The organism is Pseudomonas sp. SDO5271_S396 (assembly GCF_054071795.1).
Map to the genome: position 1 here is coordinate 55,241 of NZ_JBSVWB010000018.1, position 56,430 is coordinate 111,670.

A 56,430-nucleotide genomic window follows, 5' to 3' on the forward strand; every position below is an offset into this window, starting at 1 on the left:
GAATGCCACGCTAAAAACAAAAGGACAATCCTCGTATGTTCATACCCTTTCGGGCCTTCACGCCGTTTCTGCCCATCCTGCAACCCTTCATCCGACCGTTTATCAGCCATCCGGTCTTCCGGCCCTTTATTCAGCCGTTTATCAGTCCCCCCTTTGTTCGCCCGCTCGTTCAACCTACAGCCGAGCGATTTAAAAGGGACATCAGTGCCGATCAACCGGCAGAGCGCAACTGGGACGGCCGAGACATCACCCTGCGCCCCGACGACCCGCACATCACCAAAGCCAACCGCAGGTCCTTCGATGAAGAGGGCGCAATCAGGCAGCTCTCGCCGTCACGCACCAAATGGCAGGACCACAATGGTGACGGCAAAACGAGCATTGCTTACTCGTTCCGCAACGGCGGTTTCAACCCTGAACAGCAACGGCAGGCACGCCTGACGATGCAGTCATGGGCGGACGTGGCCAACCTTGAATTCAGTGAAGGGAATGGGCGCGGTGAAGGCCGTCTGTCATTCGGTATTTCCAGAGGGGTGCGTTCTGCCCACGGATATGGGCCGACCGGCTCCAATCCAGGCGCTACCGTCTACAACCCCGACCGCGTCACCCGCCACGACATGGCCCATGAAATCGGCCATTCCCTGGGCCTGGCTCACCCGGGACACTACGACGGTTGGGCTAACGATAACGCCCGCGTCTACGCCCAGGACTCCGTCGCCCATACCGTCATGAGTTATTTCGACGCTGAAGCCAGCGGAAAACAATGCGGACGGGGCTGGTCAAAACCGGCGGCGCCCATGATGGACGACATCGCCGCCATCCAGCGGCTGTACGGCATCAACAAGCAAACCCGCAACGGCGACACCACTTACGGCTTCAATTCCAATACCGAGCGCGACTTTCTCTCGCTCAAAAGCCACCAGGACCGGGCATTCTTTTGCGTGTGGGACGGCGGCGGCAACGACACCCTGGACTTCTCCGGCTACCACGCCAACCAGACCATCAACCTGAGGGCCGGCTCGTTCTCCGACGTGGGCGGGCTTGAAGGGAATGTATCCATCGCCAGGGGCGTGACGCTGGAAAACGCAATCGGCGGCAAAGGCAACGACGCGCTGATCGGCAATGAAGCGAATAACCGGCTAACGGGCGGTGGCGGCGCCGATCGATTACGCGGCGGCGGCGGCGCCGACACCTTCATCTATGAACAGGCCAGCGACTCGACGCCCGACAAGCCCGACACCCTCATGGACTTCACCAGCGGCACCGACAAGATCGATGTGTCGGGCGCGATGCAGCGCGCCAATACGTCCACCCTCACCTTCACTCAAGCACTGAGCGGCAAGGCCGGTGAAAGTGTGCTGGCCTTTGACGCAAGTACCGGGCGCGGCAGCCTGTCCATCGACCTCACCGGAAACGGCCAGGCCGACCTGCTGATCCACACCCACGGGGAGGTGAAGGCCGAGGATATCATCCAGGCCAAACCCGCCTACATGCGGCCTCAAAGCAGCTATCGATTGAAACGCCACTGGTGGGCCTGAAAGGCTGACCCGCTTTTCGACGGTCAGGGCTGGGGGCGCAAGCCCGCCTTAGCTGGCATCCTTGTTGCGATCCGGGCCTGGGACCAGGGTCAAACCGGGTTTCTCCACGTCGCGGGACACATGGGATTTCACCTCCGCCACGCCGCCCTCCTCGTCGTTGTGGATGACCAGCACACCCGGGCGGCGCAGTTGTTCAAGGTCGCCCTCACCCAGGCTGAAGCTTTCACTCAGGTGCTTGTCGCTGAGCGCCTTGGCCTCGGCACGCCGCTGGGCGAACTTGCGTCCCCGGCGTTGCTGGTAGCGTGCCCAGCTCACCAGGATCACGGCGTTGAGCAGCGCGATCCACAGGTACACCTGCAGGGTATTGAGCGCGGCGAAGATCGGCGCTTCGATGCGCGGGCCACCATGGGTTTCCAGCATCGAACCGATCCCGCGTACCAGCAGCCAGATGAGCCCGGCCCAGGCCATCAGGGTCAACAGCACGTCGATGAGCCACATCACCTTACGTTGGCGAGTTCTGACCAGTTTCATGATCACGCGTCCTCTTCAGCAGGTTTGATGCCACGGTCGGGGCTGACCCAGCGCGCGCGTTTCTGATGCTGGTTGAACAGCACCTTGGGAAAACTGACCAGGGTGGTAAACAGGCTGACCAGCCAGAACACCATCGGATACCACACGGTCCAGAACAGGGTTTTCCACAGGTCCTTTTCGTAACGCCGGTCAATCAGGATGCTCACCGCGAACTGCACCAGGCACACCATCGCCAACACCAAACCGGTGAACGCCGGCGGCACCAGCGAGTCCACGGCAATCGCCTGGGGCAGCGGGATGAATTTGCCCACGCCCCAGAAAATCACCGACAGCAGGAACGTGAAGGCCCACCCGGTGGACAGGCAGTATTCGAACAGCAGCGGCCACAGGTAACGGTGACGCCACTGCCAGATACCGCGAATGTTCTTGAACAGCACTTCGGCGCCGCCCTGGGCCCAGCGCAGGCGCTGTTTCCACAGGCCGCCGACGGTTTCCGGCATCAGGATCCAGCACAGGGCGCGCGGCTCATAGAAGATCGCCCAGTGATCGAGCTGCAGCTTCCAACTGACATCGATGTCCTCGGTGATCATGTCGGTGCTCCAGTAGTCGATGCGGTCCAGCGCCTTTTTACGGAACGCCACCACCACACCGGACACCGTGAAGATCCGCCCGAACACCCGCTGGGTACGCTTGATCAAGCCGATGATCGACGAGAATTCACCCACCTGCACCCGGCCGATCAGGGTCGAGCGCGTGCGGATGCGCGGGTTGCCGGTCACGGCGCCGAGGCGCGGGTTATCGAGCATCGGCGCGACCATATAAGCCGCCGCGTTTTTATCCAGCAACGCATCGCCATCGATGCACACCAGGTACTCGCTGCGCGCCGCCACCGCGCCCATGCGCAGGGCTACCGCCTTGCCCTGGTTCTGCGCCAGGTGCAACACGCGCAGGCGCGGATTCTCCAGCGCCAGGGCATCGAGTACCGCGGCGGTGTTGTCCTTGGAGCCGTCGTTCACCGCGATCACTTCGACGTTCGGGTACAGCTGGCCCAGCGCTGCATGGATGGTGTCGGCGGCGTTATCGCCCTCGTTGTAGCAAGGGATGATGATCGAGATCAGCGGGTTGCCGGCCAGGGTCGGCGCCGGGGTGTCTTCTTTCCAGGGCCAGTGGCGCTCCCAGTGCAGCCAGAAGTACAGGCCACCGGCAATCCACAGCGCCGACATGAACAACGGGTAGAAAAACACGAAGTCCATCAGGAACTGCCCGGTCACCAGGAAGATCAGGCCCAGCGGCACACCCAACACCAGGGCCAACACGAATAAAGCCAGGATTCTGTCGAACATGGTCATGGGTTCCATTGGTTGGAAAGGGCCGGACGCACTGTCTTCAGGTCCGGGGAATTTTCCAGGAAGTTATCCGGGTAGTAGCCGAAACTCCTGACCCCCTGGCGTTTGAGCACACCCATCCATTCAGCCATTTGCCTGGCATCGATATCCGGCGCCGCTTGGGTCCGCCAGTCTTTGGCTTGCAGTTCGAAGACCGTACGTTCCATCGCGCCCGGACGCTGTTTGACCGTCGCCACCAGGCGCTCCAGCCAGGCATTGGAGTTGCTGTACTCCTGACCTTCCATCAGCGGCATGGCCATGGGCGCGGTCCAGTCGTAGGTCTGGAGGAAATCATCCAGGTTCTGCGCGAACCAGGTTTCGCTGCCGGGGTTGAGCATCGGCTCGGCGAAGATATTGCGCGCCGTCTGCACCTGCGGCCCACCGATGGCGCGGACCTTGGCGGTCAGCTCATTGGTGAAGTCGATCAGGTAGCGACTCTTGAAGCGGGTCCAGCGTTGCATCACGGCCGGGTCAGCGCGCAGGGCCTCGATGGTGCTCGGCAGGCCGTTGGCGGCATAGGCCTTGAGCGCCGCCGGGCTGGCATCTTCAAAGTCATTGAACACCGCATCGTCGTGGTACAGCACTCCGTCGATGGCGTTGTTGCGGGCCAGGTCCTCGTAGATCTCGCCGATGATCTTGCGCACCTGCGGATCAAACGGTGACAGGCGTTTGTACTGGTCCGGGTCGAGGCCGACCTGGCCGGTCTGCGGGTCCCAGCGCGTCACGCGTGGCAGCTTGGGGTCGAGGGCGAAACTGAGCACCGGCATCCAGGCATACACCGCAGCATGGGCGCGGGTGTGCAATTGCCAGGAGACGCGGTTGAACAGGTCGGCGCGTACCGGCAGATGGCGGTTGGGGAAGTACAGTTCATGCACCAGGCCATCCCCCTTGGGGTCGGCGAAGGCTTGCAGGAACACGGTGCCCGCGCCCATGTCCACCACGCGCTGCACCAGTACGTCCAGGTTGCGCGCCTGTTGGGCCGGGTCCGGATCGTAGACGTTGTCCAGGTCCACATGCAGCACGCGCAACGGGGCCTTGGCCTGTACCGCCACCATGCTGTTGGCGAAATGCTCGCCATCCGGGTCGGAGGCCACCAGGAAGCGTGGGCTGTTCATCAGGTCACTGGAACTGTCGAGGCCGTCTTCCAGGGTCAGGGCCATCTGGTAGCCCTGCTCGCCCACGATCGCCAGCGACGTGCCCTTGGCGGCGCCGTAAGGCCATACCCACACGCGGGGTTTCTTGCCAGTGACGTTCTGGATTTTTTGAGTGATCGCTGCCACGTCGGCACGCATCCGCGCATCGAACTGGGCCTGGCTTTCATAGCGTCCCGTGGCCGGGTCAAACCGCAGCGACGTCGCCGCCGGTTCCAGGTTGCCCTGGGGGTTGGCCAGGATGCCGGTGTGACTGGCATCGGTGTGCGCGGCGATTTCCACCAGGCCCGACTGAGACACCTCGCGGATCTGCTGCCAGGTCAGGAACTCGCCACGGGGCCGAGGCTGGCCGGCGAAGTCCACGGGTTTGTTCAGGGGCGTGTCGATCCAGTATCCCACCGGCGCCAGCAAGGCCGGCCAGTGGTAGGCGCGCAGGATCGGCATCACCCGGGTGTAGAAGCTCGAATAGCCGTCGTCGAAGCTGAGCATGATGGCTTTGGGCGGCAGCGCCGGACCACCGTTGCGGGCCGCCAGGATCTGGTCGACGCTGACCGCCTGGTAGCCGTTTTCGCGCAACCAGGCCAGTTGCTCGATCAGACGCTCGGTGCGCACCGCCACCACCGCCTGATCGGGGTCGCGATCCTCGACGTCGTGGTAGGCAATGCCCAGGAAATGGTTTTTCGGCCACGCCAGTTCGTTGGCCGGTGTGGGCCGCTCGGCGGGAGGCGTGAAAGGCGCGGGCTGCTGGGCACAGGCACTGGCCAGCAATACGCCCAGAATCAACAAGCAACGGCTGAGGACGGTCATGGTCAGGCTCTTCTAGAAACGGTAAGTGAGGTCGACGAGCAGGCGCAGATCGCGTTCGCGATCACCGTCGTAGGGTCGGCTGATCAGGCTCAGGTTGGCGCCGGCTTCCAGTACATCGTTCCACCGCAAGCGCTGGCCGTAGCCCACCAGGCCAATGCCGCCCGTGGAGTAATCCTGCTGGCTATACGTCCCCGCGCCGATCTGGAACTGCTGACTCCACTGGGTCTCGTAGCGGTGATAAAGCACATGGTTGACGTTGATCACGGGCAGCACGGTGAAGTCCGACTTCGGATTGAAGTACACCGTGTCTTCCTTGCTGTTGCGGCTAGCCCCCACTTCCAGGCCCAGGTCCACCTGGACTTTCGGCGAGCTGTAGAGGCCCTCGCGGCCACTGAGCAGGGCTTCGAAGCGGTCGTTGCCGTCACTGAAATGGGAGGGGCTGAGGGTCAGTTTCCACTCGCGGCTTTCGTTGGCGCGCCAGCGGATGAAACCGCTGCCGCCGTTGGCCGTGACACCGTCATTCAACGCCCGCAGCGGTGTTGTGGACAGCAGGTAGCCAAGGCTGCCGCCGTATTGCCAGTTGTCGTTGATGTCGCGGGCAATCGACACCGCAGCGCCTTGTTTGGAGCCATCGCCATAGGAGTGGTTGGACACCTCGGCTTCAATGGTCATGTCGCGGGTGCGCCGCTCCACGCCCACCGTCTGCCAACGGTGCTGGCCGGTGCCTTCTTCGAAATCGGCACGGGCATAACCGGCGCCGGCGAACAGGCGCCAGTCTTCGTCGATGGGCGGCGTGTAGATCCGGCTTTCGATGCCCCAGTCGCGGCTGCCCGAGACAGCGCCCGCATCGCCATTGTTGCCACCGCCGAAGCTTTTGCCGGTGTAGGCCTCGACACGCAGCTCAGCCATGTCGTGCACGTCGCGCAGACGGCTGAGGCGCTGCACCTGGCGGTTGTCCGGGTTGCGGGCGAGCACGTCATCGGTGAGCAGGTCGAGTTGGCGCCACTCCTGCAGGTCCATGGCGGTGTAGGCCTGGTTCACTTCCAGGCCGATATCGCGCGGGGCCTGGGCTTCGGTTTCCTTGAGCACACCTTCGGCGCGCCGTGGCCAATCGCGGGCGCGGTACATGTCGGCCTGGGCCAGGCGCAGGCCAACGTTACCCGGGGCCTTTTGCACCAGCGCCTCCAGCCCCGCTTCGCTGGCGGGCAGGTCGGCGCCATAGGTGCCGGCCTGGGCGGCCAGTTGTTGGGCGTCCATCCAGTTGTCATTCGGGTTGCCGATGGGCAGGCCCTTGAGTTCGACGCGGGGTTGCTGCTCCTTGGCCAAATTGTTGGCCACTTCACGGGCCTGCTCCACCTTGTCGCTCTCCAGCAAGGCGTAGAACAACGCCGTGCTGTCATCGACCCGGTAACTGGCGTCGGCATCCGGCGCGGTCAGCACCTGGCGGTACAGCGGCTCGGCTTTTTCCGGTTGGCGCTGGTCCAGATAGGACGCCGCCACCCAGCGCAAGGCGTACGTGGGCAATTGCACGCCTTCGCCGTTGAGGGTCTGGTACTCGCGAATCACCTCGGCGGTGCGCGCCCGCGCCTTGAGGGCGCCCAGGCGGTCGATGCGCCAGCGCACCACGTCGTCATGGGCGCTGGGGTCCGGGGTCCAGCGGGCGAGCAGCTTGTCGTAGTCTTGCAGGGCGCGGTCGGCGATCACATAGCGCTCCTGCTCGGTGCGCGTGGCGAACTCGGCCATGCGCACACGCTCGGCCGCCAGGTCGCCTTCCAGGCGGCGCTGGGTGACCGCATCCAGCAGGCCCGGGCGCTTGGCCGACAGGCGCAGCGCCGGTTCCGGCAGGCGGGCCTTTTGCAGCGCGACGATGTATTCACGGGCCACTTCGGGTTTATCACCGGCCCGGATGAAGGCCTGGTCGAATTCGAACAGCGCGTCATAGTTCAGGCCCGCGCGGGTCAGGGCGTAGCCCAGGGCCATGCGCCGGTTGGGGTCGTTCGGGTTGGCCGCCACCAGCGCACGGGTGCGTTGCACGGCTTCATTGGCCTGGCCGCCGTCGGCCTGCGTGAGGGCCAGGCCCAGTTGCAGGTCGACATTGTTCGGTTCACGCAACAGCGCCTGACGATAGACCGCCGAGGCCTGGGCCCACTGCTTCTGGTTGCGATAGGTACGCGCGACCGTGGCAAGCGCCTGGGTGCTCAAATTGCGATGTTTACCCTGGGCCTCGTACACCTTCAGCACTTCGGCGTCCTGGCCCGCCCAGCCGGCAATCACCAGATGATCGCTGATCTGGCCGGGCGTCTGGCGGTCCGGGGAGAGCTGGCGCAGTTGGGTCAGCGCGGGGGTGTAGTTGCCGTTGCGCGCCTGAATGATCAGGGCGTCATAGGCGGGATCGGCCGAAGCGAAGGCGGGCATCAGCAGCTGGCTGCACAAGGCTGCCCCGATGAGCAGTCGTAACCGGCCTGTCGCACTGAGTGGTAGGTTTCGCAGCATCGTGAGCTTCCTTACACACGGAAAGCTGTAACGATAGGTGGTCCTGAGCGATTTGCATCAGGGCGTCGGCGTCTCGTGACCCGACCCAGCTTTCCTGTAGGAACTATCCCCGATGAGCGTGCGAAAAAGGTCAATTCAGAACAATTGTTCAGAATTGACCAGCCGGACGAAAAAACCAATGCGGGAGCGCAGTTGCCGGCGATAACGGGGCTGCAACCGACGGCCTCGTCGGTTACTTGACCCTTATCGCAGGCAGCTGCGCTCCCGCATTATCTATTTCCGGAAGATGGCGAAATCCTTACTGCGCGCCGCCCACCGCACCCGCCTTGGCCATGACAAACCCGATGAATTGCTCCACGGTCATCTTCTGGCCGTTGAACGTCACCTCATTGTTGGCGTAGTGAAGTTTGGAGACGACATCGTTGCCGACCACGGTGGCCAACTGCGTGCCCACGGCAACACCGCTGACCATTTCACTGGCCATCTTCGATTGCTGTTCGATGGCTTTAGGGTCGGTGACGCCACCGGCCTGCGCTTGCAGGGCCGCCACGTCGGCGATCATCGGTTTGGACAGGGTCAGGTTGGCATCCAGCAACGCGATGACCTGCTTGCCCAGCTCGACCGGAGGCAGTTCCATGGTCGCCGGCTTGGTCAGGTCCACCACCAGGTTGAACTTGCTTTCACCGTGGGCGGTTTTCAGCGACAGGTTTTCCAGGTTCACCTGCGGCTTGGCGGCCAACAACTGGTTGATATTGGTCTCGGCCAGGGTCTGCTCGGCTTCGGTCAACTGCAATTCCGGCACCGGCTGACCCGCAGCGGCAGCGGCTTGCACCGGCTGCATCTTGTCCTGATAAAGCTTGGTCAGCACCAGGCCCGAGGGCACATCGATGTTCTTCACGCTGACCGACAGGGCGGCCGACCCGACCGGCTTGCCCTGGTAACCGATCTCGTCGATCTTGTAGTCGACGCGGCCAGCCATGGCGTTGTCTTTGGTTTCGCTGGAGTCCTTCTGTTCGAAGCCCTTGAGCGAAATCACGTCTTGCTTCACGCCGACGGTGAATTTGGCGTCGGTGAGTTCAACGGTGTTCTGCCCGGTGTAGAAGCCGAAGGTGGATTTTTCCAGGTTGCTGGCGATGGTCAGGCCGGCCAGGTCTGCGGCGAACGGCACACCTTCAGCATCGACCGCGCTCACTTTGAGGTTGTTCATGTAGCCGTCGGCCTTGACCTTCTGGCCTTCGGCGGTGCTGTCGAAGTCCAGGTTGGCGCCGGAGAAGCTCACGCTGGACTTGTCGTCCTTGAACTCCAGCGGCAGCAGTTCAACATTGCCGGTGACCGAGCGGCTGTAGCCGATATTGGCCACGCCCTTGAGCGGCGACACGTCTTTGCTGGCGGCGAACCATTTTTCGGTGGTGGCGTTCTTTTCCAGCGAATAGTGACTGGTAGCCATGACCGGCAGCCACTTCAGCGACACCAGACGCGAGAACGGCAGCGGACCGTGCTCGATATGGTCGACGAACAGCAGTTCCGGGTTCGGGTTATCTGCGCCGAACACCGACCCTTGCGCCTTCACCCGGTAGTGGGCAGTGCTGCTGAACAGGCCACGGTCCAGGGACACCAGCTCCAGGGTCACGCGGCCGTCGACACCGGCCATGGAGCGTTGCAACTCCTTGTTGGCATCCTGAACCGCGTTTTGCAGTACCGGTTCCAGCTGCTTGCCGGTGTACCAGGCACCGCCTGCACTGACGACGCCCACGGCGACAACAAAACCCAAGAGAACAACGGCTGGCTTATTCATGAAGTGACCTGATCAAATCCTGTGAGAAGTGGGCTGTCTTCCTTGAACCCCCGAGGAGGTTGGCTCAAGCCCGCCAAAAGCGGAGGAAGATTAGCACTGGCAGCCGCGAACGGCCCAGCTTTTCAGAGGGGTCAGGTCTACCGTTGGTTCACGAGTATTCCAATTCGATTTCATCGAGCTGGTGATCGAAACTCTTCAGGCGCGCCGTCCAGGTGTACACCAGCACCTCAAACTCGCGGTGTATCACGGCATTGCCCGGGGTATCGGCCTTGGGATCGCAGAAGTCGAGTTGATAGCGCTCGCGGGCCATTTGCGTGGCAACGTCAGACAACTCCCGCGCGTTATTCAGCCAATGCCTGCCGTCGGCGACTTGCTGGTCCAGGGCCACGCATTGTTTTTTCAGGGCTTCGAGACTCTTTTCCAGGGGCGTGCCGGTGAGCTCGCCCATGACTTCCTGGAAGGTGCGCCCAGGCTGCCAGTAACTGCCCCAGAAATAGCGGTCGAACACGGTTTCGACACGGCGCAGCGCAACCTTGGTGTCCCAGATTGCCACCCGCGTCTTGCCTTGTTCGAGGAGTTTTTTCTTCACCCGTTGGTTTTGGTACGACGCCCAGGCCACCACACCGATGGACAGGGTGCCGATCACTGCGCAGGCGCTGTCGAGAAACACCATCGCCTTGTCGATTTGATGCGCCAGCATGACGCCGTAGAAATAAGTCGCCGACAACAACACCAGTGCGAAGAACACGCACCAGAAAGCGGGAGCATAAGGGTTTTTCATTATTGGAATCCCCATGAGCAAACGCGAACGTTGACCGACGGGCCATCACGGGAGCCCGCCAGTCAAAGCATAGCCATTTGCTCAGGGTTTGCTGGCCGGTGCGGGTGGCGTTCGTCCGCTTTCCCAACCGCCGCCCAGGGCGAGGAATAAATCGATCTGGCTCATGGCGACCTGGGTGTTGGCCGCCGCCAGTTGCGCCCGCATGCTGGTGTGGGTGCCGGTGGCTTGCAGGTCGGCCAGGAATGAGGCGCGACCCGCCTGGTAGAAGCGGTGCGTCTGCTCGGAAGCCTGCTCGGCGGATGCTTCGGCCTCGGCCAATGCATCGCGGCGCTGCAACAATGCGCTGTATTGCGCCAGGCCGGTCTGGGTCTCGCGGATCGCGTTGAGCACCACCCCGTCGAAATGCGCCAGGGCGCCCTGGGTCGCGGCTTCGGCCTCGTGGATGCGCGCGCGGGCGCCGTTGGTCGGCACCGACCAACTGATCAGCGGGCCAAAGCCCCAGCGATTGGTCGGCGCAGTGCCCAGGTCATCGAGAATACCGACGGTCGCCACCGTGGCGCCGATGCTGATGTCCGGGTACAGCGCGCCGGTGGCTACGCCAATGCGCGCGGTGGCGGCGGCGAGCTGGCGTTCGGCCTGGCGCACGTCGGGGCGACGCTTGAGCAACGCGGCACCGTCGCCCACCGGCAGCAATTGAGCGATGTGGGGCAATTCGGCACACGCCCCGGTGCCCGCCGGCAACTGATCCACCGGCTTGGCCAGCAGCATCGACAAACGGAACAAGCCGGCCTGGCGCTCGGCTTCGTAGCGCGGCATATCGGCAAGCAGGGATTTGTATTGGGTCTGCGAGCGGGTGACCTGGGTTTCATCGCCCCGCCCGGCATCGCGCAGGCGCTGGGTGAGGCGCGTGCTTTCGGCTTGCAGGTCCAGGGAGTGCTGGGCGATGGCCCGCTCTTCGTTGGCCGCGCACACCTGGGTGTAGGCGCGTACGACATCCGCCACCAGGGTGATACGCGCTGTATCGGCGGCAGCCTGGGTCGCATCGGCACTCGCCTGAGCGCCTTCGATACCGCGCTGCAAGGTGCCGAACAGATCGAACTGATAGGAGGTGGTGATACCGGCGCTGCCAATGTTGGTGACCGGGACTTTTTCCGAAAGCAAAAACGCCTCGCCGGATTCCTGCAGGCGCTGCACTTCGGCCTTGGCACCGGCGCTCCAGCCGCCGGCGGACTCGGCCTGCTGCACTTGGTAACGCGCGCGTTGCAGGTTGGCGGCGGCCACACGCAGGTCGGTGTTGGACGCCAAGGCCTGGCGCACCAGTTCATCCACACGCGGGTCGTTGTAAAGCTTCCACCAGTCCGCCGGGACCGGCGCCGACACCACGTTTTTGCCGTCGACCGTCAGTTGCCCTTGCAGGTCGCCGCGCTTCACGGCGGCCTGCTGCGGCAACTGATAGTCCGGGCCGACCACTTGGCACGCCGACAATAACAACCCCAGCGCGGCGGTTGCCCAGAGTTGTTTCATGGCTGGGCTCCGTCGTTGGCCTTGTCGCCGATGATCGACACGGTGGCCGTGCGCCCGGCAATCATGCGGAAGTCTGCCGGCACGTCGTCGAATGCAATGCGCACCGGAATCCGCTGGGCCAGGCGCACCCAACTGAACGCCGGGTTGACGTTGGGCAGCAGGTTGGAACCGCTGCTGCGGTCGCGGTCTTCGATGCCGGCGACGATGCTTTGTACGTGGCCGCGCAGGCGGGCATTGTCACCGATCACGCGGATATCCACGGCCATGCCGACGTGAATGCCGTCGAGCTTGGTTTCTTCGAAATAGCCGTCGATATGGAAGGAGTTGCTGTCCACCACCGACAGCACCGGGTGCCCGGCGGTGACGAACTCCTGGGCGCGCGGCGCACGATCGTTGACATAACCGTCCACGGGGCTGCGGATCACCGAGCGGTCGAGGTTGAGTTGGGCGGAATCCACAGTCACCTGGGCTTCGGCCAGGGCCGATTGTGCGCGGGCAACCCGCGACTGGCTTTCTTCCAGTTGCTCACTGGGCACCAGGTTGCCCAGGCCCCGGTTGCGCTTGTACTCACGCTGGGCCTGGGCCAGGGTTTCCTGGCGATCGGCCACGGCAGCCTGGGCCTGACGCAGCGCCAGCTTGAAGCGGTCCTGGTCGACGGCGAACAGCACCTGGCCCTTGGTCACCGGCTGGTTGTCGCGCACGTCCACTTGCTGGATCAGCCCGGACACGTCCGGGGCGATTTGCACGATGTCGGCACGGATGTGCCCGTCACGGGTCCAGGGCGCGAACATGTAGTACATGACCATGCGCCACACCACGACCACCGCAAAGATCACGATCAGCAGCGTGAGGACCACACGGCCGATGGTCAAAAAAGGTTTTTTCATGTCATCAGGTATCGACTGAGTGAGTCCACGGCGCCCAGCAACAGCGCGTAGAGCCCCACATTGAACAATGCCCGGTGCCAGACCAGGCGGTAGAAGTGGACGCGGTTCAACAACCCGTGCACCACCAGGAACAACACGTACGTAATGCCCATCAGCACCAGCAGCGTGGGCAGGAACACCCCGCTGATATCCAGATCACCGATCATAAAGGCGCTCCATCGGGTAGCGGCGCTTGCACCTCGGCGCCGCCAATGAACTCCACGCCCGGCAACAACGACAGGCGCAAACCGGCCAGCGCGTGCAGCAGGTGCAGGCGGGTATCGTCTTCGTCTTGCAGGCCCTGGCCGTTGAGGGCGCGGCGTGTGCGGTCCAGGGTCATCAGCAGACCGCCAGGCGCGGGCAAGCGTTCGCCCGCCTTGAGGCACGCCTTGAAGTAGCCGCCCACCCCTTCCACCACCTGGTTGAGCAACACCCGGGGCACACCGAGGATGCGAGGCGAGTAGGCCAGCAGGTCGAGCAGGTTCAGCGCCACGCGCAAATCGCGCAGGGCGGTGCCGGTGTCCTGGTTGATAAGGGCCAGGCGCGGCAAATGCTGCATCAGGCGGTCGAGCATCTGCGCGGCCAGGTGCCGGTGTTCGGCCAGGGTCGCAGGCTCGGTGAGGCCGACGATGTCGTGCCAGCTGAACCGGGTCAGGCGCTTGGCCGCCAGTTCGGCGCCGAAGGGCCGTGCGATGAGTGTCCACACGAAGGCGAACAACAGGCCCACCGGCCCGGCCAGGTTGACGTTGGCGAAGTTGAGGAAGTCCGCGTCATAGGCGCCCTGGATGCTGATGAACGACGAGGTGTTCACCAGCGTCAGCAGCATGCCCAGGTAAAAACGCGGCTGTACCGTGAGCGTGCCGATACAGATGAACGGCACGGCGAACACCAGCACCAGCATCGGGAAATCGTGCAGGTTGGGCAGCACCAGGAACAGATACAGACTGGCGAATACCACTGACATCGCGGTCCAGAAAAAGAACCGGTAGATCTGCGGCGCGGGGTCGTCCATGGTCGCGAAAAAACTGCAGGCGATGGCGGCGAGGATCACGGCGCTGCCGCCGTCGGTCCAGCCCAACAGAATCCACAGCACCGAGGCGACGATGATGGCGCTGACCGTGGAGAACGCCGAATAGAACATCAGGCCACGGTCGAGAAACGGCGTGAGCCGGCCCAGCCGCCAGTGGCGATACACCGCGCGCCAGGTGTCCTGGCTTTCGCACTGGATGGCGGCTTGCAGGCTGCGGCAGTCCTGCCACAGGTCGATCCATTCGCCCAGGCGATAGAGCGCATTGGAGAACAACAGCGTGTGGCGATCATCCAGCGCCTCGCCCTCGGGTTGCAGGGCATCGACCTGGTCACGCAGGGCGCGCCAGCGCTCCAGAGGTGCTTGTTCAGTGGTGCTTTCCAGCCATTGGGCGGTCGCTTCCAGCAGCGGCGTGATCCGCTCCAGGAACTCCGGCGCGCGGTGCTCGATGGCGAACAGCGCATCGTCGAGCGCATCCACTACCGGCAGCAGGTGGATCATGCGCCCGCGCAGCTCCTTGGTGTTGCGTACCGTCTGGGGCCGCGCGCCTTCGTGGGGCAACTGGCCGATCATCAATTCGAGGGTGTTGAAGGTCGCGACCATGCCGCTGCGCAAGGTGCTGATCTCTTCGGGCGCCACATTGCGCGTGATGAAGCGTTGGCTGTAGACCTGGGCGTCGGCAAACCACTTGGTCACCGAGTCGTCGAACACCGGCATCAGGCGGCGCGGCCAGAACATCGCACCGACCACCGCCGCCACGGCGATGCCGAGGAAGATTTCTTCGGTACGTGCTTCGGCCACATCCCACACAGCCAACGGGTTATCCACCACCGGCAAGGCAATCAGCGGCAAGGTGTAACCCGCCAGCATCAGGGCGTAGTTGTTGGCGGTGCGCAGGTGCATCGACAGGAACAGCAGGATGCCCGTCCACAACGCAATCACCACCACCAGCACGTAGGGCGACTGCACGAACATCGGCACGAAAAGCACCGCCGCCGCCGCGCCCATCAAGGTGCCGGCGGCGCGGTACAGCGCCTTGGAACTGGTGGGCCCGACAAACGGGCTGGAGACGATGTACACGGTGGCCATCGCCCAATACGGACGCGGCATTTGCATGAGCAGGGCGATGTACAACGCGATCATCGACGCGGCGAATGTACGTACCCCGTAGAACCAGTCGCGGGCTGGCGGCATGCCGGTAAAAAATCCGTTCACAGCGTTGCCGCCTCGAACGCACGCAACACACGCAGAGCGGCTTCCAGATCGGCAGGTGCGATGTCCGCCAGGACGTCCTTGCGCAGGCGCACCAGCTGCACTTCCACCGCCTGCACCAACTCACGGCCACGTTCGGTGAGGCTCAAGGCCTTGGCGCGACGGTCGTGGATATCTTCGGTGCGGCACACGTAGCCGCCGGCGCAGAGCTGATCCAGCAGACGCACCAGCGACGGGCTTTCCATCCCCGACGCCTGCGCCACTTTCACCTGATGCACACCGTCGCCCAGGCGGCCGATCATCAACAACGGCACGGCGCAGGCTTCGGAGATGCCATAGCTCACCAGCGTGGTCTGGCAGATTTTGCGCCAGTTACGGGCGCCCACCACCATGCTGCTGCTGAGGTTCATCTGGAGTTGTTCGAGGGTCTGAGGCACTGGATAGTTCGCATACAGTTAGTTTGCTAACTATCAATATGGTGCATGGATCCAATGCCGTCAAGTTTTGAAACAAATTTGCGGATGGGTGGCTCGAGTGTAGAAAACGATTGGGCATCACGCCTTTTGTTCGCCAATCACTCGTGTGGCCTCACGCTCGATAAACTCAAAAACGTCTTGCGCCACGCTGTACTGAAACTGCTTGCGTCGGTGTTTCGAAACCTTGCCGTCGTTATCCAGGCACATCATCACCAGCTTCGACAGATCACTGCCGCGCACGTCATAGCTCTGGTTAACGGCCTTGATCACACGGTCGTAGCGGTCGAGAAATTCGGTTTCTTCACGCAGTTCCACTTCCAGCGCCCGGCGGGCCATTTGCAGAGTGAATTCGACGCAGCGGGTCGCATCCCAGTAGCGATAGATCGACGGATGGCCAGTGAAGTCGAACGCCATCTGATCGCCGTCCAGCCAAGTGACGTCCCAGAAATCCCGGGTCGGGCGAGAGAACGCCTTGAGCGTTTCCAGATAGGCCGGTTCTTCGTGTTTCATCGCAACCGAAACCGGTAGCAGCAGGCCGTTCGCCAAGGCGCCGTGATGGCAGAGCGTCTGATGGATCAGGAAACGCGACAGGCGCCCGTTGCCATCCATGAACGGGTGCAGGAACACAAAGCCGAAAGCAGTGACAGCTGCGGCAACAAGAGGGTCTATTTCCCGCTCCGGTTGATTGGCGAAAGCCATCAGCTCTTCCATCAATTCCTGACACAACTCGGGCGCCGGCGGTACGTAGCTGACGCCTGCCGCGCCACGCAGGCCATTGCGCAGATGGTTTTGCTCATGGCGGAACGCGACGGCCTTGTCGAAGGGATTGGAGACGGTACTGTTTTGTAGCTCGACCAGATAGTCCTCGGTCAACAAGCGGCCTTCGTGTGCCTGACGCAGCAGCTGGACGAACCGACGGGACTTTTCCTCACTAGGCTGTTCTTTTTCGATGGCAAATGAATCGCGGGTTTCGTGAAGGTAGGCCCACTGGATGGCACGGTCCATCATTTCGGGTGGGAGGGTGGCCATGAAGGATTTGGCGCGGCCCAGAATATCCAGGTTCAACAGAGCATCGATTTCAGGGGTTCGCTCGACGGTCGCGCAATACGCCAAAGAACCTAACCCGTTGAAGTCGATACGCCAACGGGAATTACGAGTAGACGGCCCCGTGACGTAGCGTTGGGGATCAAACAGGGGTGAAACGCGACTGTTGATCGGCTTGTTGTAGTCCAACCTTTGAAGGGTCAAACCCTCCCATAGATAGCAAACCTTGCGGATGAATAGGCCGTTCGGAGCATTTTCCAGTTCTTTTAGCAGGTCCTCCGCGCTGACCGCTTCAAGTGCCGGAGCCAGAATGCCGAGATTGATACCTTCGTGTTTGAGTGCGAAAAGAATATGGTCGAGTACTGAATGGGCCGAAGGCGCAACGGCCTGAGGAACCGCCAGGCAGTCACCAATCATCGAGACTCGCGTCACAGGCTTGACCATGGCAGCCCGAACAGGAGGAATCGCTTTCAAGCCAAGAGATTGGTGGAGATAGGCATAACCAACCAGGGACATCGCGCCACCTCAGAAAAAGTTCACTTGCGCGATTAAAGCCCAGTTTTTTTCAACCAACATCTGTTTTTTTCAACTTTTCCCGTTTTTCCTAATTTTTTTGCACCCCTCTCCCGCTGTGCAGCAGGAGGTTCAACTCATCGACCACTTTAGCCCAATCCGCATCTTCCAGAATTTCATTACGCAAAAACTTCTTCTGGTTCTCTGTCCAAAAAAACGCATCAGCCAATTTCAGGTCAGGTTTGAGGGGCGAATGAACGGCCACAAACTTCTCGATGCTCACCGGGTCATCCGGCAGCCCAAGCTGTTTGAACAAGGAGGACAGGCTGTGCACAGGCGATTCCATGGCGGGCTCCTAAGAGGGCGAGTCCTCCGAGTCTAGACCAGGCGTCAGCCAGGCCAATAACCGCTCGACGCTCTGTTGCGCCGACAGCTCACCGGTGTCCAGTACCAGCGAAGCCTGGGGTGGCGGTTCGTAGGGTGAGCCGATGCCGGTAAAACCCGGCAGCTCACCGCGCCGCGCGCGGGCGTAATGGCCCTTGGGATCGCGCCGTTCGCACACGGCCAAGGAGGCATTGCACCAGACTTCCCGATAGTCGGCGCCCAGGCGCTCGGCAAACATCGCGCGCAGCTCGACCAGCGGCGCGATCATCGCCAGGATCACGATTTGCCCGTTCTGCACCAGCAGCGCCGCCAGTTCGCCGGCGCGGCGGATGTTTTCCTGGCGGTCGCCGTCGGCAAACCCCAGGTCGCTGTTCAAGCCGCCGCGCAGGGCGTCGCCGTCGAGCACGATGCTCTGCCGGCCTTGCTCGAACAACGCGGCTTGCAGGCCCTGGGCCAGGGTCGACTTGCCGGACGCCGGCAAGCCCGTGAGCAGAATCGCCACCCCTCGATGCCCGTTACGCGCCTCACGTTGACGGCGCGTGACGCTCGCCGTCGGCGCGACCAGATTACTGGGCAACGGCACGGGGCGCAGGCGTCGCGATATTGCCGGCAGCCCACGCCGATTCGCGGCTGGCCAACGCGGTGGCGATGGACTGCACACGGTCCGAATCCACTTGCTCGGGCAGCGGGTCGAGCCCGGCGCTGGCGAAGATCTGGCCGTAGGCATTACGCAAATCGGCATAGGCCAGGTCACGGCGCAGGTCGGCTTGCAGGGTATTGAGTTCGCCCTGGATCAAGTCCAGTTCGCCCAGGCCCGCCGCCTGATGGCGGTTGCGCAATTGGGTGAGGATTTGCCCGTCGATGTTGGCCAACTGCTCGTTGGTCTTGAACTGACGCACAGCGTCCTGGTAATTGGCGTTGGCCACGTAGATCTGTGCCAGCACCGCAATCGACATCGCCTGGCGGCGTGCGGTGGCGACTTCTTCACCGGCCTTGGCCACGTCGATGGCGGCAGGGGCGGAGATCACGTTGAACAGGTTCCAGGTGATCTTGGCGCCGTAATCGGCCCAGCGGTTGTCCACCAGGAACGAGTTGCTGTCGTAGTGCCCGCCGGCCGAAAACTCCAGGCCCGGCAGCAGGCGCAACATGGCCTTGCGGGTTTCGGCGGCGCTGATGCGGGTCTGGTAGTCCTGCTCACGCAGTTCCGGACGGTTGGCCAGGGCCTCCTGTTCCAGGCTGGCGAGGTTGACCTTCAGCTGCGGCACCGCGTAATCGTCCGACGTCGCCAACTTGAGGTCCGTGCCCATGGGCAGGTTGATCAGGGTGGCCAGTTCGGTCTTGGCCAGGGACAACGCTCGGCGCTGCTCCTGCAACTGACGCGTGGCTTCGATCAACGAACGCTGGTAACCCAGGGCCTGGACCGGATCGCCAATACGCTGCTCGCTCATGCTCTGGCTGTTGGTCTGGGCCTGGTCGACCCGCGCCATCAGACTGTCGATCTTGGTCAGCAGGCGTTCCGCCGCCACCGCGCGCCAATAGGCCGAGCGTACGTCCTGAACGATGGTGTTGATCACCTTGCGCCGACGCTCCTGCACGATCAGGCGCTGGTCGCCCTGCTGCTTGGCGCTGATGTAGCTCACGCCGAAATCGAGGACGTTCCACACCATGGTCAGGTCCGCCACGCGGCGGTCGCGGTCCTGGGACGTGGACGGTTCCAGGGACTGGTTGCCGCTGAGCACGCTCTGGCTGCTGGAGGCGTTGGTGTTGTTGCGCCCGGCGTAGCCGGCGGACAGCGCCATGCGCGGCAGCATGTCAAAACTGGCGAGGTCGAGTTGGCGCTTGGCCAAGGCCTCTTCCATGATTTTCAAACGACCTTCGAGGTTGTACTTCACCGCACGGGCCATGGCCTGGTGCAGGGTCAACGGACCGCTCAGAGGCTCCTGGTCCTTGTACATGCCCTGCAGATCGCTGCGTGCCCGCTGCTCACTGACACTGCGTTCAATCGGTTCGCTGGTGACCGCACAACCGCTGATCGCCAGCGCCAGCAAGCTGGCACCGAACAACTTCTGACCTGTTTTCATCCGTGGATCGCCCCTGTTACTGCGCCTTGATTTAAGTGTGTTCAAGCCGGCATTTCGCTGATGCCGACCTGTTGCAGTGCCTGCGCCAGCGCGACGACCTGGCGCTGTTCCGTTTCGTTGATCTGTTGCAATTGCTGGCCAAGGCTGGGTGCGCCGAACACGCCGCGCAGCCCCTGGGCCGGATCGCCCACACCTTTGATCGAGTGGCTGTCGAACGCCTTGAGGCCGGTGTCTTCTCCCGGTGCACGATCGAACAGGCTCGACAGGGTACTGGCGCCGAACACACCGCCGTCGCCCCCACCAAACCCCAGGAAGCCCTTGCCACTGCCATCGCCGCTGTCGCTGTTGAACACCTGGGCGATGAAGCTGGGCGACAGGGCGCCGTTGTTGATGAAGATGCTGCCGACCGGCGGCAGCCCGCCGCCCACTTCACGCGGCGCAAACAGCGGCGGGAAGCTCAACGGTGAGCCCAGGTCGCCACTTGGCTGACCGTGGATGATCGGTTGCAGCGGTACGTTCGAGACAACCTTGGGCACCACCGGGTCGGTGACGCGGAACAGCGGATCGCCGGTCAACGAGATCGTGCTGATCGCGTAATTGTTGGAGTTGGCAAACCCGCTGCCGGCGTTGCCGGCCAGGTCGGTGACCAGGCTGGTATCGAGGGTGATGAAGTTGCTCGGATCATTCAGGTTGGCCGTAGGCGTGAGTGTGGCGGTCCAGGTCTTGCCGCCATCGCTGCTGGCAAGGTTGGACAAGGTGCCGTTGGCCACGCTCAAGTCAGACAGGTCGAAACCGGTGACCTTCTCGCTGAAGGTGAACGTCACGGTGGTGGTCTGGCCCGCGCTCAGGTTGGGGTTGGCCACCGAGATGGTCGCGGTGGGCCGGTCGGCGTCCACGCCATAGTTGTTGGAAATGGCAATGCCCGAACCGCTGTTGCTCGCCAGGTCGTTGACCAGGCTGGTATCGAGCACGATCAGGTTGGTCGGGTCGGTGAGGCCGGCGGTCGGGGTCAGCGTGGCGGTCCAGGTTTTGCCGCCGTCGCTGCTGGTCAGGTTGGACAAGGTGGCATTGGCCACGCTCAGGTCCGACAGGTCGAACCCCGTCACCGCTTCGCTGAAGGCGATAGTCACGGTGGTGGTCTGGCCGATGCCCAGGTTCGGGTTGGCCACCGTGATCGTCGCGGTCGGGCGCTGGGTGTCGATGCTGTAGTTGTTGGAGCTGGTCGTACCACTGCCGGTGTTGCCCGAGGCGTTCTGCACCCCGGTGTTATCCAGGACGATCACGTTGCTGGTGTCGCTGATGTTGTTGGTCGGCGTGAACGTCGCGGTCCAGGTGATACCGCCGTCGCTGCTGCTCACCGCACTGAGCGTACCGTTGGCGATGGTCAGGTCGGCATTGGTGAAGCCGGTCACCGCTTCGCTGAAGGTGATGGTCACCTGCGAAGTCGCACCGACGTTCAGCGTGGGGCTGGCGACCACGATGGTCGCCGTGGGCTGCATCGTATCGATGGTGAAGTTGGCCGAGTTGGTCGTACCCGTCCCCGTGTTGCCTGCAAGGTCGGTATAGCCGGTGTTGTTGAGGATGATCAGGTTGCTGCTGTCCTGCACGTTGATATTGGGCGTGTATGTGCCGGTCCAGGTGATCCCGCCGTCGCTGCTGCTCAGGGTGCTGAGCGTGCCGTTGGGCACGGTCAGGTCACCGTTGTTAAATCCGGTCACCGCTTCGCTGAAGGTGATGGTCACGGTGGCCGTCTCGCCAACGGTGAGGTTGGGGTCCGAGATCACGATGGTCGCGGTTGGACGCTGGCTGTCGATGACGTAGGCATTGGAGGTGGTGGTGCCCGAGCCGCTGTTGCCGGCCACGTCGTCCACCCCGGTGTTGTCCAGCACGATGTGATTGTTGCCCTGGGAAATCCCGGCCGCCGGGGTCAGGGTGGCAGTCCAGGTGATGTTGTCGCTGGTGGTCAGGTTGCTCAACGTGCCGTTGTCGGTGGTCAGGTCAGCCAGGCTGAATCCGGTCACCGCTTCGCTGAACGTAATGGTGACCAGCGAGCTGCCGCCCACGCCCAACTGCGGGTTGCTCACCGAGATGGTCGCGGTCGGCCGCTGAGTGTCGATGGCGTAGTTGTTGGACACGCTGCTGCCGCTGCCCGCGTTGCCGGAAGACACGGCCTGCACGCCGCTGTTGTCCAGGGTGATCTGGTTGGTAGGGTCGGCGAGGCCGTTGGTCGGGGTAAACGTGGCGGTCCAGGTGATGCCGCCGTCGCTGCTGCTGAGCCCGCTCAGCGTGCCGTTGGCCACCGTCAGGTCGGCATTGGTGAAACCGGTCACCGCCTCGTTGAAGGTAAAGGTCACCTGGGACGTGCCATTGATGTTCAGTGCCGGGTTCGCCACCACGATGGTCGCGGTAGGCAGCACGGTATTGATGACGAAGTTAGCCGAGCTGGTACTGCCCGCGCCCGCGTTGCCGGCGATGTCGGCAATGCCGGTGTTGGCCAGGGTGATCACGTTGGTCGCGCTGTTGGTGTTGGCGCCCGGGGTGAACGTGGCGGTCCAGGTGATACCGCCGTCGCTGCTGCTGAGCCCGCTCAGGCTGCCGTGGCTCGCGCTCAGGTCGGCCAGGGTGAAGCCGGTGATGGCCTCGCTGAAGGTAATGGTCACCAGCGAGGTTTCACCGGCGGTCAGCACCGGGTCGGCGACCACGATGGTCGCGGTGGGGCGCTGGGTGTCGATCGCGTAGTTGTTGGAGTCGGTGGTGCCCGTGCCGGTATTGCCGCTCAGGTCGGTGTAGCCGGTGTTGTTCAGGGTGATGAGGTTGGTGGTGTCGGTGACATTCGCCAACGGTGTGAAGGTGCCGGTCCAGGTCACGCCGCCATCGCTGCTGGTCATGGCGCTCAGCGTGCCGTTGGCGACGGTCAGGTCGGTGTTGCTGAAGCCGGTCACCGGCTCGCTGAAGGTCACCGTCACCAGCGACGTCTGGCCCAGCGCCAGGGAGGTGTTGGCGACGACCACCGTGGCGGTTGGGCGCACGCCATCGATGGCGACGTTGTTGGAGTCCGTCGTGCCGCTGCCGGCGTTGCCCGCCGCATCCTGCACGCCGGTGTTGTCCAGGGTGATGTGGTTGCTGGCGCTGACGATGCCCGCCGTCGGGGTGAACGTGGCAGTCCAGGTGATGCCGCCGTCACTGCTGCTGAGGTTGCTCAGGGTACCGTTGCTCGCCGTGAAGTCGGTCAGCGTCAGGCCGGTCACCGCTTCGTTGAAGGTGATGGTCACGGTAGAGGTCTGGCCGATGCCCAGGTTGGTGTTGCCGAACACGATGGTCGCGTTGGGCCGCTGGGTATCGACGGAGTAGGTGTTGGAGTTGGTGCTGCCCGTGCCGGCGTTGCCCGCCGCGTCGCTGACCCCGGCGTTGTTCAGGGTGATGACATTGCCGGTATGGCTGATCCCGGCGGTCGCCGTCAGGGTGGCGGTCCAGGTGATATTGTCGCTGGTGGTCAGGTTGCTCAGGGTGCCATCGGCCACCGTCAGGTCAGCCGTGGTGAAACCGGTGACGGCCTCGCTGAAGGTGATGGTCACCAGGGACGTGCCGCCGATATTCAGCGCCGTGTTGCTGACAACGATGCTCGCAGTGGGCCGCACGGTATCGACCGAGTAGGTATTGGAGAGGGTCGTCCCGGTGCCGGCGTTGGTCGACGTATCGGTATAGAGCGTGTTGTCCAGCGTGATGACGTTGCCCGCGCTGTTGTTGCCCGCGGTGGCCGTGAGGGTCGCGGTGAAGTGGATGTTGTCGCTGGTGGTCAACCCGCTCAGGGTGCCATTGGACGCCGTCATGTCGCCCAGGCTGAAACCGGTGACCGCCTCGCTGAAGGTGATATGCACCTGGGACGTGCCGCTGATGCTCAGCGCCGGGCTGTCGACCACGATGCTGGCGGTCGGCCGAACGGTGTCGACGCTGTAAGTGTTGGACAAGGTGGTGCCGCTGCCTGCGGTGCCGGTCGCCGCGCTGTTGACCCCAGCGTTGTTCAGGATGATCTGGTTGGCGGCGCTGGTCACGCTGGCGTCCGGGGTGAACGTGGCGGTCCAGGTGATACCACCATCGCTGGTACTCACCGCGCTCAGGCTGCCATTGGCAATCGTCAAATCCGCATTGGTGAAGCCCGTGACCGCCTGGTTGAACGTAATGGTCACCACCGAGGTGCTGCCCAGGCGCTGGGTCGGGTTCGCCACCACGATGGTCGCGGTCGGCGCCGGGTTGTAGGCCGTGTTCAGCGTGCCGCCGTCGTTGTAGATGCCATCCACCGACGCCGGGGTCGTCCCCGCACCGCCGCCGCCCGCACCACCGATACCACTGGCGGCTTTGTTATTACCGCTGCCGAGTGCCGAGAAGTTGGCCGCAGTGATCAGCAAGGTGCCCTTGTTCCAGATCGCGCCGACGCCTTTGCCGCCCACGCCGCCCGGGTCGCCAGATGCCCCGGCACCACTGCCGCCGCCACCACTGCCGCCGCCACCGCCGCCGCCGCCACCGGCCGCAACGTTATTGGAGATGACCGAGTTGCCGACGATGGTCAGGGTGGCGTTGCTGGCGTTGTAGATACCGCCACTGGCCGCCGCGCCGCTGCGCCCGGTGCTGTCCCAGCCCGAACCGCCACCGCCGCCACCGATGGACAGGCTGCCGTTGTTCGCCGTGCCGCCGGCGCCACCGTTGCTGTAGCCAAACGCACCTGCCGCACCCGCACCGCCGGTGGTGCTGCCACCCCGGCCACCCATGACCGTGAGGTTGTAGCCGCCGCCGTTTCCACCGGTGTTGGCCGTGCCGTTTTTACCGGCGTAATAACCTTGGCCGTTGCCCGCGTCACCGCCGCGACCGCCGGCCTGCCCGCCCAACGCGCCACCGCCCCCGCCGCCCCCGCCGACGGTGCCCCCTCTGACACCGCCACCGCCGCCGCCGCCCGAGGCCGCGTTGCTGGTGACCGTCACATTGTTGAGGGTCAGGTTACCGGCGTTGACGATACCGCCGCCCATGGACGCCGCCGCGTCCGAACCGCCGTTGCCGCCCTGGCCGACGGCCAGGCCCTTGGTGATGACCAGGCCGTCGAGGGTCGCGGTGACCCCGGAATTCACCTTGAGCACTTGGGTTTTGTACTGCCCGCTGAGGGTGACGTCAGCCACACCGTCATTGTTCAGGTCGCCATCAATGGTGACGTTTTTGGCAATCACCAGCTGGGTGTTGAGGTTGATCGTCATGCCGGCGTTGAAGGTGACGGTATCCCCCGCCTGCGCCTGAACCAGGGCATCGCGCAAGCTGCCGCCGCCCGTGTCGCCGTTATTGAGAACCGTGATCGTGGCCAGCCCGTACTGGTAAGCCGACATCGCCTGGTACGACAGCGCTGTGTGGCTCTCGATGGAGCCGGTGGCGATTTCCAGGGTCCAGTCGCCGCCCGCGCCCGTACGGTTGGTGGACGCGGCGATATCGCGCCCGGTCAGTTGTGCCAGGCTGTCGACAAAGTTGATGCCCTTGTCGCCCGCCGCCGTGTTGCAGGCGTAGATCAGGATATCGCCGCCCACGTTCATGCCTTGGCCGATCTGTGCCAGCACTTCGCTGCGCGCGCCGATGTTGTCCGCCGACAGGTAGCTGTTGCCCAACCACAAATCGCCGGCGTTGCCATGGGCGATGATCTGCACGGAGCTCACGCCCTGGTGGCTGCTCAGGTAATCGGCAATCTGCTGCAAGCCGTCTTTGCTCGCATCGAGTTGCACCACCTGGGTGCCCGGTGCGGCGCCCTTGAGCAGCTCGGCGGAATCCTTCACCCGTGCGTCGACAAACACCACACTCTGCCCGGGCACGGCGACCGGTGCCGGGGTGGGCGGCGCATCGGATTGCGGGTGGCTTTCATTGCCGGCGCCCGCATGCTCGGTAGTGGGCGCCTTGGCATCGGCGGTGGGTGTGGCATGGCTGTCGGCTTGCGCCACATCGGCCACGGTGGCGGCGACCGCGCCGTCGAACAGCATGCGCGGCTCCAGAGGCATGATCATCGGCGTCGCCAGGGAGGTGGCGTGACTGGTTGTGTGCCGTGCCTTTGCTTTGCTCCACCACATGCTGCTCACCCGCTTGTCGAATGTTGATACCCGCAATGAAAAAAACCGCGATCAACTGATCGCGGCATCGGCTTTGGTGCGAATCACATTGGCGGCGCTCGAAGCGCCATCCCGCCAGAAATCCATGTGCGCGAACTGCTCGAACAGATCGGGCGGCAGGATCGTGCGCCGAGGTTGCAACGCTACACGCGGCTTGACCCGGTGCAGGCCGGTCACACCCAGCGCTTCGTCGAAATCGGGGGCGTCGTAGCTGAGGTTGTCGAAGTCATGCTCGAACCACGGCTCGCCGATGAATCCATAGACCAGACGCATCACCATCTCGGGGGCCTGGGACAGCAGGTCGTAGTCGACGACCAGCAGGTTGTCGGCGTTTTCGCCGTAGTAGGCTTCTTTGAGCGCCGACCAGGCGTAGCCCACCAGGCGGTTGCGCTGGGCCAGGGTCTCGACACGGCTGTACACCGTGTTGCGCTCGGCGCCATCGTTGAACAGCTTGGTGTTTTCGAAGGGGTTGGCACGGTACAGGCGCTCGACGCTGTCCATGATCCACGCCACGTTGCGCACGCAGGCGATGACTTTGGCCTGGGGAAACAGGTCGTGCAGCGCCGGCATGCGTGCGCACCACTGACGGTTGGTGTCGAACACCACCTGGGTGGACGTCTTGTCGGCGTAGTAGGCGTCAAACAGCCCGCGCAGCAGGCGCCGCCGGGTGCCGGGGTCGATGACCGAACCGAATTCGCTGCCGGCACTGCATTGCTCCAGCACGCCGTTGAACAGTGTGCCGACCGGGCTGCTCATGCCCGCGTGGAAACGGGGGTTCTGCAACAGGATTGCGGCCAGCAGGGTGGACCCGGAACGGGGCAAACCGGAAATAAAGTGATACTGCAATCCCTTCACCACTTGTAGGACAAAGATCCATTTGTGCCCGTAGCGTAGTTCAGGATTGCCGTGTGTACTAGTGGGCATTTGCCACTATTTTGATATTCGCCCAATACCGATTGGATATTAGCGGCAGCCCACGGCCTGCAAGGGCTCTGGCCCGTGGCACAGGACAAAAAGACGCGCCCGCGCCCCGCCGCCGTCCTGTTGCAGCAACAGTCGCCAACCGTCGGGTAACGGCGCGAAATCGTCCGGCGCTTCATTGCTGCTGATCAGCCACACGCGCCGCGTATCGGCGGGCAACGCCGACAAATGGTCGAGGTAAATGCGTCCACCGTCCTGGTCCACCAGGGTGCCGAACCCATAGGCGTTCGGTCGCGTCGGCGTGCCGTCGGGCCTGGGCGGGGTATAGAGCTGCAACTGGGCGTCGGTCTGGTCGTAATAGACGTAGCTGAGGTACCACATCATGTCGCTGAGGACGATGCGATCGTCTTCCTGGTAATTGCGGTTGACGAACTCCACCGGCACGTTGAACTGGTCCTGCTCGTCCACGGTGAAGTTGTTCTTCAGCCCCACCAGTTCCACGCCGGCGAACAGCACGAACAGCGCCGCCCCCAGCAGGGAAAAACGCGCGGGCAGGCGGTCGATCGCCAGGGCCACGAGCATCGGCAGGCCCAGGGCGTACACCGTGAGGTAGCGCTCGATGAAGACCGGCGAGATGAACGACACGCCGTACACCAACAGCAGCGGCAACAGAAAGAACAGCGCCAGCAGGCCCGCCGGGCGATAACGTTCGCGCTCGCGCCAGGCGGTCACCACCACCACGCCCACCAACAGTAAGGGGAACAGCCAGAACAGCGGGGGCCAGAAGCCCGTGCCTTCATCCTGGAGCATGAACTGCCAGATCATCGACGGCACCGACAGCCAACCGACTGGGTCTTCCCAGCCGATATCCCCGCCCACCTTGAGCTGTTCGACGTGCTGTACCAGGTCCAACAGACCCGGTAGCCAGGGCAGGTACAACAACACAATGACGGTATTGGCGGCCCACCAGGCCGGGCGCGTGATCAGGCGCTGGCCCGACGCCTGGGACGTGCACAAAAGCCCCAGGTAGGCCCAGTGCACCAGCACACACAGCGCGGTGAAGTAATGGGTATAGAAACCGGCGCTCATCAACAGCACATAGGCCACCAGGTAGCGTGTGCGTTCCGGCTGGCGCACCCAGTACACCAGCGCCAGGGTGGCGCCCACCAGCCACACGGCCAGCAGCGAGTACATGCGCACTTCCTGGCTGTACCGCACGGCGGACGGCAGCAACGCCAGCAGGATACCCGCGAGCAACGCTGCCCGTCGGGTGGACAACTGCCGCACCAGCCAGATGCCCAGGCCCACCGCGACCACGCCCGGAATGGCGCTCATGCCGCGAATCGACCAGATGCCGTCGCCAAAGATCTCGATCCACCCGCGCAGCATGAAAAAGTACAGCGGCGGATGCACATCATGGGCTGCGTGAAACCACAGGTCGGCCACGGCATATTCGCTGAGCAGCAGGCTGGAACCTTCGTCGCCCCAAATGGCGGCGGACGTCAGCCCGTAAAACCGCAAGGCCATGGCCAGCGCCAGGATCGGCACCCACCACAGCCGGCTCAGCCAAGCCGCGCCTTCCCAGGCCTGCGTGAGGCGGTTGACGGCGGGAAATGCCTCAACCTTGTCGTCTTGCTCTACCACAGACCGTCGCACCTCTGTTTCCTCACCACTGCCCGTTTCCCGGGCAAAACCTGCGCCTGCGCAAACAAGCGCCACTCTAGGCCAAAAGCCCTCGGTTCGCTCGCTGTTTCGCAACCGCCGGGCAACCCGCAAGACCTGCGTCTACGCTCTGCGATGACGTCGGATCGATTGGCGTCACACTCCGTATAGCCCATACAAGGATGAGCGATTCATGGAAGTATTCATCGGCACCATTCAACCCTTTGCATTTAACTTTGCCCCGCAGGGCTGGGCCTTGTGCGCCGGCCAGATCGTTTCCATCAGCCAGAACCAGGCGTTGTTCGCCCTGATCACCACCACCTACGGCGGCGATGGCGTGCAAACCTTCAAGTTGCCGGACCTGCAAAGCCGGCTGCCCGTCGGCCAAGGCAACGGCGCGGGCCTGACCCCGCGCGTCATCGGCGACTTTTCCGGCACCGAATCCGTGACCGCCACCCTGGTCAACCTGCCGGTCCATACCCACACCGCCACCGCGATCACCGCCACCACGGCCATTCAACTGACGAGCGCGACCAGCAACCCGGTGACAATACCCACCGCCACCAACTCCTTTATCGGCGCCTCCGGCAGCGGGCCGGGCAGCGCTACGATCTACTCGGACCAACAGGGCACCAACCCGGTGCCGCTCCAGGGTGTAACCACCACGGTGACAAGCCCGACAATCGGCCCGGCCGGGCAGGGCCAACCCATGGCGTCCATGAACCCCTTCCTGGCGATCAACTTCAGCATTGCCCTCAACGGCATCTTTCCGTCACGCGGCTGACGCACTGCCTTGGCCGAGGCTCGCGAGCCTCGGCACTTCTGACGTGGAGCTTTCCTATGCTGAACCTGGTCACCCTCGAACACTTCCGACCTTTGCTGGCGCGCACCAGCGTGCTGTACCTGCCGGACGGCTCGGCGCTGCCGATCCAGGTCCAGAGCCTGTGCGAAACACCGGACGCCACCTTGCCGGGCAGCCCGCGCGAGGCGTTCAGTGTGCAACTCAACAGCCTGGGCCCGACGGACTTCGTCGATGGCTTATGCCGCCTGCCGCTGCCCGGCGCCACCCTGGAACAGGTGTTCGTCTCCCGCGAACCCGCCATGGGCCGCGACAGCGAGCGCGGCTACTTCTGCATCGTGTTCAACTGAGACGGGTACCACACCAGCCGTTGCGCGGCGGGTGTCTGCTCTTGCACTTGAAACCCCAGCGCCAGGTAATGCTGGCGCGCATGGGGGTTGCTCGCCCACACCACCGTCGCCACCGGGCACTGCACCTGCGCCGCCGCCTGCTGCACCCCTTGCAACACCGCGCGCCCAAAACCCTTGCCGCGCGCAGCGGGAATGAACGCCAGGTACAGCACGCGAATCTCGTTGGCACCGAAGTCGGCACTCAAGGCGCCGATGGCCGTGCCCAGTTTCTCGATCACGTAATGCAGGGCGCCGGGGAAGTGTTCGTCCATGCCCTTTTCCTGCACCTGGAACTGCTGGGCAATCACCTCTTCCACCAGCGCCCGCTCACCGTCGATCCACTGTAAATCCGCACGCGCCGAGTGATACAGCGCCTGCAAAAACGGCTTGTCGCTGTCCCGTGACGGGCGCACCACCAACCCCTGCGCCAGGGCGCCTTCCTTGTTCAACATCGCGTTCAACTCCTGTCAGAACCCGCTTTCACGCACCCCCAGCGCCGCCGCCCGGCGCCAGGTCACACCCAGCACCGACTCGCTGCGCCCCTGCAACACCACCACGCCGCGCAGCGGCTGACGGGGCGTCGGGATCGGTTGCACACTGTTCAATCGCGCGCCGTACTGCGCCTGCACCGGTTCCGGCCGCTGGTTTTCGTCGCGACGCACGGCAATCGGCCCATGGTGATCAGAGGTCAGCGCCTCCTGATCCAGGTAGGCCACACCGTTGGCATCGATCTCCGTCAGTTCCACCGGGATGGCCGCATGCATCGGATCGTCAGCGATAAACCGCCCGGTCGCGCCCGGAGCCACGCGCCACAGCTCGGCTTCGGCCAGGTAGCCACGCAGCCGCGCGCCGTCTTCGACGATGCGCGCCAGCGATTCCCTGGGTGACACCCAGCGCCCCGCGCTCAGTTGCGGCGACAGATCACGCACGGTGCCGGCATGGGGCGCGCGCAGCAGCAGTCGCTCACGCTGGGCGGCCAGGCCACGGTATTCGGCCAGGGCCTGGGACAGGCGCTGGTCATTGATGCCGGCATCCGCCGCCGTCTCGCTGCGCCCGGCCTGGCGGCGCATCTGCAACTGCAGGATCTCCACTTCACGACGCACGATGCCTTGCCGCGCGGCCAGGTCAGGGGATTCGAGTTCGATCAACACCTGTCCCTGGGTCACCACCTGACCGTCGACCACGCGTAGCTGCTGGATGCGCGCCGCCACTGGCGCATGCAACGCACTGGAGCGCCCCGCCTCCAGCATGGCCGGCAACTCCACGGCGCTGCGCCACGGCACCACCAGCGCCAACAGGATCAGCACCAGCCCCAGGCCACTGAGCCATACGCGGGGGGCATACGCCTGGCTGCGTCGGCTCCACCACTCACGCCATTCCTTGAAGATCGGCAGGAAGATGAACCACACCAGTTCCACCAGCATCAGGAAGATCCCCAGTAGCTTGAAGAACAGGTGATACACCGCCAGCGCGATCCCTAGGAACAACGCCGCGCGCCACAGCCACGCCAGGTAGCCCCACCCCAGCAAGCGCCGCTGCATGACCGGCGACCACGGCTCCGGTGCAGGCTCGCCATAACCGAACAGGGCCTCGCGCAAGCGCCAGCGACACAGGGCAAAGGCGCGGCCTTGCAGGTTGTCGACGCCCCATAGATCACTGATCAGAAAATAACCATCAAAGCGCATGAACGGGTTGAGGTTGATCGCCAGGGTCGTCAGCCAGGTGGCACTGGCCAGCATGAACGCCGCCGTGCGTGCCGGGCCGTCCGGCAACAGCGACCAGGCCAGCAACGCCAGGCAGGCCAGCAGCAGTTCGGCCATCACCCCGCCGGCACCGATCATCAGCCGCGCGCGGCGATCATTCACGCGCCAGGCGTCACTCACATCGGTGTAGAACATGGGCAGCAGCACCATGAATGCCACCCCCATGCTCTGCACCCGGCAGCCGGCGCGCTTGGCCATGAACGCATGGCCGAACTCATGGCACAGCTTGGCGAAGAACAGCGCGGTGCCAAACGCCAGCGCGCCCCCCAGGCTGAACAGGTGCGGGAAGGTCGCCAGAAAACGCTGCCAGTCCCGCGCCACCAGAAACACCCCCAGGCCCAGCACCAGCGGCAGACCATAGCGCAGCAATCGCGGCCCGAACCGCGCCAGCCACGGCCAGGTGCGATTGAGGAACGCGTCGGGCCGCCACAGCGGGATGCGGAAAAACAGGTATTGGTGCAGCAGGACTGTCCACAGCCCCTGCTTCTGGGCGCGGGCCTTGTAGAGGTAGCTGGCGCGCTGCTGAGGGTCCAGCGCCGCGATCAGGTCGTGGGTGCGCAAAAAGCCCAGCAGTTCCTCCACTTCGCGCTCGCCCAGTGGCAGGCCCGGCTCGCGGTTGGCCGCTTGCAATACTTTTTGCGGGTCGCCCAGGGACCAGTGGCGCAGCAAGCGGATCGCGGTGGCGCCCAGTTTGAAATAGCGCCCGCGCACCGGGTCGGCCAGGGTCCAGCGCGGCGAGCCGTCCAGTGCCGCGCCGGCGCTGGACAGTTGCAAGTCTTCACGCAGCCCGGGCAGGTTCATCACAGACCCACGCTTTGGCGCAGGCCCGCCAATGGCCGACGCAGCAGGTACAGGGCCAGCGGCGCGCGTTCGCCGAAGATTTTTGCGGTGCCCCGCAGCCCGATGCGCGGGGGGGGCTCATTGAACTGCGCGTCGAGGCGATACGCCAGTTGGCCGCCCGGCGTGGGCTGCGCCTCGTAGGCGACGCGTTGCAGGGTGGCGAGATGACGCTTCAACGGGTCGCTGTCGAGGAACAACGCCACCTGGGCATCGGGCTCCAGGGCGATGGCGTCGCCCACCGCCAGCTCGATGCGTAATTCGGCCTGGCCGGGGTCGGCGATCTGCAACAGGCGCTCGCCGGTCTGCACGGGCTTGCCGGTCCAGCGCTCGGCGTCGGCGAACACCGCAATGCCGTCACGTTCGGCGCGCACCTCGCTGCGTTTGAGCAGTTCCCGGGCGTAATCCCGTTCGGCGCGCTTTTGCTCGACGCGGGCGGCCAGCAAATCGATGCGCGAGTTCGACTCGGCGTCGGCAAACGCACGCTGCGCATTGGCCTTGAGTTCGGCTTCGGCAACGCCCAGGGCGCGCGCGGCCACATCGGCCTGGGCCGTGAGGGTGGTGCTTTCAAAACGCAGCAGCAGGTCGCCGGTTTTTACCGTCTGGTTGGGCTTGACCAGAAACTCGGCAATCACCCCGTCCAGGGGCGCGGCCACCACTTGCCCGGCCAGCGGCACCACTTCGGCGGGCGCCAGCACCGATTGACGCACCGGAATCAACAGCATCAGCAGCAAGGCGACCACCGCCAGCACCTGGCGCTTGCGGGTCAAGCGCAGTCGCCACGGCTGGCGCGGTTGCAGGGCCCGCCAGGCATGGCTGTAGGTATCGCCCAATTGGGCCAGCAGTACCTGTTCGGGAGGGTTCCACGGGGTCTCGCGCGCCAGCCATAAACCACCGAACACACGGCCCTGGGGATCGATCAGCGGCAACCAGAACACCTGCCCAGCCGACAGGCTTTGCCAGTCAGCCTGCACCTGGTCGCTCAGTGACTCGGTCGACACCACGCGTGCCGTCTGCGCCAACGACTGTTTGTGCAGTTGCGCCACCGCCTGCTCGACGAACGCTACGAACGGCGCATTCGGGTCAACGCTGCTCACCGCCGTCACCGCCTGCACCTTGCCGGCGATCAGCAAAGCGGCATGGCGATAACCGAACAGCGACTGTCCGTCATTGACCAGGCTGTAGGCCAGTTGCTCAGTGCTGCGCGCGGCGCGGGTCTGGCGCTCCAGGTCGAGAAACTGCGCGAACACTCGTTCTGTGTTGCCCAGCAGCGGCGCGTTCATTGCAGTTGCGCGAAGTGGGCGGTGCCGCTCATGCCGGCCATCAGCCCGGAGGCGTTGGACACGGTGGCGACCAGCAGCAGCGTCTGGCTGCCTTCATCGATACGCGCACCCAGGCGCTTGACCGTGGCATTGAACGCCTGACCGGTTTCATCCGGGGTGAAATTGAAGGTCTGGCCCGGCTTGAGCTTGCTCATCCAGCGCGAAGGCACCAGCAGGTGGATCTCCAGGCTGCGGTTGTCGACGATCTCCAGCAAAGGCGTGCCGACCGAAACGCTTTCGTAGCGCTGGACCTTGCGCTGCACCACTTGGCCGTCATACGGCGCCAGCACGCTGCACCGCTTGACCTGCACCTGATAGACCTGGGACTGGGCCTGGGTTTCGGTGAGCTTGGCTTCAGCCCGCGCCACTTCAAAACGCCCGACCGAGTTCAACGCCGCCAGTTGTTTGTTGTGGGACAGTTCCTCGCCGGCGCCCCGGCTGGCCGCCTGAGCGGCATTGAGTTGGGCCTGATAGGCCGAGCAATCGAAACGCGCCAGGGTGTCGCCCTTTTTGAACGACTCGCCCTCGCTGAACGGCAGGTCGACGATCCGCCCCGACAATTCGCTGGCCAGCACTGCCTGGTCGCGGGCGCGCAAGACGCCACGCGCCTCGCCTTCGCTGCTGGTGGTGGCTGAGGGTGGGTGGTCCAGCAACGGGTCATCCGCCAGTACCGGCGGCGCCATTGCCATCAGGCAGGAAACTCCGAAAATCCATTCACGTAACTGCTTCATACGACCTCCCTGACGATGGCTCAGTCTAGGGCAGCGGAGTTAAATTGCCACTACCCTCAATCGGACAAATCGGTAATTTGTGTGGGCCTTCACCTACGCCCCGGCGGGATCACGCTATGATTGGCGCCTTCCAAGGACTCAGGATCAAGGACACGTCATGCGCATCGGTTTTCTGCCGCCCCTGGCACTGGCATTGCTCGCCGGCACCTCCCTTCAGGCCCAGGCCAGCTCCGACGACTTCTGCTTTCCCGACTGGAGGGTTTCGCGTGACACCCTCGACACGTGCAACAACCTGCCGTTCCTGAGTCCCGGCAACGACAGCCGCACCAACCTGCGCCTGTTGCTGGCCGACCAGAAAGCCGCGCCCCTGAGCCCTGCTGCGCTGGATGAAGATGACCTGGCCCAGGGTTTCGGCCCGGTGCCCTTCCCGGTCTATCGCCTGGCCCGTCACGCCGATTCGAACACCGAGCCCGACAACGGCGCCGACGACTCGCGTACCGCCGAACTCGATACCCTGCTCAAGCCCCTTGGCATCCAGCGCGAGGAATACAAAACCGCCGGCGAAGCCTTTCTCAGCGGCGAAGGCAGCCGTTGCCGCAGCAACGACGATGACAGTGCCACCGCGTTTGTCCGCCAGGTGGTCAAGGCCGACATGCCGACGCCCGAGCGCGAGCTGCTGGTGAAGGCGCGGCTACAGTTGCTCACCACCTGTAGCTGGGAAGGGCCGATCGTGGCAGACCCGCAGCAGATCCAGTCCAGCGACGGCCAACTGTTTCGTACCTACCTGCAAGCCGCCGCCGATTTCTACAGCGGTCGTTTTGCCGAGGCCGGACGTGGCTTTGCCGCCGCCGACGCCTCCAACGTGCCGTGGCTGAAGGAAACCGCGCTGTACATGACCGCGCGAAACGCGCTCAACCAGGCGCAGGCCAACACCTATGACGACTACGGCGTGCCGCAACTGGAGCGCGTGGACAAGCCCGCATTGGCCGAGGCCCAACAGGCTTTCGACCACTACCTGAAGGCTTATCCACAAGGCGAATACACCGCCTCTGCGCGCGGCCTGCTACGGCGCGTGTACTGGCTGGCGGACGACAACCCCAAACTCGCCGAAGCCTATGCCCGGGAGCTGACACAAACCGCCGACGCCCAGCGCAACGTGTCCGTGGACGAACTGGTGGAAGAAGCCGACACCAAGCTGCTGATGGTCAGCACTGGCGCCATCGACACGCCGATGCTTCAACTGGTCAGCGACCTGATGCTGATGCGCGCACACACGCCCCCTTCCCTCACCCGCGAAGCACTCGACAAGCGCAAAGCGGTGTTCGCCAACAACCCCGCGCAATACGACTACCTGCGCGCGGTGTATGCCCTGTACGTGGAGCATCAGCCGGACAGCGCCTTGAAGCTTCTGCCCCAGGAAGTGCCGGCGAACCTGGACTACTTTGCCTTCAGCCAACAGACCCTGCGGGCGTTGGCACTGGAAGATAAAAAGGACTGGCAAGGTGCCGAAGCCCTGTGGCTCAAGCTGTTGCCGCTGGCGAAACTGCCGTTGCAGCGAGACCAACTGGAGCTGGCCCTGGCGCTGAACTACGAGCGCAGCGGCCAGTTGGCCAAGGTGTTCGCCACCGACTCGCCGATCAGCGCCCCACAGGTGCGTTACATCCTGCTGCGCAATGTTGCCGGTCCGCAGCTGCTGCGCCAGCAGATCGCTCAGGCCCACGACCCGCTGGAACGCGAGACCGCGCAATTCGTGCTGCTGTACAAAGACCTGCTGCGGGGGCAGTTCGCCGCGTTCGCCGACGACCTCAAACAGCTGCCGACGCCAACCCCCGAGGACAAGCTCGGCACCAGCCTGGGGTATGTCTACAGTTCCAGCCAGACGCTGAAGCTATTCCAGTGGAACGGCGACAAGGCCGAATCCGGCTATGCCTGCCCGAGTATCGTGCAAACCGCCGCCACCTTGCAGGCTGAGCCAAAAAACCCGCAGGGTCTCAATTGCATCGGTGAATTCATCCTGCGCAACAACCTCGACGGCATGCCGCTTGAGCAGGCGCGCGCCGCCGGTAGCCTGGGCAGTACCGCGTCCAATTTCGAAGGTGACACCTTCTCGCGGCTCGACGGTTACAAACAGGTGATCGGCGATAGCAAGGCGCCGAAAAATGACAAGGCCTATGCGCTGTTTCGTGCTATCAACTGCTACGCGCCCGCCGGCTACAACAGTTGCGGCGGCGTCGAGGTGGAACCGGCCGTGCGCAAGGCCTGGTTCCGTCAGCTCAAAACCAGTTTCGCCGACACCCAGTGGGGCAAATCACTGCAGTACTACTGGTGAAACACCTGTGGCTCGGCGTGCTGTTGCTGGCAAGCCCGGCCTTCGGCGCCGTCGACGCCCGCGACTATGACGCGTTCTGGCTGTGGAGCGGCGTGACGCCGCAGCCGGTGCTCGAACAGGCGAAAACCCTGTACATCCTCCAGGGCCAGATCAACGCCAGCCGCCGCGCGCCGCAACAGGGCGTGCGGCTGATTGCCCAGGGCATGGGCGTGCCGCGCCTCACCCAGGGCGACGTGTGGGTGGTGTACCGCGCCCACACGCTGCGCTGGCCGGAACCGGTCTACACCCAACTGCTCGGCCAGGTGCAACGCTGGCGCGACGCGGGCAACCCGGTGGTCGGCATCCAGATCGATTTCGACGCCCGCACCCAATACCTGCACGAATACACCCACTTCCTGCGCGACCTGCGCCAACGCCTGCCCACCGACCTGCGCCTGAGCATCACCGGCCTGCTGGACTGGAGCAGCAACGCCGACCCGACCGCCATCGCCCAACTCAAAGGCGTGGTGGATGAAGTGGTGGTACAGACCTACCAGGGCCGGCACAGCATCCCGGACTATGCGGCATACCTGCCCCGGATGAACCGACTGGGCCTGCCGTTCAAGATCGGCTTGATACAGGGCGGCACGTGGGATGCACCGGCGTATTTGAAGGAAAGTGAGTGGTTTCGAGGGTATGTGGTGTTTTTGCAGAATCGTTGACATAGGTGTCAACTCTGTGCAAGAAAGTGTCCTCTGTCCGCGGACAGAGGACACTCGCTTTCGGAGCCCCATGAAAAGTCAAGATATCGTCATTCTGTTCAAACTGATCAGTCTGGAATTACAGGCCAAAGGGGATCGCATTAAAAAGCGCGTGTTCTCTGTGGAGAAGGAGAACGCCGCCCTTGGCTTTCAGAGCATTCCGGACTACAGCCAAAACTTCGAGACCGTGCGGCTTTCGTCAATTGATGACTGGCGGGGCTGGGATGACGTAGACGAAGAGTTTGAAGAGCGTCACTCACAGATTTATTCGGTGAGAGCCCTGTCCTCCGCACTGGGCCTTAGCAAAACCGAGGTGTCCTCATCCCTGCAGCGCTGCAAAGAAATTGGGCTGATTTATTCGAGCCCTATCGATGCAATACCTCAAGTAAGGAGCAAGGCGCTGCTGGATTTGGTCACGTACAGCATCCGCTATATTTTCCCCGCCAAACCCGGCCCTATCGTTCGTGGCATTCCAACAGCCTTCGCAGCACCAGTCCTGGCGGGCAAGCTGATGAGCGGCGGCGATCTCATTCCCGTCTGGCCGGACGCATACGGAAAAAGCAAAGGCCAGGAAGTCACGCCGCTTTATAAAACCGTTCCCGGCGCGGTCAAGAAGGATGAGCTGCTCTACCACTTCCTTGCCCTGGTTGACGCCATTCGCATCGGAGGCCCGCGCGAGGCCAAGGTGGCCGACGCCATGTTGCGGGAGTGGATCCTGTGACTCCAGCCGCAAAACGCTGTTCAACTGCATGAGCCACCGACGGGCACACGAGCCTCACGTTCAGTCCATGCCAATCGTCCAGGACACCACCCGGATACTGGCAACCGATGGATTCTGGGCCGAGCTCTCGATTCAGAAACAACTCGCGAGTCTCGCAACGCAGAGCCTTGATGGCGTCTCTACGGAAGACGACGTCACCTTCATGCTATTGCGAGCGTAGACACTCGACCCCTTTCATAAACGGCCATAACACTGTGTCGCTCAGCGATCCGCCGTTTGCAACGGATACACCGACTCCCACCCGCCACCCAGGGCGTTGTACAACCCGACCATGGCCAGCGACACGCCGGTGGAGCTTTCGACCCACTGTTCCTGAGTGGCCAGCAGCGCGCTTTGCACGGTGAGGACGTTGACGAAATCCACCACGCCTTCGACGTATTGATGCTGCGCGGTGGTCAGGGCGATCTGGTTCTGGCGTACGGCTTCGGCGAGGCTGTCGCGGCGCAGTTGGCTGGCGTTGTAGCGGGTGAGTTGGTCGTCGATTTCGTGCCAGGCGCGCAGCACGGTTTGCTGGTACGCGAGGGCCGCTTCCTGCTGTTGGGCCTCACGCAGGTTCAACATGCCTTGCAGGCGTCCGCCATTGAACAGCGGCAGGCTGAACTGCGGGCCGAAGGCCAATGTGCGGGAGCCCCAGGTGCCGAAATCCGACAGTTGCAAAGCCTGGGAACCCAGGCTGCCGGACAGGGTGATGCGCGGGTAGAAATCGCCCTTGGCCACGCCGATGCTGGCGGTGGCGGCATGCAGGCGGGCCTCGGCCTGGCGGATGTCCGGGCGGCGTTCGGCCAGCTCGGACGGCAGGCCGATCGCGACCTGGCGCCGGGTCTGCGGTACGGCGGCATCCTTGGACAATTGCGCGTGCAGGGCTTGGGGCGGCTCGCCCATCAACAGGCTGAGGGCGTTGATCAACTGGTCCTGGCGCTGTTGGAGGTCTGGCAGGCGCGCTTCGATGGCCGCGACCTGGGCGGCGGCCTCGGCTACGTCGAGGTCAGTGGCCACACCGTCGGCCAGGCGCAATTGCGAGAGTTTGAGGCTGTGGCGTGCAACGTCGAGGTTTTGCTCGGTGACGGCACGCGTGTTCTGCACGCCGCGCAATTGAATGTAGTCCTGGGCGGTCTCGGCCAGCACCGAGAGCAGTACCGCGCGACGATCGTTTTCGGCCACTTGCAGGGTGGCATCGGCGGCTTCGGTTTCGCGTTTGACCCGGCCCCAGAAGTCCAGCTCCCAGGACGCCGAGAAGCCCGCGTCCCATTGGTTGTACGCCGAGCGGCCATTCTCGCCGGACGGGTCGCTCAAGCCTTTGCCGCTGTTGCGCTGGCGCAGGTAGTCGCCGGTCGCGTTCACCGTGGGGTAACGCTCGGCGGTGGTCACCTGGCGTACCGCGCGGCTCTGTTGCAAGCGGCTGCTGGCCAACTTGAGGTCTAGGTTATCGCTGAGCGCACGCTGTGTGAGGGCCGTGAGTTGCGCATCGTGAAACACTTCCCACCAGCGCTCCTGCAAAGGGTCGCTGACGGCACGGCTGGCGGCTTGCCGGCCCTGGGGCTCACTCCAGCGGGTCACGTCCGGGTTTTGGGGCGTGTGGTAATCCGGGCCGACCGTGCAGGCACTCAGGCTGATAAGGCTCAGGGTGAGCCATGCCATGGGTTTCATTGCTGGGCCACCTCGCGCTGTTGCGCCACAGGCTGGGTGTCGACGCTGGCTTCCACCGACATGCCGACCCGCAGGCGCTCGGCCAGGGGCTGGCCCGGTTCCAGCACGATCTTCACCGGAATACGCTGCACTACCTTGGTGAAATTGCCGGTGGCGTTGTCGGGTCTGACCGCGGCGAAGGTCACGCCGGTGGCCGGTGCCAGGCTTTCCAGATGCCCCTGGAGCAGCTCGCCGTCGAGGCTGTCGACACGCACTTGCACAGCCTGCCCGGCGTGCATGTGGGAAAGCTGGGTCTCCTGGAAGTTGGCCACCACGTAGGCGTCGGTCAACGGCACCACGGCGAGCAGCTTGCTGCCCGGGGTCACATAGGCGCCGACGCGCACCGCGCGCTCGCCGACCATGCCATCCACCGGCGCCACGATGCGCGTGTACGACAGTTGATAACTGGCCAGCTCCAGCGCCGCCTGGGCACGTTTGAGCCCGCCCTCGGCCGCATCGCGCTGGGCGGTGAGGATTTCCACCTGCTTGCGCTCCGCCGCCAGCACGGCGCTGGCATTGGCCAGGCGCGCGGTGGCCTGGTCGATGCGCGTCTTGGCTTGCTGGGCGTTCTGCACGGTGCCGGCACCCACCCCGGCGAGGTGGTTGTAGCGATTCAATTCGTGTTCGGCGAAGGCCATCTCGGCGCGATCCGCCGCGACGGTGGCCTGGGCCTGGGCGATCACCGAGCTTTGCCGCTCCAGGGTGGCGTTGGCGTTCTTCAACTGGGCCTGGGCGACCAGGGCATCGGCGTCGGCGGCCTGGGCGGCGGCGCGGAAATCGCGGTCGTCGATCAGCGCCAGCAGCTGCCCGGCCTTGACGCGCTGGTTGTCGTCCACCAGCACGTCCTTGATAAAGCCCGCCACGCGCGGCGCCACCTGGGTGAAATCGGCGGTGACGAAGGCGTCGTTGGTGGTCTGGCGCTGGCTGCCCAGCAAGCCCGGTGCAGCCAGGTAGACCAGCGCGCCGACGGCAAACACCGCGATAACGGCGACGGCAATTTTGTCTTTGCGTTTCATGAGCAGTCCTTTTGGCTAGGTCGGTGCACGCGGTGGAAAGATCCGCGTCGGCATCCAGAAAATCAGCAGGATCAACGCCACCGCGACGGCGGCCATGACGAGATAGAGATCCGAAGAGGTGAGCACCACGGCCTGTTCGTGCAGGCGGTGGGCCAGGCCGGGCGTGTCGCCATCGATTTGCGGCGAGTTGCCCAGGCGGTCCACCAGCATGCTGGAGTGAAAATGCAGGCGCCGGGTGGTCAGCACATCGAGCACCGCGGTGGCGATCACGGCGGCCAGGCCCTTGATGGTGTTGAACCACGCCGAGGCGAACGGCCCGTCCATTGGCTGGATGCTGCCGGTAGAGAGCATCAACAACGGCAGCACGGCCATCGGCTGGCCGAAGATCTGTAGCAGGTACAGGCCGTAGAAATCATCGCGAATCCACACGGAGGTCAGGTGCGAACTGCCCACGCAGCACAGCACCAGCATGCCCAGGCCGATGCCGAGGACCCAGCGACAGTCGACCCAGCGCAGGTTGCACAGCGCCGCCACCAACGGCAGTGCGATCAACTGCGGCAGAGCCATCAACAACATCACCGGCGCGGTTTGCAGTGGACGATAACCCTGGATCTGGGCAAGGAAACTCGACGGAATGAGGATCACCGAGGTCAGCACCATCAGCACGCCGGCCAGCACGATCAAGGCAAACGACAAGTTGCGCAGGCCGAGCATTTCCAACTTGAAGAACGGGATCGGCTGCGACCATTCATTGAGCATGAACAGCACCAGTAACAGCATGCCGCCAACCAGCAAGCAGGTGATCAGGTCCGATTCGAACCAGTCCAGGCGATTGCCCTGCAGCAGGCCGATCACCAGCATGCAGATCGCCGGGAAACCCAGCAGCAGGCCGCGCCAGTTGAAGGTATTGAAGCGCTCCAGGCGTAGCGGGTCCTGCGGCAAACCGTAGGCCACCATCGCCATTGCCAACAGGCACGGGCCGACGATCTGCCAGAACGCCCATTGCCACCCGACGTATTCGGTCCACAGTGCCGCCAGCGGCGTGCCGAGGCTCGGACCGAAGGTGGCGGTGAGCGCGTAGCCGGCCAGGCCATAGAGCTTGACGTTGGCCGGCAGGAAACGCAGGGCCACGGTCATCAGCATCGGTGGCAGTGCCCCCCCGGCCAGTCCTTGCACGGTGCGCAGCACCAACAGGCTTTCGTAGTTCGGCGCAAACGGGCACAGGATGCCCAACAGGGTGAACAGACCGATGGCGCACAGGGTGAAGCGGCGCAGGGAAAACGTCACCGAACACCAGGGCGCGAACGCCATCGCCGCAACGGAAGTCGCGGTGTAGGCCGCGACCAGCCAGGTGCCTTCGTCAAATCCGATGAACAGCCCGCCGCGAATATCGGCAAGGGCAACTTTGGTCACCGTCTCGTTGAGACCTGAGACCAGCACCGCCAGTAGCACACCGACCAGGCCGATGATGATGCGTGGGCCAAAGGTGGGCGGGCTGATGCTGACGGGTTTGGCTGCGGCCTCAAGGGTGGGGGCAGCGAGGGAAGTCATGAACGGGAAACTCGGAAGAGGAAGTACCCGGGCAGTTTAATAAGCCCTAAACATGACAAAAAGTTACTTATTGACAGCTTATAATTACGCTGGACGCAACGATCAACCGTTTGATTGTTCCCACGCTCCGCGTCCGCTTTTTGAGGTCGTGACGCGGAGCGTCACAGGATGCGTTTCCACGCAGAGCGTGGGAACGATCGGCCATCAACACTTTGATTGCTAGACGGGCTGGGCTTCCAGCCAAGTGGCGTGGCAACTCTCGCGCATGGTCTCGCGCAGCCATCTGTGCGCCGGGTCTTTGTCGAAACGCGGGTGCCAGGATTGCGCCAGGATCAGGGTCGGCAGGGAAATTGGCAGCGCGAAGGCGCGCAGCGGCAGTTTCAGGCGGTTGGCACTCAACAGCGCTTCCTTGGGGACCGGCAGCAGTAAATCGGAGTCGGGCAGCATGAACATCGCACCGTGAAAACCCGGAGCGATCATCGCCACGCGGCGCTCCAGGCCGAGGGCATTCAGGGCCGTATCAATCGGCCCGCGCGCCTTGCCGCGCCGGGAAATGCTGATGTGGGAGTAGCTGGCGAAACGCGCCGGGGTGATTTCCTCATCGAACAACGGATGGTCTTCGCGGGCCAGGCCGACAAACGTGGTGGAGAACAACGTCTGCACCTTCACTTCCGGGCTCGGCGGCATCGTGTTGCTGACCCGCAGGTCCAGCCGGCCTTCACGCAGGGCATCGTCGTCGGTGTCGGCTTCGGGTACGAAACACAGTTCGCACAACGGCGCCATGCGCTCCATGGTGTCGAACATGCGACCGCCATACACACCGATGAAAAAGTCGTTGGCGCGCACGCTGAAACGGCGGCGCAACGTGCTCAGGTCAACCTGGTCGGCCGAACGAAACAGCAACGCCGCCTGCTCGACCACGTTGCGCACCTGGCCCTGCAACTGCAGGGCCTTGGGCGTCGGCACCAGGCCGCGACCGGCACGCACCAGGATCGGGTCGCCCACCGCTTCGCGAATCCGCGTGAGGGTACGGCTCATGGCCGCCGGGCTGAGGTTCATCCGCCGGGCGGCGCCGACCACGCTGCCCTCGTCGAGCAAGGCGTCGAGGGCGACCAGCAGGTTCATGTCCGGTAATTGCATGCCAGGCACTCGTGATCAATGGGCAGTGAACTGGGCGCAATCGTAACAGGGATGGGATCAGCGCTGCATGCCCCAGCGCTTCACGGTAAGCCGCTCGAAGGTGTCGAACACCAGGTTTTCCACGAGCAGCCCGATCAGGATCACCACTGCCAGGCCGGCGAACACCTTGTCGGTGTACAGCTCGTTACGGTTCTGGAAGATGTACCAGCCCAGCCCGCCCTTGCCGCTGGTGGCGCCGAACACCAGTTCGGCGGCGATCAGCGTGCGCCAGGCGAACGCCCAGCCGATCTTCAACCCCGCAAGGATCGACGGCAGTGCCGCCGGGATGAGGATGAACAATACGAAGCGCATGCCCTTGAGGCCGTAGTTGCGCCCGGCCATGCGCAGGGTTTCGGACACGCCGAGGAAGCCCGAATAGGTGTTGAGCGCCAAGGCCCACAACACCGAGTGCACCAGCACGAAAATCAGGCTGTTCTGGCCCAGGCCGAACCACAGCAGGGCCAGCGGCAACAGTGCGATAGCCGGCAACGGGTTGAACATTGAGGTCAGGGTGCTGAGCAGGTCGCGGCCCAATTGAGTCGACACCGCCAGGGTGGTCAGGGCAAACGCCAGCACGATGCCGATCAGGTAGCCCTTGATCAACACCACCAACGAGATGCTCACCTTGCTCAGCAGTTCACCACTGAGTAAACCATCGTAGAGCGCGTGAAAGGTCTGCACGAAGCTGGGCAACAGCAGGTCGTTGTTCTGATACCGCGCGACCGCTTCCCAGAGGATGGCGAGCACGATCAAAATCAGGCCCTTGCGCAACCAGCCTTGTTGCCACAGGCGTTGACGCAGGGGCAGCTCGCGCTCCACGGGAACGCTGAGCAGCGGTTCGAGGGTAACTTCAAATTCCTGGCGCATGCGTCGGCCCCTTAGTAAGCGATGCGGATATCGGCGAAACCCAGCTCTTGCTCGGCTTCGGGCGCTTCATCGAACAGCAGGCGATGGATCCGCCGCGCCGACGCCTGGAACTCCACACCGCCGAGGCTGTGCAGGTCGTATTGATGGCTGTGGATTTCGGCACGAACGCGCCCCGGGTGCGGCGACAGCAACAGGATGCGGTTGCCCACCACCAACGCTTCTTCGATGGAGTGGGTCACGAACAGCAGGGTGAAGCGTACTTCTTCCCAAAGCAGCAGCAATTCCTCCTGCATCTTGCGCCGGGTCAACGCATCGAGAGCGGCGAAGGGCTCGTCCATCAGCAGGATTTTCGGTTGCATGGCCAGGGCGCGGGCGATGGCCACGCGGGCCTTCATGCCGCCGGACAGCGTATGGGGGTACGCATCGGCAAAGGCGGTAAGGCCGACTTTGTCGAGGTAGTGCAATGCGCGCGCTTCGGCTTCAGGGCGCTTCAGGGTTTTGGACGCCAGCAGCGGAAACATCACGTTCTGTTTGACGGTCTTCCACGGTGGCAGTTGGTCGAACTCCTGGAACACCACGATGCGGTCCGGACCGGGTTGCTCGACTTTCTGCCCAAGCAGACGAATCTCGCCTTCGCAGGGTTTGATGAACCCGGCGATGGACTTGAGCAATGTGGATTTGCCGCAGCCCGAAGGGCCGAGCAAAACATAACGGTCGCCGGGATCGATCTCGAAACTGACCTGGTGCGTGGCCCGTACCACCCGCTCGGGAGTGCGGTATTCAAGGCTGACGTTATCCACCGCCAGCAACGGGGCGGTGGCGTGCGGGTTGCTGGCCGTGTGGCCTTGCAAAGGCGCGTTCATTTCAACTTCCTTGCAGGGGCTTGGCGTCCTGGAAGAAGTAGTCCTTCCACGATTCAGGCTTGTGCTTGATGGCGCCGACGCGGTAGAGGAATTCCGCCAGCGGGTAGGTGTTCTTGGGTGTGATGCTGAATTCGAACTGCGGGTTGTCGATGATTTTCAGCAACTCGGCGCGATCGATTTTGGCCTTGGTCACCCGCAGGTAGGTGTCGGCGGCGGCGCCTTTGTCATGCTGGACGAACTGCGCGGCTTCGGTCAGCGCCTCGATGAACGCCGTGTAGGTTTTCGGGTTGTCGTTGCGGAATTTCTCGGTGGCGAACAACACCGTCGGCGAGTTGGGCCCGAGGATGTCGTAGGAGTTGAGCACCACGTGCACGTTGGGGTTGGTCAGTGCCTGGTCCTGGAACGGCGGGTTGGAAAAGTGCCCGGTCAGCTCGGTCCCGCCGGCGATCAGCGCCGCTGTGGCGTCGGGGTGCGGGACGGCCACGGTGTATTTGTCGAGGCGGTTGAATTCCTTGTCGCCCCACTGTTTGGCGGCGGCGTATTGCAGGAAACGCGACTGTACCGAAACACCCACCGCCGGTACGGCGATGCGGTCTTTGTCGGTGAAGTCGGCAATGGTTTTGACGTTGGGGTTGTTGCTCACCAGGTAGTACGGAAAGTTACCCAGGGAAGCGACGGCCTTGACGTTCTGCTTGCCACGGGTGCGGTCCCAAATGGTCAGCAGCGGACCAGTACCGGCACCGGCGATATCGATGGAGCCGGAGAGCAGCGCATCATTGACCGCTGCGCCACCGGAGAGCTGGGTCCAGTCAACCTTGATGTCGACGCCTGCCTGTTTGCCGTACTTCTCGATCAGGTGCTGATCGCGCACCACGTTGAGCAGCAGGTAGACGACACCGAACTGTTCGGCGATGCGGATCTCGCCTTCGGCCTGGGCAGCGGCGGGTGCAACCAGGCTGCCGGCCAACAGGCTGACGCCCAGGCCGACGGTCGCCGCCAGCCGTGCAAATGCATTGCTCCTGGACATGCTCATGCTCCGAATCAGAAAGGCGCGTCGCCCTGGATAGTGGTGCGAAACAATTTGCGACGCAGGTGGCTCGGGCAACCGGCGGCCAGATGGATCAGCGAGCGGTTGTCCCAGAACACCATGTCGTGGGGCTGCCATTGATGGCGGTAGATGTTTTCGGGCAGCACGCTGTGGGCATAGAGCTGGGCCAGCAGGTCGCGGCTTTCGTCCTCCGGCAGGCCGACGATGCGCGTAGTGAAACCCTCACTGACGAACAGCGCCTTGCGGCCGTTTTCCGGGTGGGTACGCACAATCGGGTGGATCACTTCGGCCACCTGCGCGAGTTGTTCGGGGGTGAGCGTCGGGCGCCAGTTGCCTTCGAACTTGGTTTCACTGTAGCGCGCGGTGTAGGAGTGAGCGGCGCTACGGCCCTCGACGGCGCTGCGCAGGTGGGCGGGCAGTTGGTCCCAGGCTTTGTGCATGTCGGCGAACAGGGTATCGCCGCCTTCGGAGGGCAGTTCCTGGGCGTGAAGCATCGAGCCCAGGCTTGGCAGTTCTTTATAGGACAGGTCCGAATGCCAGAACTTGCCGGCATCGCCCAGGCCGATGGATTGGCCATTTTCGATGATGTTGGAGACGATCAGGATTTCCGGGTGATTGGCCAGCAGAAACTGTTTGAGGACGTGAATTTGCAAGACGCCAAAGCGGCGGCTGAAAGCGATCTGTTGTTCGGGCGTGATGCGCTGGTCACGAAAGACAACCACGTGGTGATCCAGATGCGCGCGGTGAATACGCGCGAAATCCTGGTCGTTGACCGGACGCGACAGGTCCAGGCCGATGATCTCGGCACCTACGCTGCCAGGAAGCGGGCGAATGTCGAACGCTTGGGCTGGAGAGGTCGCTGTTGGAACAGTAGAGGTGGCGGACATGAGGTCACTCCCGATCAGTCAGGACAGTGACTTTATAGATATAAGAACGGCAGTTTAAATACCGTTAATGAATATTCATATGCGGGAATGTTCCGGCGAAAAATCAGGCCTTTTCACGAACAGGGAATAAACAGTCACCACAAAGCGTTCAGTTTGCAGTAAGACTATTGTGGCCGGAAAGGACTCTGCAGAGGGCTTGTTGAACCCGTCCTGTAAGACGCTTAAATGCCTTGTGTCAGCGCGCGGAGTCGCGTGTTGAACCGCTTACAAGCCGAAACCGTAGGCGTTTGACAAGCGTATGGGCAGTCTCTAGTGTGCATTGGATCCAATTGGCCACCCCCTATTCCAAACAAGGAGGATAGCGTAACCGTGACGCAGAAGCCGACCCCTTTGAACTGCATCAAGATCAGCGAACCCATTCCCGCTCATCTTGCTCGCTCCGTGATTGAAGAAACCCTGCGCAATGCCATTCTCGACGGGCGGCTGCCCTGTGGTACTGCCATGCGCCAGCAGGAATTGGCCAGCCTGTTCGGCGTAAGCCGCATGCCGGTGCGCGAGGCGCTGCGCCAGTTGGAGGCTCAATCGCTGTTGCATGTGGTGACGCACAAGGGCGCCGTGGTCGCGCCGTTGATCGAGGACAACTCGGCAGAGACCTACGGCCTGCGCATGTTGCTGGAGTCTGAAGCGCTGCGACTGTCGATTCCGCTGCTCACCGAGGCGGATATCGCGCAAGCGGACGCCTGTATCAGGGCTCTCGAACAGGAAAAGGACTACAGCGAGATTGGTCGCCTCAACCGCCTGTTCCATATGTCGCTGTATGGCAAGGCGCCCAACCAGCGGCTGCTCAAACTGGTAGAGCACGGGCTGAACGAAGAGGAGCGCTTCCTGCGCTACAACCTGGAAGCGATGGGATTGGGCGAAACCTCTCAGGAAGACCACCGCGAATTGCTGAATCTGGTGGCGCAAAAGAAAGTCGAAGAGAGCATCCTGACCTTGCGCAACCACCTGATGCGCGGGATGGAGGTGATTACGAACTACCTCAGCAGCCAGAAAGCCATCACGCCGTAAGCACCCTCGGCTTATATCGTTAACGTTATGAGCCTGCGGGGAGCCTTATTCATTGAGTAAGCCCCCGCCTTCAACACGCTTTATCAAGTGCATGTTAGTTACTTGCAGTGAGCTTGATACCGCCTGCTTTTCAAAAAGAAATGTCCGACTATTTATAAACCCTTTGCTCACAACTCATATTATTTAGAAAAACTTCTAACATATTTCTATACCCGCCCGCATTCTTGGGCGGCTTATTATCCTTGCCTACTCAACCAGGCACTTCAACTACCTGCGCGGTCCGCCGTACAGGCGCAAGACGCGCGAACGCCTGGCTACTACCTGCACATTCATTTATTGATCGCAAACACCGTCGCTGTTTAAAAACAGATGCGACAACGGATAGGCATCACCATGTATCAACACTTACTTGAACAAAAAGAACGACAACTGTCTCATCACCCCCTGTTCAGGGAAATAACTTCGCTGAACAAATTAAAACTATTTATGGAACGTCATGTATTTGCCGTCTGGGACTTCATGACACTCGCCAAGCGCCTGCAACAGGATTTGACCGGTACGCGCCTGCCCTGGCTTCCGCCTGCCAATTCGCGCGCTGCACGCCTGATCAATGAAATCGTGCTGGGTGAAGAGTCCGACGCTCATCCCGCAGGCGGCCATTGCAGCCATTTCGAGTGGTACCTGGAGGCAATGGCCGAAGTAGGGGCCGACACGCTGGCAATCACGCGCTTCATTGCACTGCAGCGCGAAGGCGTTGAGGCAAGCGAAGCACTGCAAAGGCTCGATGTGCCGATCGGCGCCGCCCGTTTCGTCAGGCACACCCTGGACATCGCCCTGAACGCGCCCGTCCACTGCGTGGCGGCCGTTTTTCTGCATGGGCGCGAGAGCGTTATCCCCGCAATGTTCGAGCATTTGCTGCAACACAATCGGGTTATACAGCGCCAGGCGCCTCTCTTGCACCGCTATCTTGAACGCCACGTCGAACTGGATACCCAGAACCACGTCCCGGCGGCAACGCGACTGCTCGAACACCTGGTCGGCGCAGACCCTGTCCGCGCACAACAGGCTCATGAGGCGGCGCTTGGCGCCCTGAACTGTCGCATCGCGTTGTGGGATGAGGTGAGGGACTCGCTGCAAAGGGAGCGACCATGAACCTCGATGAGTATCGCTCTGTCGCCGATGACTGGGAGCACCGCGCTACCGTCCGTACACGCCCGCGCCGCCTGTTGGAAAACGATGACAAGCTGATTTATCCCCTGTGCCGCCAACCCTTGGTGCTGTGTGCAACCTTTCAGGAGCATTGCCCGCAATGGCGCGACTTTGTGCTGCTGCAGAGCTTCTACAAGTTCCTCAACGATGTGGTGATTTTCGAAACCGAGATCGTCGACAGAACGGCACGCAACATCGCCAAGAATCGCTTCTTGCCCGCCTTCCCTCTCGCCTGCCGCTACGACGCGATGACGGTAGTGGTGGACGAGGACTATCACGCGTTGGTCGCACTGGATTTCCTGAAACAGACAGTGGCCATGACCGGCATACAACCGCTCGAATTGCCTGGGTGCATCGAACTGAACCGTGCGCTGCCGGCGGCTCAGGCCCTGGTGCCTGCCCATCTGCGTGATGCCGTGGAGTTGCTCGGCGTGGCGATAGCCGAAAATACCGTGACCCACGAGGTGGCAGCGTTTTCAAAAGACACCCACGTCAAATCTTCGATCCGAGGCCTGATGGCCGATCACCTGTTTGACGAGGGCCGTCACGCCCTGTTCTGGACACGCCTGGTGCGCCTTTACTGGCAAGCGGCGAGCCCGGATGACCGCGACAGCATCGCCAGTGTTCTACCGACGTTCCTGGCGCAGTACCTGACCAACGACCTGCAACAACGCTTCGATCGGCACCTGATCGAACACCTCGACCTCAGCACTCACCTGCGTGAAGCGCTGCACGCAGAGGTCACGGCACTGGCGTTTCCCATCACTCGCCAGCACCCGCTGATGAGCAACATCATCACTTTTTTGCAGCGCAGCGACTTGCTGCAGACGTCGAGCGTGGCCGACGCGCTGGACCGTTTCCTGGCGGTCCCCCGGAGGGTTGCATGAAGCAATTGAGGATCGGGTGGCAGGGCACCAGCAGGGCGCTGGCCGCCGTCAGGCAGGTACTCGAACAATACGGGCACATCGCGAGTGACGATGCCGTCGATCTCATGATCGAGGACGGCAGCCAGCACCTGCCCTCTCTTGTCGCTCCAACGCCGTGCATGCGGCTGCGTGTGGGGATGGGTCCTGTGGCCGATGACGGACTGCCTGCGCTCGAGCTGCGTTGCTATGACCGGGATCGACGGTTGTGGGCGACACAAGGCATTGCCCAGGTGCCCGAAGGTAATGGCCAGCGACTGTGCCAGATGGCGACCAACACACTGACGGACTGGGTGGCGATGCTGGTCAGCAGCTTCGCTCGCGACCCGGGCTGTTTCACCGGATCGGCGACCGCCAGTGACTTTGCCGAATGGGGCCTGCTGGAGCTGGACGCACTGGCTTACCTTCACCGCTTCAATCGTACGGCAGACCCGACGCTGCTGCGCCAGGCCCGCGTCCCGATCATCGAGCGGTTGCAGGCGTGCCTCACCACCTTCGCCGAGCGAACCGCACTGAATATCTCGGGAAGCACGGTGAGCTACCGCCAGTTGCTGGACCACGCGCTGGCCATCCAGGCGCAACTTCATCCCTTGCTCGAACAGACTGAAACCTTGCCGGTGGTCGGGGTGTGCCTGGAAAAATCCACCGCGTTATATGCCAGCATTCTCGCCGTACTGGGGTGCGGCGCGGTGTATCTGCCGTTGGCACCGGACCACCCGTCCAAGCGCCACCAACTGATGCTGGACGGTGCGAAGGCGCGTGTCTTGCTGGACGATGGCAAGCACCCGTTGCGCAGTCAGTTCAGTTCGCTGGATGTGAGTATGGCCGGCCCAGGCAGCATTGACCCGGCGCATTCGCTGATGCGCCACCGCCCCGCCATGGACGCGCCCTGCATGGTGCTGTACACCTCGGGCACCACGGGCCGGCCCAAAGGGGTGATGCTCAGCCAAAGTAACCTGGCGCATTTCACGGCCTGGTTTGGCGCCTGTATGGCGCTGGATGAACAGAGCAGCGTTTTGCAGTTCTCATCCTTGAGTTTTGACGCCTCGCTGATTGATATTTTTCCCAGCTTGATGGCAGGGGCCGAGTTAATCATCCCCAGTGAAGAACAGCGGCGTGATCCACTCGCCCTGGTGGATCTGATTCACCAGCAACACATCAGTCATGCATTCCTGCCGCCAGCGGTGCTCAGCACCTTGCCAGCGGATCAACCTCTGGGGCTGCAGCATCTGTTTACCGGTGGAGATGCCTGTGAGCCCTCGGTGATCGAGCGACTGGCGGGCGAATGCCAATTGCATAATCTCTATGGCCCTACCGAAGCCACGGTGCTGGTGACGCATCGGGTCATGCAGCCTGGGACCGGCAATCGCAACCTCGGTCTTCCCGTTGCCAACAGCCAGGTGCTGATTCTGGATGATCAGATGCAGCCCGTGGATGAGCAGGTGATGGGCGAGCTTTATATCGTCGGACCGGGGGTGAGCCTGGGGTACATCACCAGGGCCGAACAGGCCTGCGACGCGTTTGTCGATCTGGCCCTGCCAGGCAGGCAGCCGCTGCGAGCCTACCGCACCGGGGATCTGGCCAAGTGGACAGATGACGGTATCGAACTGGGAGGACGGCGGGATCAACAGGTCAAGATCCGTGGCTATCGCGTCGAACCCCAGGAGATCGAACAGTGCCTGCGCGACAGCGGACTGTTTCGCCAAGTGGCGGTGGTGATTGATCACAACCACCGTATTGGCTGCTTTGTTACCCAACCCGAGCCCGGTGCCACGGTAGCGCTGTTGGAACAACATGCACGGCAGCGGTTACCGGACTATATGCTGCCTCGACTATGGCGTGAGCTGCCGAGCCTGCCGCACTCCTGCAACGGCAAGGTCGACCGTCAGGCGTTGCTGGCATTGCCCTGCATTCCAGGCGGGGTTTCTGGCGGTGTGCAAACACCGCTGCAATCACGGCTGATCTTACTGTGGAGCGAATTGCTGGACCTGTCGACGGATCGCCTGTCCGTGGATGAAAGCTTTTTCAACCTGGGTGGCCATTCCATTTTGCTGTCGATGCTCCTGCTGCGCACACGCAAGGAGTTTGGCCGTAGTTTCGCCCTTAGCCGCTTCATTGAAGAACCCACTGTCCGTAGGCTCGCGATGCTGCTGGGGGATGAGTCGACCCCGTTGACGCACTCTGGCCCTGCGATACGGGATGCTCAACGAGAGTGGGTCGCCCCAATACTGGGTGAAGACCGAAGAGGTGATCCACGCAAGATCATCGTGACCGGTGCCAATAGCTTTGTTGGCGTGCATATTGTCCAGGCGTTGCTGGAGGGAGGGGCCACGGAGGTGGCCTGCCTGGTGCGCGAATCTCCCGGGCACTCGGCGATGGCACGCTTTACCCAGGCGCTGCACGAGTATCGTCTGGAACACCTGGACCTTAGCCGAGTGCAGGTGTATGCCGCCGACATCAGCCTGCCGCAATTTGGGTTGACCAATAGGACCTACGAGCGTCTGGCCCGGGACTACGGTGTGTTGGTGCACAATGCCGCGCGGGTCAATCACGTGATGGACTATGCGTCCCTGGCACAGGACAACGTCGAACCGATATTCGAGTGCCTGCACCTGTGTGAGACCGGTGCCAAGAAGGTGTTCAATTTCGTCTCGACACTGTCGGCCTCCAGTGGGGTCGATGTTCTGGGGGATGTCCTCGAGGCGCCGGCGGCGGCCTCACCGCCGCTGTACATCAGAAACGGCTACAACCTGTCCAAGTGGGCCGCGGAACGCCTGCTGGGGCGAGCGGTCGAGCGTGGCGGCTGGGTGAATATCCTTCGTCCGGGAAACGTCAGTTTCAATAGTCAAAATGGGGTGTGCCAGCCGCAGAAAAATCGCTTGATGCTGATGCTCAAGGGCTCGCTGCAATTGGGTCTGGCCCCCCGACTGGAGGGTAACTTTGATCTGATGCCCGTGGATTTCCTCGCCCGCTTCATCGCGTTTCACTGCGCCCGCTTTGACATTGATCACCGTGTGTTCAACCTGCACAACCCGCAGCCCTTGAGCTGGGAGCGTTATCTTGATGTGTTCAGTCAGGCGGGGCACCGGTTCGAACGGGTGAGCATCCAGCAGTGGCAAGACGCACTACGTACGGTAGGTCCCGAAAATGCGTTGTTTGGCGTGCTCGGTTTTTATCTGGACCGCCTGGAAGATGATATTGGCGATACCTCAAGGATTCGCCACGACAATGCCCAGCGAGGCGTCTGGCAGATGGGCGAGTCCTATCCCGAAAAGAACCTGGCGCTAATGAACCGGGGCTGTCGCTATCTCAAGCACATTGGCTTTCTCTGAACCGCTTCAGGACAACTTCATGCAACCGCTGCAACCCGATACGTTAATTCGCAATCCTGAAGGCATACCCGTGGTTGCTTCAGTGATCGTCTCCTGCCACACCAGACGTCTGTGGGATATGGTAGGCCGGTTCGAGGGTTTCGATACCTTCATTCCGGCACTGGCACGCATCGAAATGACCGGCGTTGATGTGGGCGCCTTGCGCACCAAGTTTTTCCACGACGGCAATTGTGTGGTGGAGCAACTCAACAGCCGAGACGAAGGTGCCATGACCATGACCTGGACCACGATCTACAACACGCTCGGAGTAGCCAGGCTATGGTCGGCCATGCACGTGGAGGCGGTGGGGACGAATACTTCCAAGGCAACCTGGACCATCATTGCCGAACCCCTCGATGACAGGCAGGAGGGGTTCCGACAGTTTGTACAAGGTTTTGCCAACGATGCCCTGGACAACGTGTGCCGATTGCTCGAATAGGCCTGAAAGTACCTGCTCGAGTGCCTTCCGGTCAGATTCGGAAGCTGTCCACCAACTGCTTCAACCGATTGGCCTGTTGTGACAAGGCATCACAGTCCTTCAACGTTTCGTTGAGGTTGGCCACGCCCTGCTGGTTCAGCAGGTTGATCTGATTGATGTCGACGTTGAGGGTCTCCACCACGGCCGTCTGCTCTTCGGTGGCTGCGGCTACAGATTGGTTCATACCGTCAATCTCGACGATACGTTGCGTCACACTCACCAGGCGTTCGCCAGCCTGGTTAGCCACCTGAACACTTTCTTCGCTGGACGCCTGGCTGGCGTTCATGGTGCTGACGGCTTCACGCGAGCCCACTTGCAGTGAAGTGATCATCTTGTGGATCTCCTCGGCGGACTCTTGGGTACGGTGCGCAAGGTTGCGTACCTCGTCGGCCACCACGGCGAACCCACGACCTGCTTCACCGGCGCGTGCGGCCTCGATCGCCGCGTTGAGCGCCAACAGGTTGGTTTGTTGGGAAATACCTTTGATGACATCAAGAATGTGGCCGATGTTATCGGTACTGGCATTCAGGGTTTCGATCTGGGTACACGACAAACTGATCTTTTGCGACAACGCTGACATGGCCAGGATGGTGTCCTCTACCACCTTGCGACCATCGTCAGCCTGCTCGCTGGCACCGCTTGCGTGCAATGAAGCATCGGCCGCGTTGCGAGCGATTTCCTGGGTGGCGGCACCGAGCTGGTTGATCGCCGCCGCTACGCTGTTGGTGCGCGCGCTTTGCTCGTCTGAGCCGATAATCGACGCATTGGACGACGCCATGACGCGCTGGGACAGATCATGCACATGACGTGTCGCCGACGACACTTCGGAAATGGAAGCGTGGATACGCTCGACGAATTGGTTGAACGCGCTGCCGACCTCGCCGAATTCATCCTTGCTGGTCACGGTCAGGCGCCGGGTTAGATCGCCCTCGCCTTGAGCGATATCTTGCATCGCTCGTCCCATGGTGTTCAGGGGGCGTAGCAGTACTTGAATCAGCAGGCTCAGCAGTACGGCAATCACTACCACCGCAATCAACATGGCAACCAACGCGGAAGCTCGGAATTTGCCCAGTGGCGCGTAGGCTTTGTCTTTATCGATCGACAAACCAATGTACCAGTCGGCACCCGGCAAGCCATTGATCGGGGTGAAAGAGAGGATGCGGTCCTGACCTTTGAGCACAACGTTTTGACTGATCTTCTCGATACGCAGGTTTGTGCCTGGATAGATGTCTTTGAGGTTTTTCATCACCTGGTCCTGATCAGGACTGACAATGACCTGGCCATCGCCACTGACCAAGAGGGCATGGCCAATACCGCCGAAGTCTACCGAGTTGATGATCTTCACCAGGGATTGCAGGCTCAGGTCACCACCGACCACGCCCAAGAGCTCGCCATTCTTCTTTACCGGCATGGCGATCGTCACGATCTGACCACCCACCGCGGCCATGTAAGGAGGGGTGAGTGTGGGTTTATCGGCGGCTACCGCCTGTTTGTACCAAGGGCGCTGACGTGGGTCGTAACCGTCGGGCATTTTGGCGTCCGGGCGTTGAGTGAAGACACCGTTGGTTTGGCCCACGTAAGTGAACTGGAAGTTTGCGGTGAAGGCCGGTTGATCGACCAGGCCGGGAAGGTCGGCATCATTGCCTTGATGAGCAACGTTTTGCGCCAGACTTTCGAGTACCAGTACCCGGCCGTTGAGCCAGTTTTGCACGCTGCTGGCGGTGAGCTCGCCGGATTGCTGGATGGAGGACTCAAGGTTCTGCGTGATGGTATTGCGCTGAAGGTAGTCGTTGTAGAGGGTAAATAATGCGAAGGCGAGAACAACGACACCTGACGCGGCCAGCAAAAATTTAATGACTGAACTTTAGATTCATTTCATCGACTTCTTTTTGCCAAAGGGGGTGAGCGTGCTGAGGAAACATTCCATGTAAGCAATACTGCGGAAATCCTTCCGCTCTATTTTGGTGCACGCAGGGCTCATCAGGCTTTCGGCCGCATTTGGACAAATCTTAGTGATTTGTGAGAAGCCTGTTCATTTTCTGACGGAAGCCGACCAGCGGTAGAGGGGGATGCTACAGAGTAGACGCTAAGGTTTTATTGCTTGTGAATTTTGCGCTGCCCTAAAACGACAAAACCCCTGTCTGCGTTAGCAGACAGGGGTTTCGGAATTTAATCTTGACGATGACCTACTCTCACATGGGGAAACCCCAC

The 56,430-nt window shown here is 62.7% G+C and carries 42 protein-coding genes and 1 pseudogene; 11 read left to right on the top strand and 32 right to left on the bottom strand.

The genetic code is table 11. From position 1 onward, the window contains the following. Nucleotides 1–35 precede the first annotated feature (35 nt). Nucleotides 36–1,535: a M10 family metallopeptidase C-terminal domain-containing protein gene (locus tag ACW9IN_RS14625; RefSeq protein WP_457366553.1), complete on the top strand. Its 1,500-nt coding sequence runs from the start codon at nucleotides 36–38 to the stop codon at nucleotides 1,533–1,535. A gap of 48 nt (nucleotides 1,536–1,583) precedes the next feature. Here the strand turns inward: ACW9IN_RS14625 and pgaD are convergent, their stop codons facing one another. The 18 genes from pgaD to ACW9IN_RS14715 all read right to left on the bottom strand — a co-directional run bounded on the left by pgaD (nucleotide 1,584) and on the right by ACW9IN_RS14715 (nucleotide 28,376). Beyond that, nucleotides 1,584–2,066, bottom strand: coding sequence for a poly-beta-1,6-N-acetyl-D-glucosamine biosynthesis protein PgaD (pgaD, locus tag ACW9IN_RS14630; protein WP_457366554.1), 483 nt, complete (start codon nucleotides 2,064–2,066; stop codon nucleotides 1,584–1,586). A 2-nt stretch (nucleotides 2,067–2,068) separates the two neighbouring features. Continuing rightward, nucleotides 2,069–3,409: a poly-beta-1,6-N-acetyl-D-glucosamine synthase gene (pgaC, locus tag ACW9IN_RS14635; RefSeq protein WP_457366555.1), complete on the bottom strand. Its 1,341-nt coding sequence runs from the start codon at nucleotides 3,407–3,409 to the stop codon at nucleotides 2,069–2,071. A gap of 2 nt (nucleotides 3,410–3,411) precedes the next feature. Then, a complete protein-coding gene (gene pgaB / locus ACW9IN_RS14640; protein WP_457366556.1) occupies nucleotides 3,412–5,409 on the bottom strand; it encodes a poly-beta-1,6-N-acetyl-D-glucosamine N-deacetylase PgaB in 1,998 nt (665 codons plus the stop codon). Between the two features lie 12 nt (nucleotides 5,410–5,421). Beyond that, complete coding sequence (gene pgaA / locus ACW9IN_RS14645) at nucleotides 5,422–7,902, bottom strand: poly-beta-1,6 N-acetyl-D-glucosamine export porin PgaA (RefSeq protein WP_457366557.1); 2,481 nt, start codon at nucleotides 7,900–7,902, stop codon at nucleotides 5,422–5,424. Between the two features lie 298 nt (nucleotides 7,903–8,200). Further along, nucleotides 8,201–9,697, bottom strand: coding sequence for a YdgA family protein (locus ACW9IN_RS14650; protein WP_457366558.1), 1,497 nt, complete (start codon nucleotides 9,695–9,697; stop codon nucleotides 8,201–8,203). 148 nt (nucleotides 9,698–9,845) lie between these two features. Then, nucleotides 9,846–10,478, bottom strand: coding sequence for an NADH:ubiquinone oxidoreductase subunit N (locus tag ACW9IN_RS14655; protein ID WP_457366559.1), 633 nt, complete (start codon nucleotides 10,476–10,478; stop codon nucleotides 9,846–9,848). A gap of 81 nt (nucleotides 10,479–10,559) precedes the next feature. Beyond that, a complete protein-coding gene (locus tag ACW9IN_RS14660) occupies nucleotides 10,560–12,002 on the bottom strand; it encodes an efflux transporter outer membrane subunit (protein ID WP_457366560.1) in 1,443 nt (480 codons plus the stop codon). Next, on the bottom strand, nucleotides 11,999–12,889 hold the full coding sequence (locus tag ACW9IN_RS14665) for an efflux RND transporter periplasmic adaptor subunit (protein WP_457366561.1): 891 nt from the start codon (nucleotides 12,887–12,889) through the stop codon (nucleotides 11,999–12,001). Before ACW9IN_RS14665 ends, ACW9IN_RS14660 begins: the two co-directional genes overlap by 4 nt. Beyond that, entirely contained in the window at nucleotides 12,886–13,095 is a 210-nt protein-coding gene (locus ACW9IN_RS14670) for a DUF1656 domain-containing protein (protein WP_457366562.1), read from the bottom strand. Before ACW9IN_RS14670 ends, ACW9IN_RS14665 begins: the two co-directional genes overlap by 4 nt. Further along, nucleotides 13,092–15,170 carry an FUSC family protein gene (locus ACW9IN_RS14675; RefSeq protein ID WP_457366563.1) on the bottom strand — a complete coding sequence of 693 codons (2,079 nt, stop codon included), beginning with the start codon at nucleotides 15,168–15,170 and terminating at the stop codon, nucleotides 13,092–13,094. The genes ACW9IN_RS14670 and ACW9IN_RS14675 overlap by 4 nt, the downstream gene beginning before the upstream one ends. Further along, nucleotides 15,167–15,577: a MarR family winged helix-turn-helix transcriptional regulator gene (locus ACW9IN_RS14680; RefSeq protein WP_457366592.1), complete on the bottom strand. Its 411-nt coding sequence runs from the start codon at nucleotides 15,575–15,577 to the stop codon at nucleotides 15,167–15,169. The genes ACW9IN_RS14675 and ACW9IN_RS14680 overlap by 4 nt, the downstream gene beginning before the upstream one ends. A 144-nt stretch (nucleotides 15,578–15,721) precedes the next feature. After that, a complete protein-coding gene (locus tag ACW9IN_RS14685) occupies nucleotides 15,722–17,203 on the bottom strand; it encodes a Fic family protein (protein WP_457366564.1) in 1,482 nt (493 codons plus the stop codon). Between the two features lie 88 nt (nucleotides 17,204–17,291). Beyond that, the gene (locus ACW9IN_RS14690) at nucleotides 17,292–17,546 is read right to left on the bottom strand and encodes a DUF2789 domain-containing protein (protein ID WP_457366565.1); all 255 of its coding nucleotides are present in this window, start codon (nucleotides 17,544–17,546) and stop codon (nucleotides 17,292–17,294) included. Nucleotides 17,547–17,555: 9 nt separating this feature from the next. Beyond that, nucleotides 17,556–18,167, bottom strand: coding sequence for an adenylyl-sulfate kinase (cysC, locus tag ACW9IN_RS14695; RefSeq protein WP_457366566.1), 612 nt, complete (start codon nucleotides 18,165–18,167; stop codon nucleotides 17,556–17,558). Continuing rightward, on the bottom strand, nucleotides 18,151–19,665 hold the full coding sequence (locus ACW9IN_RS14700; protein WP_457366567.1) for a TolC family protein: 1,515 nt from the start codon (nucleotides 19,663–19,665) through the stop codon (nucleotides 18,151–18,153). The genes cysC and ACW9IN_RS14700 overlap by 17 nt, the downstream gene beginning before the upstream one ends. A gap of 41 nt (nucleotides 19,666–19,706) precedes the next feature. After that, nucleotides 19,707–25,697 carry an Ig-like domain-containing protein gene (locus ACW9IN_RS14705; protein WP_457366568.1) on the bottom strand — a complete coding sequence of 1,997 codons (5,991 nt, stop codon included), beginning with the start codon at nucleotides 25,695–25,697 and terminating at the stop codon, nucleotides 19,707–19,709. Between the two features lie 114 nt (nucleotides 25,698–25,811). Further along, complete coding sequence (locus ACW9IN_RS14710) at nucleotides 25,812–26,654, bottom strand: sulfotransferase family protein (RefSeq protein WP_457366593.1); 843 nt, start codon at nucleotides 26,652–26,654, stop codon at nucleotides 25,812–25,814. Between the two features lie 108 nt (nucleotides 26,655–26,762). Then, nucleotides 26,763–28,376 (bottom strand): glycosyltransferase family 39 protein, encoded by a 1,614-nt coding sequence (locus ACW9IN_RS14715; RefSeq protein ID WP_457366569.1) that lies wholly within the window; start codon nucleotides 28,374–28,376, stop codon nucleotides 26,763–26,765. Nucleotides 28,377–28,575: 199 nt separating this feature from the next. On the opposite strand from ACW9IN_RS14715, the gene ACW9IN_RS14720 reads away from it, so the two are divergent. Further along, on the top strand, nucleotides 28,576–29,166 hold the full coding sequence (locus tag ACW9IN_RS14720; RefSeq protein WP_457366570.1) for a phage tail protein: 591 nt from the start codon (nucleotides 28,576–28,578) through the stop codon (nucleotides 29,164–29,166). Nucleotides 29,167–29,222: 56 nt separating this feature from the next. Next, nucleotides 29,223–29,531 carry a hypothetical protein gene (locus tag ACW9IN_RS14725; protein ID WP_457366571.1) on the top strand — a complete coding sequence of 103 codons (309 nt, stop codon included), beginning with the start codon at nucleotides 29,223–29,225 and terminating at the stop codon, nucleotides 29,529–29,531. Here the strand turns inward: ACW9IN_RS14725 and ACW9IN_RS14730 are convergent. The 4 genes from ACW9IN_RS14730 to ACW9IN_RS14745 are packed head-to-tail and all read right to left on the bottom strand — an operon-like array spanning nucleotide 29,507 to nucleotide 34,223. Further along, complete coding sequence (locus ACW9IN_RS14730; protein ID WP_457366572.1) at nucleotides 29,507–30,022, bottom strand: GNAT family N-acetyltransferase; 516 nt, start codon at nucleotides 30,020–30,022, stop codon at nucleotides 29,507–29,509. The two genes, ACW9IN_RS14725 and ACW9IN_RS14730, sit on opposite strands and share 25 nt — an antisense overlap. Nucleotides 30,023–30,037: 15 nt before the next feature. Continuing rightward, complete coding sequence (locus ACW9IN_RS14735; protein WP_457366573.1) at nucleotides 30,038–32,134, bottom strand: HlyD family efflux transporter periplasmic adaptor subunit; 2,097 nt, start codon at nucleotides 32,132–32,134, stop codon at nucleotides 30,038–30,040. Further along, nucleotides 32,134–33,453: an efflux RND transporter periplasmic adaptor subunit gene (locus ACW9IN_RS14740; protein WP_457366574.1), complete on the bottom strand. Its 1,320-nt coding sequence runs from the start codon at nucleotides 33,451–33,453 to the stop codon at nucleotides 32,134–32,136. The genes ACW9IN_RS14735 and ACW9IN_RS14740 overlap by 1 nt, the downstream gene beginning before the upstream one ends. Next, nucleotides 33,450–34,223 (bottom strand): efflux RND transporter periplasmic adaptor subunit, encoded by a 774-nt coding sequence (locus ACW9IN_RS14745; protein WP_457366575.1) that lies wholly within the window; start codon nucleotides 34,221–34,223, stop codon nucleotides 33,450–33,452. Before ACW9IN_RS14745 ends, ACW9IN_RS14740 begins: the two co-directional genes overlap by 4 nt. Nucleotides 34,224–34,380: 157 nt before the next feature. Between ACW9IN_RS14745 and ACW9IN_RS14750 the strand changes: the two genes are divergently transcribed. The 3 genes from ACW9IN_RS14750 (at nucleotide 34,381) to ACW9IN_RS14760 (ending at nucleotide 38,013) form a co-directional block, all read left to right on the top strand. Next, entirely contained in the window at nucleotides 34,381–36,552 is a 2,172-nt protein-coding gene (locus ACW9IN_RS14750) for an outer membrane assembly lipoprotein YfiO (RefSeq protein ID WP_457366576.1), read from the top strand. Continuing rightward, nucleotides 36,549–37,253, top strand: coding sequence for a DUF3142 domain-containing protein (locus ACW9IN_RS14755; protein WP_457366577.1), 705 nt, complete (start codon nucleotides 36,549–36,551; stop codon nucleotides 37,251–37,253). The genes ACW9IN_RS14750 and ACW9IN_RS14755 overlap by 4 nt, the downstream gene beginning before the upstream one ends. Nucleotides 37,254–37,323: 70 nt before the next feature. Beyond that, the gene (locus ACW9IN_RS14760) at nucleotides 37,324–38,013 is read left to right on the top strand and encodes a hypothetical protein (protein WP_457366578.1); all 690 of its coding nucleotides are present in this window, start codon (nucleotides 37,324–37,326) and stop codon (nucleotides 38,011–38,013) included. A gap of 261 nt (nucleotides 38,014–38,274) precedes the next feature. On the opposite strand, the gene ACW9IN_RS14765 is transcribed toward ACW9IN_RS14760, so the two are convergent. From ACW9IN_RS14765 to ACW9IN_RS14800, 8 genes are all read right to left on the bottom strand, one after another. After that, a complete protein-coding gene (locus ACW9IN_RS14765) occupies nucleotides 38,275–39,720 on the bottom strand; it encodes an efflux transporter outer membrane subunit (RefSeq protein ID WP_457366579.1) in 1,446 nt (481 codons plus the stop codon). After that, entirely contained in the window at nucleotides 39,717–40,775 is a 1,059-nt protein-coding gene (locus tag ACW9IN_RS14770) for an HlyD family secretion protein (protein WP_457366580.1), read from the bottom strand. The genes ACW9IN_RS14765 and ACW9IN_RS14770 overlap by 4 nt, the downstream gene beginning before the upstream one ends. A 15-nt stretch (nucleotides 40,776–40,790) precedes the next feature. Then, nucleotides 40,791–42,326 (bottom strand): MFS transporter, encoded by a 1,536-nt coding sequence (locus ACW9IN_RS14775; RefSeq protein WP_457366581.1) that lies wholly within the window; start codon nucleotides 42,324–42,326, stop codon nucleotides 40,791–40,793. A gap of 219 nt (nucleotides 42,327–42,545) precedes the next feature. Beyond that, nucleotides 42,546–43,466 (bottom strand): LysR family transcriptional regulator, encoded by a 921-nt coding sequence (locus ACW9IN_RS14780; protein WP_457366582.1) that lies wholly within the window; start codon nucleotides 43,464–43,466, stop codon nucleotides 42,546–42,548. 57 nt (nucleotides 43,467–43,523) lie between these two features. Continuing rightward, entirely contained in the window at nucleotides 43,524–44,372 is an 849-nt protein-coding gene (locus ACW9IN_RS14785; RefSeq protein ID WP_457366583.1) for an ABC transporter permease, read from the bottom strand. Between the two features lie 11 nt (nucleotides 44,373–44,383). Further along, on the bottom strand, nucleotides 44,384–45,235 hold the full coding sequence (locus tag ACW9IN_RS14790) for an ABC transporter ATP-binding protein (protein WP_457366584.1): 852 nt from the start codon (nucleotides 45,233–45,235) through the stop codon (nucleotides 44,384–44,386). A 1-nt stretch (nucleotide 45,236) separates the two neighbouring features. Further along, the gene (locus ACW9IN_RS14795; protein ID WP_457366585.1) at nucleotides 45,237–46,262 is read right to left on the bottom strand and encodes an ABC transporter substrate-binding protein; all 1,026 of its coding nucleotides are present in this window, start codon (nucleotides 46,260–46,262) and stop codon (nucleotides 45,237–45,239) included. A 14-nt stretch (nucleotides 46,263–46,276) separates the two neighbouring features. Beyond that, nucleotides 46,277–47,170 carry a TauD/TfdA dioxygenase family protein gene (locus ACW9IN_RS14800; RefSeq protein WP_457366586.1) on the bottom strand — a complete coding sequence of 298 codons (894 nt, stop codon included), beginning with the start codon at nucleotides 47,168–47,170 and terminating at the stop codon, nucleotides 46,277–46,279. Nucleotides 47,171–47,539: 369 nt separating this feature from the next. Here ACW9IN_RS14800 and ACW9IN_RS14805 point away from each other — a divergent pair, with 369 nt between their 5' ends. From ACW9IN_RS14805 to ACW9IN_RS14825, 5 genes are all read left to right on the top strand, one after another. Continuing rightward, on the top strand, nucleotides 47,540–48,238 hold the full coding sequence (locus ACW9IN_RS14805; RefSeq protein WP_457366587.1) for a GntR family transcriptional regulator: 699 nt from the start codon (nucleotides 47,540–47,542) through the stop codon (nucleotides 48,236–48,238). Nucleotides 48,239–48,631: 393 nt separating this feature from the next. Beyond that, nucleotides 48,632–49,390, top strand: a complete 759-nt coding sequence (locus tag ACW9IN_RS14810; protein WP_457366588.1) for a DUF3050 domain-containing protein — start codon at nucleotides 48,632–48,634, stop codon at nucleotides 49,388–49,390. Next, nucleotides 49,387–50,334 (top strand): diiron oxygenase, encoded by a 948-nt coding sequence (locus ACW9IN_RS14815; protein ID WP_457366589.1) that lies wholly within the window; start codon nucleotides 49,387–49,389, stop codon nucleotides 50,332–50,334. Before ACW9IN_RS14810 ends, ACW9IN_RS14815 begins: the two co-directional genes overlap by 4 nt. Continuing rightward, complete coding sequence (locus ACW9IN_RS14820; protein ID WP_457366590.1) at nucleotides 50,331–53,702, top strand: amino acid adenylation domain-containing protein; 3,372 nt, start codon at nucleotides 50,331–50,333, stop codon at nucleotides 53,700–53,702. The genes ACW9IN_RS14815 and ACW9IN_RS14820 overlap by 4 nt, the downstream gene beginning before the upstream one ends. 19 nt (nucleotides 53,703–53,721) lie before the next feature. Next, nucleotides 53,722–54,180 (top strand): SRPBCC family protein, encoded by a 459-nt coding sequence (locus ACW9IN_RS14825; RefSeq protein WP_457366591.1) that lies wholly within the window; start codon nucleotides 53,722–53,724, stop codon nucleotides 54,178–54,180. 31 nt (nucleotides 54,181–54,211) lie between these two features. Here ACW9IN_RS14825 and ACW9IN_RS14830 read toward each other — a convergent pair whose 3' ends face one another. Further along, nucleotides 54,212–54,997: a methyl-accepting chemotaxis protein gene (locus ACW9IN_RS14830; RefSeq protein WP_457366594.1), complete on the bottom strand. Its 786-nt coding sequence runs from the start codon at nucleotides 54,995–54,997 to the stop codon at nucleotides 54,212–54,214. Between the two features lie 117 nt (nucleotides 54,998–55,114). Further along, a pseudogene (locus ACW9IN_RS14835) lies at nucleotides 55,115–56,065 on the bottom strand (HAMP domain-containing protein); the annotation flags it as partial. Nucleotides 56,066–56,430: the final 365 nt, after the last annotated feature.

What these genes read in the sequence shown, in the direction of transcription:
- ACW9IN_RS14625 (WP_457366553.1), top strand. Translation starts at nt 36, where the DNA reads ATGTTCATACCCTTTCGGGCCTTCACGCCGTTTCTGCCCATCCTGCAA.
- pgaD (WP_457366554.1), bottom strand. Translation starts at nt 2,066, where the DNA reads ATGAAACTGGTCAGAACTCGCCAACGTAAGGTGATGTGGCTCATCGAC.
- pgaC (WP_457366555.1), bottom strand. Translation starts at nt 3,409, where the DNA reads ATGTTCGACAGAATCCTGGCTTTATTCGTGTTGGCCCTGGTGTTGGGT.
- pgaB (WP_457366556.1), bottom strand. Translation starts at nt 5,409, where the DNA reads ATGACCGTCCTCAGCCGTTGCTTGTTGATTCTGGGCGTATTGCTGGCC.
- pgaA (WP_457366557.1), bottom strand. Translation starts at nt 7,902, where the DNA reads ATGCTGCGAAACCTACCACTCAGTGCGACAGGCCGGTTACGACTGCTC.
- ACW9IN_RS14650 (WP_457366558.1), bottom strand. Translation starts at nt 9,697, where the DNA reads ATGAATAAGCCAGCCGTTGTTCTCTTGGGTTTTGTTGTCGCCGTGGGC.
- ACW9IN_RS14655 (WP_457366559.1), bottom strand. Translation starts at nt 10,478, where the DNA reads ATGAAAAACCCTTATGCTCCCGCTTTCTGGTGCGTGTTCTTCGCACTG.
- ACW9IN_RS14660 (WP_457366560.1), bottom strand. Translation starts at nt 12,002, where the DNA reads ATGAAACAACTCTGGGCAACCGCCGCGCTGGGGTTGTTATTGTCGGCG.
- ACW9IN_RS14665 (WP_457366561.1), bottom strand. Translation starts at nt 12,889, where the DNA reads ATGAAAAAACCTTTTTTGACCATCGGCCGTGTGGTCCTCACGCTGCTG.
- ACW9IN_RS14670 (WP_457366562.1), bottom strand. Translation starts at nt 13,095, where the DNA reads ATGATCGGTGATCTGGATATCAGCGGGGTGTTCCTGCCCACGCTGCTG.
- ACW9IN_RS14680 (WP_457366592.1), bottom strand. Translation starts at nt 15,577, where the DNA reads ATGAACCTCAGCAGCAGCATGGTGGTGGGCGCCCGTAACTGGCGCAAA.
- ACW9IN_RS14685 (WP_457366564.1), bottom strand. Translation starts at nt 17,203, where the DNA reads ATGTCCCTGGTTGGTTATGCCTATCTCCACCAATCTCTTGGCTTGAAA.
- ACW9IN_RS14690 (WP_457366565.1), bottom strand. Translation starts at nt 17,546, where the DNA reads ATGGAATCGCCTGTGCACAGCCTGTCCTCCTTGTTCAAACAGCTTGGG.
- ACW9IN_RS14700 (WP_457366567.1), bottom strand. Translation starts at nt 19,665, where the DNA reads ATGAAAACAGGTCAGAAGTTGTTCGGTGCCAGCTTGCTGGCGCTGGCG.
- ACW9IN_RS14705 (WP_457366568.1), bottom strand. Translation starts at nt 25,697, where the DNA reads ATGATCATGCCTCTGGAGCCGCGCATGCTGTTCGACGGCGCGGTCGCC.
- ACW9IN_RS14720 (WP_457366570.1), top strand. Translation starts at nt 28,576, where the DNA reads ATGGAAGTATTCATCGGCACCATTCAACCCTTTGCATTTAACTTTGCC.
- ACW9IN_RS14725 (WP_457366571.1), top strand. Translation starts at nt 29,223, where the DNA reads ATGCTGAACCTGGTCACCCTCGAACACTTCCGACCTTTGCTGGCGCGC.
- ACW9IN_RS14730 (WP_457366572.1), bottom strand. Translation starts at nt 30,022, where the DNA reads ATGTTGAACAAGGAAGGCGCCCTGGCGCAGGGGTTGGTGGTGCGCCCG.
- ACW9IN_RS14735 (WP_457366573.1), bottom strand. Translation starts at nt 32,134, where the DNA reads ATGAACCTGCCCGGGCTGCGTGAAGACTTGCAACTGTCCAGCGCCGGC.
- ACW9IN_RS14740 (WP_457366574.1), bottom strand. Translation starts at nt 33,453, where the DNA reads ATGAACGCGCCGCTGCTGGGCAACACAGAACGAGTGTTCGCGCAGTTT.
- ACW9IN_RS14745 (WP_457366575.1), bottom strand. Translation starts at nt 34,223, where the DNA reads ATGAAGCAGTTACGTGAATGGATTTTCGGAGTTTCCTGCCTGATGGCA.
- ACW9IN_RS14750 (WP_457366576.1), top strand. Translation starts at nt 34,381, where the DNA reads ATGCGCATCGGTTTTCTGCCGCCCCTGGCACTGGCATTGCTCGCCGGC.
- ACW9IN_RS14760 (WP_457366578.1), top strand. Translation starts at nt 37,324, where the DNA reads ATGAAAAGTCAAGATATCGTCATTCTGTTCAAACTGATCAGTCTGGAA.
- ACW9IN_RS14765 (WP_457366579.1), bottom strand. Translation starts at nt 39,720, where the DNA reads ATGAAACCCATGGCATGGCTCACCCTGAGCCTTATCAGCCTGAGTGCC.
- ACW9IN_RS14770 (WP_457366580.1), bottom strand. Translation starts at nt 40,775, where the DNA reads ATGAAACGCAAAGACAAAATTGCCGTCGCCGTTATCGCGGTGTTTGCC.
- ACW9IN_RS14775 (WP_457366581.1), bottom strand. Translation starts at nt 42,326, where the DNA reads ATGACTTCCCTCGCTGCCCCCACCCTTGAGGCCGCAGCCAAACCCGTC.
- ACW9IN_RS14780 (WP_457366582.1), bottom strand. Translation starts at nt 43,466, where the DNA reads ATGCAATTACCGGACATGAACCTGCTGGTCGCCCTCGACGCCTTGCTC.
- ACW9IN_RS14785 (WP_457366583.1), bottom strand. Translation starts at nt 44,372, where the DNA reads ATGCGCCAGGAATTTGAAGTTACCCTCGAACCGCTGCTCAGCGTTCCC.
- ACW9IN_RS14790 (WP_457366584.1), bottom strand. Translation starts at nt 45,235, where the DNA reads ATGAACGCGCCTTTGCAAGGCCACACGGCCAGCAACCCGCACGCCACC.
- ACW9IN_RS14795 (WP_457366585.1), bottom strand. Translation starts at nt 46,262, where the DNA reads ATGTCCAGGAGCAATGCATTTGCACGGCTGGCGGCGACCGTCGGCCTG.
- ACW9IN_RS14800 (WP_457366586.1), bottom strand. Translation starts at nt 47,170, where the DNA reads ATGTCCGCCACCTCTACTGTTCCAACAGCGACCTCTCCAGCCCAAGCG.
- ACW9IN_RS14810 (WP_457366588.1), top strand. Translation starts at nt 48,632, where the DNA reads ATGTATCAACACTTACTTGAACAAAAAGAACGACAACTGTCTCATCAC.
- ACW9IN_RS14815 (WP_457366589.1), top strand. Translation starts at nt 49,387, where the DNA reads ATGAACCTCGATGAGTATCGCTCTGTCGCCGATGACTGGGAGCACCGC.
- ACW9IN_RS14820 (WP_457366590.1), top strand. Translation starts at nt 50,331, where the DNA reads ATGAAGCAATTGAGGATCGGGTGGCAGGGCACCAGCAGGGCGCTGGCC.
- ACW9IN_RS14825 (WP_457366591.1), top strand. Translation starts at nt 53,722, where the DNA reads ATGCAACCGCTGCAACCCGATACGTTAATTCGCAATCCTGAAGGCATA.
- ACW9IN_RS14830 (WP_457366594.1), bottom strand. Translation starts at nt 54,997, where the DNA reads ATGGCGTCGTCCAATGCGTCGATTATCGGCTCAGACGAGCAAAGCGCG.